This window comes from Vogesella alkaliphila (genome assembly GCF_014652475.1).
In the GTDB taxonomy this organism is placed as follows: Bacteria; Pseudomonadota; Gammaproteobacteria; order Burkholderiales; family Chromobacteriaceae; genus Vogesella; species Vogesella alkaliphila.
The window spans coordinates 111,254-168,133 of sequence record NZ_BMYW01000001.1 but is presented as its reverse complement, the minus strand read 5'-3'; the positions used below and the strand labels follow the sequence as shown (position 1 = coordinate 168,133).

The window sequence follows — 56,880 nt, the reverse complement described above, 5'->3', positions numbered from 1 at the left end:
GCACGGCGCCGCCAGCGACCTGATCTCGACCATGGCCAGCGCGCGCACCTGCCCGCTGGTGGTGGTGCCGGCGATGAACCGCCAGATGTGGGACAACCCGCCCAACCTGCGCAACGTCGCGCAGCTGCAGGCCGACGGCGTGCAGGTGTGGGGCCCGGCGCACGGGGTGCAGGCCTGCGGCGAGACCGGCCCCGGCCGCATGCTGGAGCCGGAAGAAGTCTTCGACCTGCTGAACGGTTTCTTCGACAAGAAAGTACTGGCCGGCAAGCGGGTGCTGCTCACCGCCGGGCCGACTTATGAAGCGATCGACACCGTGCGCGGCATCACCAACATCAGCTCCGGCAAGATGGGCTACGCGCTGGCCCGCGCCTGCCGCGACGCCGGCGCCGAGGTGACGCTGGTCTCCGGCCCCACCGCGCTGGCGGCGCCGCTGGGCGTGCGCCTGCTGCCGGTGCAAAGCGCCGGCGAGATGTACCAGGCGGTGCTGTCCGAGGTTGGCCGCAGCCAGGTGTTCATTAGCGTCGCCGCGGTGGCCGACTACCGCGTGAAGAACCGCAGCGAACACAAGATCAAGAAGGGCGACGCGCTGCCGGTGATCGAGCTGGAAGAAAACCCCGACATCCTCGCCACCGTCGCCTCGCTGCCGGCGGCGCCATTCTGCGTCGGCTTCGCCGCCGAAAGCCAGAACCTGCTGCAGTTTGCCGACAGCAAGCGCCGCAAGAAAAAGGTGCCGCTGCTGGTCGCCAACCTGGTGCAGCAGGCGATGGGCAGCGATGTCAACGAGGTCACCCTGCTCGACGACGCCGGCCAGCACCCGCTGCCGGCGATGGCCAAGGCCGAGGTGGCGCGCGCCATCGTCGCCCACCTGGCCCGCCTGCTCTGAAGCACAAGCCCACAAGGTTGGCCGCAGGCTGCGGCCAACCTTTTCCTTTTAGTCCATGAAACGAGTCACTGCATGAAACCCACCATCGACGTTCAAATCCTCGACGCCCGCCTGAAGGACAACCTGCCGGCCTACGCCACCAGCGGCTCCGCCGGGCTGGACCTGCGCGCCGCCATCGACGCCGAGATGACCATCGTGCCCGGCCAGACGGTGCTGGTGCCGACCGGCATGGCCATCCACCTGGCCGACCCCAAGCTGGCGGCGATGATCCTGCCGCGCTCCGGCCTCGGCCACAAGCACGGCATCGTGCTGGGCAACCTCACCGGCCTGATCGATTCCGACTACCAGGGCCAGCTGTTCGTGTCGGTGTGGAACCGCGGCGACAGCGACTTCGTGCTGAAGCCGCTGGAACGCATCGCGCAGATGATCATCGTGCCGGTGGTGCAGGTCGGCTTCAACATCGTCGACAGCTTCGACGCCTCCGAGCGCGGCGAAGGCGGCTTCGGCAGCACCGGCCGCAAGTAAGCGCGCGCCGTTAAAAACGACTGCGGCCAACCTTGGCGACAAGGTTGGCCGCAATGCTTTGTGCGGAGAGGTTTTGTCCCGCACGCACCGCCTCAGCCCTCGCCGCGCATCTGCCGCCGGTAGCGCTCCGGCGAAAATCCGACCTGCTTGCCGAACATGGCGATGAACGCCGACGGCGTGCCGTAGCCCAGCTGCGCCGCGATGTCCTGCACCGGCCAGCCCTCCTTCAGCCACGCCAGCGCCTGCAGCAGGCGCACGCGGTTGCGCCACTGCACGAAGCTCATCCCCAGCTGCTGCTGGAAGCGCCGCGCCAGCGTGCGCTCGGTGCTGTGCACCCGCTGCGCCCAGCGGCCCAGCGTGGTGTTGTCGCCGGGCGTGGCACGGATGGCGGCCAGGATGGGCTGCAGCTGCCGGTCGCTGCTGTCCGGCAGGTAGCTGTCGACGCTGCCGGCGCGCACCAGATGCTCGACCAGCAGCTCGGCCTGACACACGTCCCACGCGTCGCCCATCGCCGCCACCTCGCGCTGGCGGAAGTCCTCCAGCAAGGCGCGCACCAGCGGCGTCTGTTCAATCAAACAGACACGATCCGGCAGGCGCGCGGTCAGTGCCGGGCTGACGTACACCGACAGGTAGTCCATCGCCTGTCGCACGTGCGCGGCGTGCGCCATCTCGGCCGGCACCCACACCAGGTAATCGGCCGGCGAGATCAGCCGCCTGTCGTCCAGCACCAGCTCCAGCAGGCCGAGGCTGATGCGGTTGATCTGGCCCCACGGATGGCGGTGCGGCTCGAAATCGGTATTGGCCATGAACTGCTCATAGCGGAAGTACAGCGGTGCCGGCGGCGGCAGCTGCAGGTCGATGGCGGAGTAAGGCGGCAGCATGTTGTCGGATTCGGCGCATGAGTTTGTCTGTTTTGCATTATAAGCAACAAAACAGACAGGCTTACACTGGCGCCATCTTCTGCAGGAGCGTTGCCATGGCCGTACTGTTTCCCCTGCTGGCGGTGCTGATCTGGGCCGCCAACACCGTTGTTTCCAAGGCTGCCGCCGGCGTGTTCGACCCGGCCGCCATTTCCTTCTACCGCTGGCTGGTCGCCGCCGTGGTGTTGACGCCGCTGCTGGCGCGCCCGCTGTGGCGCCGCCGCGCCGAGCTGCGCCCGCACCTGCCGCACCTGGCCGTGCTGGCGCTACTGGGCATGGTGATGTACCAGTGCCTGGCCTACTACGCCGCGCACAGCACCACCGCCACCAATATGGGCGTGATCTGCGCGCTGATCCCGCTGCTGGGGCTGCTGCTGAACGGCTTGGTGTTCCGCCAGCGCATCGCGCCGGCAGCCATGCTGGGCGTGGCGCTGTCGCTGGCCGGCGTGCTGTACCTGCTCGGCCACGGCCATCCGGCCAGCCTGCTGGCCGGCGGCATCAACCGTGGCGACGCGCTGATGCTGATCGGCTCAGCGTCGTACGCGCTGTACGGCATCCTCTACAAGCGCTGGGCGCCTCCGTTCGGGCAGTGGCTGAACCTGTACGGCCAGGTGCTGCTGGCGGTGGCGATGCTGAGCCCGCTGGCCGCCAGCGCCGACAGCCTGGCCATCCCCGCCGCCGGCATCCCGCTGGTGCTGTTCGCCGGCATCGCCTCCTCCATCCTCGCCGCCTACTTCTGGATGCGCGGCCTGCAGCAGCTGGGCAGCGAGCGCACCGCCATCTTCATGAACCTGTTGCCGCTGTTTACCGCGCTGATCGCCAGCCTGACGCTGGGCGAGACCATCCACGCCTACCACTGGCTGGGCGGCGGCCTGATCCTGCTCGGCGTCAGCCTGACCCAGGGCGCCCTCGCCCCGTTGTGGCGGCGCTGGCGGCCGGCGGCGCAATCGGCGTAAAGCCCGGACGACAAAAAACCCGCAACCTGATGGATGCGGGTTTTGTGCTGGTGGCTGGTGCCCCCGACCGGAATCGAACCGGTACAGCTTGCGCCGAGGGATTTTAAGTCCCTTGTGTCTACCAATTTCACCACAGGGGCACAGACAGGGCGCTGATTCTAGCGCATAAGCACTACTGGCGGCAATCTGCGGCCGGGCTTGCCCTGCGTGGCGGGGTGGCGATGACACCCAGTCCGATGGTGGACGGGCAAGGTGTCGCGGCGCCCCTCATGGCGGCCCCTGCCCCGCCACATCGCCACGCGCCACAAAAACCATACGGCCAACCTTGAATCCAAGGTTGGCCGCATGTGCTTACAGGCGGATCAGTGCGGCTTGTGCAGCAGCGAATTGCGCCGCGAATAGCCGAAGTACACGGCGAGGCCGATCAGCAGCCAGCCGACAAAGAACACCCAGGTCAGCGCCGACAGCTGCGTCATCAGGAACACGCAGAACAGGATGGCCAGCGCCGGCACATACGGCACCGCCGGGCAGTAGAACTTGCGCGGCAGGTCCGGCTCGCGCTTGCGCAGTACGATCACCGCCAGCGCGATCAGCGAGAACGCGGCCAGGGTGCCGATGTTGACCAGCTCCGCCAGCGTGTGCAGCGGCACAAAGCCGGCGATCAGCGCGATCACCGTGCCGATCAGCCACGTCGCCTTGTACGGGGTGCCGTATTTCGGGTTGATGTCGGAGAACACCTTCGGCAGCAGGCCGTCGCGCGACATTGCCAGCAGGATGCGGGTCTGGCCGTAGGTCATCACCAGGATCACCGTCATCATGCCGAGGATGGCGCCCAGGTCGACAAAACCGGCGAACCAGTCCAGCTTCGCCACCTGCAGCGCCAGCGACACCGGATGGTCGATGCCGGCAAACTGCGCGTACGGCACGATGCCGGTCATGATCGCGGACACGATCACGTACAGCAGCGAGCAGATCGCCAGCGACCAGATCACCCCGCGCGGGATATCGCGTGCCGGGTCCTTCACCTCTTCCGCCGCGCAGGTCACCGCATCGAAGCCGAGGAAGCTGAAGAACACGATGGCGGCACCGTGGAACACGCCGTCAAAACCGTACGGCAGCGCCGGCGACCAGTTCACCGGCTTCACGTGCCACATGCCGATGGCGATGAACAGCACCACCACCGCGACCTTGATCAGCACCACGATGTTGTTGACGCGCTTGGACTCCTTGATGCCGAACGCCAGCAGGCCGGTGATGATCATCGCGATGCAGAACGCCGGCAGGTTGAACAGCGTGTCCTTGCCCGGCACCGCGCCGGCGGCCGCGGTCAGCGCCTCGGGCAGGGTGACGCCGAAGCCGGCGAGCAGGCTCTGGAAGTAGCCGGACCAGCCCACCGACACCGCCGACGACGCCAGCAGGTATTCCAGCATCAGGTCCCAGCCGATGATCCACGCCACCAGCTCGCCCAGCGTGGCGTAGGCGTAGGTATAGGTCGAGCCGGAGATCGGCAGCATCGCTGCGAACTCCGCGTAGCACAGCGCGGCAAAACCGCAGGCCAGCGCGCCGATCACGAACGACAGCACCAGTCCCGGCCCGGCCACGGTGGCACCGGTGCCGGTCAGCACGAAAATCCCGGTGCCGATAATGGCACCGATCCCCAGCATGGTCAGGTCAAACGCCGACAGTTCCTTGCGCAGGCCTTGCGAGGTCTGCGCGAACGCCAGCATGCCCTGAACGCTTTTCTTGCGCATCAAGCCCATGTATTCCTTGTCCCTAATGTTGGCCGCAGCGGCTGCCTGTTGTTGTTCAAGGCGGCAATCCGGCAGGCGGCAGGTCGTCTGATTTGTCCAGGGTTTGCCAGCGGTGTGGTCGTTCGCCGCCGGGGGCGGACGCAGTACCGTGACAAACAAGGGGCGGGATGTTACCGCAAGCACCGGGGCCGGCAAATACGCCGATCGGCACCGGCCGTTACGCCCCTGGCCCGGCGCCGGCGCCGCCACTTCAGAAAACGCTGCCGATTGCTGATTTCTACAAACAATGTTGCCCAAGACGCGCAACGGCAGCCACAAACTCGACCATAAAATCCATTGGCATATTCGTGGCGGCCAGCATAAATTTGCATACAATCGATCAAAAACATTTGTTCTTTGACACAACGCCCCACCCACACGGCCCCATATCCGAGAAAACGACCGCGTTCCGGCTTGGCGTGCCATCCGGAAATAAGCGCTTGCACACCGCCGGATAAGCGCGGCCGAGCCTTGCCGGCAGCCGCACTGGCACCGGGAGCAGTGCAAGGTTGGCCGCAGCCTATCTGACGTGGCGGGACGTGACGTGGCGTGAATATCGAGGGGGCCGGCGTGCAGTGCGCGGCCGTTACCGGCTGGGCATGAAGGAACAGGAAGGGAGGTCCGGTCTCAGGATGGCGTCGCTCGCTGCCGGCGTGCAAGCGGCACCGGTCCTGCGACGACTTGACCCTCTGCCACCGCGCACCGGCGGCCATCCGCGACAGGCGAAGCGGACGGTACGGCAATGCCTGACCGGGGCCTGCCGCCGGGCCGGAGCAGGCGTGGCGACGCATCCGGGCACAGGGGGCAAAGCCGGACGCCGCGGCGGCGGCTTTGCGCAGCGTTTCAGCCAGTCGTTGGCGGGAATCCGTCTAAGCGGCCGCGGCCAGCCGTGCCTGCGCGGTCGCCAGCAAGCTGGCCTCGCTCGCCGGCGCGGCGAAGTCCAGCCGCTGCCGCACGCCGTCGCGCAGCACGTCCAGCCCGCAGACATCCAGTCCCAACAGCTGCAGTGCCGCCTCCGCCGGCTGCAGCGCCGCCATCAGCGCCTGTTCCTGTTCCGCCGCCAGTTGCGGCAACGCCGCCCAGTCGCTGGCGTCGACCCAGCCCATGCGGCCGAAGCCGCCGATAAAGCGCAGGCGCCTGGGCTGCAGGCAGAAGAAATGGAAATCGCCCAGCGCCAGGTAGTCGGCAAATGCCGGGCAATAGCGCAGCAGCCGCGCCAGGGTATCCGCGTCCGGCGCCATCGCCTGCAGATCGCCGACCAGCGTCATGCGCTCGCCTTGCAGCACGTCCGCCGTCCCCTGCTGCAGCAGCACGCTGACGCGGCCGTCGGCGCGCACATTGCGGCAGTGTTCGGCCAGCTCGCTCATCAGCAGCCACGGCCGGTGCGCCGCATCCGGCGCAAACGGCAACACGGTGACAAACGGGTAGCCCGGCAGCGCCTGCGCCTGCGTCGCCAGCGCCAGGGAGCTGCAGCGGTGCAGCAGGGAAAGACAATCGGTAACGGGGATGTTCATGGCAAGGGTTGGCCGCAACAGGGAGATGCTCCCAGCTTAGGCAACATCGCCGGGGACGGCAATCGGCGCCGGCGGGCCGCCGTATCGCGGCAGGCAAGACAGAAAAAACAAAACCCCCAGCAAACGAGGTTTGCTGGGGGTCTGTCTGGAGGCGCGATCCAGAGTCGAACTGGACTGACCGGATTTGCAATCCGGGGCATAACCGCTTTGCTATCGCGCCGTAAGCGTTTGATGCTCGCCATGGCGAATCATCTGAATCTGGAGCGGGAAACGAGGCTCGAACTCGCGACCTCAACCTTGGCAAGGTTGCGCTCTACCAACTGAGCTATTCCCGCAGGGGGTACTGCCTGATGCCGTAAATTGTATGGAGCGGGAAACGAGGCTCGAACTCGCGACCTCAACCTTGGCAAGGTTGCGCTCTACCAACTGAGCTATTCCCGCGTCGCATGGTGCTGCTGTACTACTGGTAAAACCGTATGGAGCGGGAAACGAGGCTCGAACTCGCGACCTCAACCTTGGCAAGGTTGCGCTCTACCAACTGAGCTATTCCCGCGTCGCATGATACTGCTGTACATCTGTAAAACCGGTGTGGAGCGGGAAACGAGGCTCGAACTCGCGACCTCAACCTTGGCAAGGTTGCGCTCTACCAACTGAGCTATTCCCGCATCACTTCTCGTCGTCGCTGTGTTACTGCGTTGTCGAGAGCTGCGAATTATAATGACCAAAAAATTATTGTCAACCTTTTACAACTCGATTTTTTTGCCGGAAAACTGCCTGGCGGCCATCTTCAGGTAGTAAACCATTGACCACAAAGTCAAAATGATCGCGATGACCATGAAAAAATTTCCGAGCATCAGGGTGTCGATCGCCGGCAAAACCGGGCCGGCGTACAACAGCAGCAGGATGGCGACCATCTGCGCCGCCGTTTTCAGCTTGCCGATATAGGCCACCGCCACGCTGCCGCGGCTGCCCTGTGCCGCCATCCACTCGCGCAATGCCGAAATCGTGATCTCGCGGCCGATGATGATCATCGCCATCCAGCCCTCGGTGCGCCCCAGCTCCACCAGCAGGATCAGCGCCGCCGCCACGATCAGCTTGTCGGCCACCGGGTCCAGGAAGGCGCCGAAGGCCGAGGTCTGCCCCAGGCGGCGTGCCAGGTAGCCGTCCAGCCAGTCGGTGGCGGCGGCCAGCGCAAAGATCAGGGCGCCGAGGGTATTGCGATGGTGGGACAGCAGCACGCTGTCGGGGAGGAAGAACACGGCCACGCACACCGGGATCAGGGCGACGCGCAGCCAGGTCAGGAAAATCGGCAGGTTGAAGGGCATTATCCGGTTGTCTTTATTCAGTGCAGGGCTTGGTAAATTTTTTCTGCCAGCGCGCGGCTGATGCCGTCCACTTGCGCCAGATCGTCGATGCTTGCCGCCACCACGCCACGCAGGCCGCCGAAGCGGGTCAGCAGCCGCTGGCGCCGCGTCGGGCCGACGCCGGCGATGTCCTCCAGCGTCGAACTGGTGCGCGCCTTGGCGCGGCGCGCGCGGTGGCCGGTGATGGCGAAGCGGTGCGCCTCGTCGCGCACGGTCTGGATCAGGTGCAGCGCGGCGTGATCGCGCGGCAATTGTAGCGTCTTTTGCAAATGGGGAACGATCAACGTTTCCAGCCCCGGCTTGCGGCTTTCGCCCTTGGCGACGCCGACGATGGGCACGTCGACGCCGACCTCGGCCAGCACCTCCAGCGCGACGCCGACCTGGCCCTTGCCGCCGTCGATCAGCAGCACGTCGGGCAGCTTGCCCTCGCCGGCCGCCAGCTTGCTGTAGCGGCGGGTCAGCGCCTCGCGCATGGCGCCGTAGTCGTCTCCGGCGGCGGCGGTCTCGATATTGAAGCGGCGGTACTCCGACGGCTGCATGCCGCCACGGTCGTACACCACGCAGGAGGCCACAGTGGCCTCGCCCATGGTGTGGCTGATGTCGAAGCACTCCAGCCGCGCCACCTCCTCCACTTCCATCAGCTCGGCCAGCGCCGCCAGGCGGGCGTTCTGGCTGGCGGCGCTGGCCAGCCGCTGGCCGATCGCCAGCTGCGCGTTCTTCTCCGCCATCTCCAGCCACACGCGGCGCTCGCCGATCGGGTTGCCGATGAACTGCAGCCGCTTCTGCGCCTGCTCGATCAAGAGCTGCTGTAGCTCCGGCGCCACCGTTTCGTTGTGGATGATGGCCGCCGGCAGCGGCGCACCGAGGTAGTGCTGGGCGAGGAAGGCCTCAAGGTTGGCCGCAAGGCTGTCGGCGGCGTTGAGCGGGAACAGGCTCTTGTCGCCCAAGTGACGGCCGCCGCGGATCATCACCAGATTGACGCACACCACGCCGCCGGCGCTGGCGATGGCGATCACGTCGGCGTCGAGCTGGCTGGTATTGCTGGAGATGAACTGCTTTTCCTGCACCCGCGCCAGCGCCTGGATCTGGTCGCGCAATTCGGCGGCCTGCTCGAAGTGCATCGCCTCCGATGCGGCCAACATGCGCGCGGTGAGCAGGTCGATCAGCTCGTTGTGCTTGCCCTGCAGGAAGGTGACCGCGCTCTGCACGTCGGCGCGGTAGGCTTCGCTGCTGATCTCGCCGGTACAGGGCGCCGAGCAGCGCTTGATCTGGAACAGCAGGCAGGGGCGCGAGCGGTTGGCGAACACGCTGTCCTCGCAGGTGCGCAGGCGGAACACCTTCTGCAGCACCTGGATGCTCTCGCGCACCGCGTAGCCGTTGGGATAGGGGCCGAAGTACTGGTGCGGCTTTTTCGGCTCGCCGCGGAAATAGGCCAGCTGCGGAAAGGCGTGCCCGGACACCATCAGGTAGGGGTAGGACTTGTCGTCGCGGAACAGGATGTTGTATTTGGGAGTCAGCGCCTTGATCAGGTTGTTTTCCAGGATCAGCGCTTCCGCCTCGCTGCGCACCACGGTGGTGTCGATGGCTGCGATCTGGCGCACCATCAGCTGGATGCGCGGGCTGTGGTCGCTCTTCTGGAAGTAGGAGCTGACGCGTTTCTTCAGATCGATGGCCTTGCCGACGTACAGCACGTTGCCGTCGGCGTCGAGCATGCGGTACACCCCCGGCAGGCTGGGCAGGTTGGCCAGAAAGGCCTTGGCGTCGAAGGCCGGCGGTTTAGTTGCCACACCAGGTCCTGACGTGATCGCGCGCGGCGGCGATGGCGGCGCCCAGCGTCGCCTCCGACTGCGGCGCGGCCTTGGTGGTCGCCTTGGGCTGGTTCAGGCTTTCCAGCCTGGCCAGATGGGTACGCGCGGTGCTGCAGTTTTCCTGCTTGATCTTGCGGTTGTGCTCGTCGATGCGCTCGTTGAGCTGCTTCACCTGCTGCGGGATATCGCCATTGACCGCCGGCGCCGAGGCCGGGCTGGCCGCTGCGGCCGGCAGCGGGTTCAGCTTCACGGTTTCCGACTTCCGCCCCTGCGGTGGCGGCCGGTCGGAAAACACGGTGCGGCCGTTGCCGTCCACCCAGCGATAGACCTGCGCCTGCGCCGCCGTCGCCAGCAGCAGCACCCCCAGAAACACCCCGTAAACAGCCTTCATCGCCTCTCGCCTTCCGCCTTGCCGTGAACCACCATTCTAGCGTGCCCCCGCCAAGGCAGACAGCCTTGTTGCGACCGTACGCGCCACCGGCAAGCACGCGATTCGCCACAGCCTTTTGCACTGCGTGCGCGGGATCGGTATAATGCGTTTTTGCCGCAAAAGGAAAGCAAGATGCGCATCATCGAGAAGGCCTACACTTTCGACGACGTTCTCCTCGTGCCGGCCCACTCCGCCGTTCTGCCACGTGACGTTGCCCTGTCCACCCGCCTCACCCGTAACATCAGCCTGAATCTGCCCCTGGTCTCCGCTGCAATGGATACCGTCACCGAATCGCGTCTGGCGATTGCGATGGCCCAGGAAGGCGGCATCGGCATCATTCACAAGAACATGACCGCCGAGCAGCAAGCGCTGGAAGTGTCCAAGGTGAAGCGTTACGAAAGCGGCGTGGTCAAGGACCCGATCACCATCGCCCCGGACATGCTGGTACGCGACCTGGTGTTGCTGACCCGTCAGCACAAGATCTCCGGTCTGCCCGTGGTACAGGACGGCAAGGTAGTGGGTATCGTCACCAACCGTGACCTGCGTTTCGAGACCCGTCTCGACCAGCCGGTGGCCTCCATCATGACCCCGCGCGAGCGTCTGGTGACGGTGAAGGAAGGCGGCAGCATCGATGAAGCGCGCGAGCTGATGCACAAGCATCGCCTGGAACGCGTACTGGTGATCAACGACGCCTTCGAGCTGAAAGGCCTGATCACCGTCAAGGACATCGTCAAGACCAGCGAACACCCGAACGCCAACAAGGACAACCAGGGTCGCCTGCGCGTCGGCGCGGCGGTCGGCACCGGTGGCGACACCGCCGACCGCGTGGCCGCACTGGTAGCCGCCGGCGTGGACGTGATCGTGGTCGATACCGCCCACGGCCACAGCCAGGGCGTACTGGACCGCGTGAAGTGGGTGAAGGACACCTTCCCGCAGGTGGACGTGATCGGTGGCAACATCGCCACCGCCGACGCCGCCCGCGCGCTGGTGGCTGCCGGCGCCGACGGCGTGAAAGTGGGCATCGGCCCCGGCTCGATCTGCACCACCCGTATCGTGGCCGGTGTCGGCGTACCGCAGCTGACCGCCATCCACAACGTGTCCGAGGCGCTGAAAGGCACCGGCGTGCCGATGATCGCTGACGGCGGCATCCGCTTCTCCGGTGACATCTCCAAGGCGCTGGCCGCCGGCGGCAACGCCGTGATGCTGGGCGGCATGTTCGCCGGCACAGAAGAGGCGCCGGGCGAAGTCGAGCTGTACCAGGGCCGTTCCTACAAGTCCTACCGTGGCATGGGCAGCCTGGGCGCGATGAGCCAGGGCTCCGCCGACCGCTACTTCCAGGACGGCAACGCCAACGCCGACAAGTTCGTACCGGAAGGCATCGAAGGCCGCGTACCGTACAAGGGCCCGATCGCCCAGGTGATCCACCAGCTGGTGGGTGGTCTGCGTTCCTCGATGGGCTACCTGGGTTGCAAGACCATCGACGACATGCACGAAAAAGCCGGCTTCGTGGAGATCACCTCCGCCGGCATGCGCGAATCGCACGTGCACGACGTACAGATCACCAAGGAAGCACCGAACTACAACGTCGGCGGCTAATAAGCCCCCAACGTTGGCCGCAAAAAACCCCCTGTTGCGAAACAGGGGGTTTTTCGTTGGCCGCCAGACGATGACGGCAACGGCGGCGCGATTACTCCGACTGCTGCAGGATTTCCTGCGCCCACACCATGGCGTCGATGTGCGCCTTGTTGACGTCGGCCGGCGCCAGCTTCAGCAGCTCGGCCAGCGCCACGATACGGTCGGCGTTGTCCTGCTCCGCGGAAATGGCCAGTGCCAGATACGGCGCGAACATGCCGCGCTGGTTGAGCAATGCATCGGCCACCGTCGGCGGCAGGTCCAGCGGCGACAGCGCGCTGGCCATCTCCACGTGCATCAGCGCGTCCAGCAGCGAGAACATGCCGGTCAGGAACAGGTGCTCGCACTCCAGGCGGTTGTTGCCGCCCAGCTTGCCCAGTGTCTCCATGAAACGGGCGCGGAACAGCGAGCGCTCCAGCAGCGCCACCGAGCGGCCGTCGTCCTTGCGCGAGGTGAACAGCAGCAGTGTCAGCCACTTGAACAGCGATTCGCGCCCCAGCAGCAGCAGCGACTCCTCGATCGACATCACCTTGCGCGACAGGCCGTTGGCCGGCGAGTTGATGAAGCGCAGCAGCTTGAACAGCAGCACCGAATCCAGCTTGAACTGGGCGTCGATCTCCTGCGTTTCCGCCCCGGCGCGCAGCAGACGCATGATTTCCAGCACCCGCATCTGGCTGGCGTCGGCCTTGCCGGCGGACTGCGAGCGCACCGCGGTCAGGAAGGCGCCCTGGAACAGCACGAAGCGCTTGGCGGCGCCCGGCGTCTTGACGCAGACATCGAAATCCTCGCTGGAGCCGATATTGCGCGCATACCAGCGCGCGGCGGGATAACGCGCCAGCATCTGGTCCATGAACGGCGCCAGCACCTCGTCGGCAGCACCGCTGAAGTCGAGGATCAGCAGGTCGATGCGGGAGAACAGCTCGTCCTGCAGCGCCTCCGGCAGCACGCGGCGGTCGAACAGCGACGGCTCCAGCGCGAAGCGGCGGCCCTGCGCGCGGTGCTGGTCGATCAGCGCGATGGTGGTGTGGCTGACCGGGTCGTCGATCGCCGGGTTGAGCACGAAATAGACACGGTCGCTGGGGAAGGCCTCCAGCGACGCGTCCTGCAGCGACAGCGTCGACACGTGCACCAGCGCGCGGCGCGAATTGAGCAGCCGGAACACGTCCATGTTGACCAGGGTGCTGATCATCAGGCGGTCGAACTGCAGCCACTGGCCGGCCGACGATTCGCGGCGCTTGACGGTATCGCGCACCATGAACTCGTAGCCCACCACCCGCTGCTGCAGGTCGTGCAGCGGCTGGTGGGTGACAAAGCCCAGCGTGTGCGGCAACGCGAGATTGTCGCCGCTCTCGGCGGCCGGCGCGCTGGCGGCGGTTTTCACCTCGCGGCTTTCCTTGACCTCTTGCGCTTGCCCCTTGCCGGTCAAGCTGCCAAACAGACTTTTGAACATGGCAAACCCTATTGTGTGCGAACGACGGGCAGCCTGACGCTGCCTCTTGGATGGATTATCGCTTAACCGATGCGGCCCGGAATGCGCGGGGTATCGACATGCACATCGCCGCACTGCGCGCGATGGCGCAATGCGTGGTCGATCAGCACCAGCGCCAGCATCGCCTCGGCGATCGGCGTGGCGCGGATGCCGACGCAGGGATCGTGGCGGCCGTGGGTCTCGACCATGATCGCCTCGCCGGCCTTGTTGATGGAGCGGCGTGGCTGCGCGATCGACGACGTCGGCTTGATGGCGATGGACACGTCGATCTGCTGGCCGGTGGAGATGCCGCCGAGGATGCCGCCGGCGTGGTTGCTGGCAAAGCCTTCCGGCGTCAGCTCGTCGCCGTGCTCGCTGCCGCGCTGGGTGACGCAACCGAAGCCGGCGCCGATCTCCACGCCCTTCACCGCGTTGATGTTCATCATCGCGTAGGCGATGTCGGCGTCCAGGCGGTCGTACACCGGCTCGCCCCAGCCCACCGGCACGTTGTCGGCCACCACGCGCAGGCGCGCGCCGACCGAATCCAGGCTCTTGCGGATGCTGTCCATGTACGCTTCCAGCTCGTCCACCTTGCTGGCGTCGGCGGCGAAGAACGGGTTGTTGCCGACCTCGTCCCAGCTGCGGAACGGGATGGCGATGTCGCCGATCTGCGTCATGTGGCCGCGGATCACGATGCCGTACTGTTCATGCAGCCATTTCTTGGCGATGGCGCCGGCGGCGACGCGTACCGCGGTCTCGCGCGCCGAGGAACGGCCGCCGCCGCGCGGGTCGCGGATGCCGTACTTGTGCCAGTAGGTGTAGTCGGCGTGGCCGGGGCGGAAGGTGTCGGCGATATTGCCGTAGTCCTTGCTGCGCTGGTCGGTGTTGCGGATCAAGAGCGCGATCGGCGTGCCGGTGGTCTTGCCCTCGTACACCCCGGACAGGATCTCGACGGTGTCCGGCTCGCGGCGCTGGGTCACGTGGCGGCTGGTGCCGGGCTTGCGGCGGTCCAGCTCGGCCTGGATGTCGGCTTCGGACAGGGCCATGCCCGGAGGGCAGCCGTCAACGATGCAGCCGATTCCCGGCCCGTGGCTTTCGCCGAATGAAGTAACAGTAAACAGCAGGCCCATGCTATTGCCAGACATCGCTTTATCCCTTGCTTATTTTTTGGTGATCGCCGCTGATTCTAGCACGGACCGGCAACGCTGCCGGCGCTCGCACAGCGTCACAATTCACCAAACGGCACCGCCGGCGGGCCGCGCCGCCGCGCACGCGCCCCCCGCTAAAACAGCGTCATCGGCGCACCCGCTGCCCGGCTGTGCCGGCCGATGGCATGGCGGTCAACGTTGGCCGCAAAAAAAAAGCGCCCCGCAGGGCGCCGTGCTGGTAGCGAAGCGGAGCTCACCACGGCATGTTGCCGCCGCGGCGGCGGTACCAGCCGGTGACCGACAGCCGCTGCTGCCGCGCCGGCAGCACCTCGTGCCAGAAGCGATCGGACAGGAACAGCACCAGCGTGCCGGCCTCCGGCTCGACGTCGACGAACTCGCGGCAGTCGGCGTCCAGGTACAGGCGGATCTGCCCGCCGGCGTCCTGCGGCCAACCTTCGTTCAGATAGAACACCGTGGTCAGCGTTCGCGCGTCGTCGTCCTGGAAACGGTCGAGGTGCTTCTTGTAGAACGCGCCTTCCGGGTACACCGCGAAGTGCGACTCCAGCTCGGCGAGGCCGAGGTAGAGGCCGCGATTGACCGCCTGCATGATCTCGTCCATCGCCGCGTTGTAGGCCTGCACCGCCGGCAGCGCCGCCACCTGGTCCAGCCACAGCACCGAATCGGAACGGATCTCGGCACGGCGCGCCTGGCCGTCGGCGCGGCCGGTGGCGGCCTCGTGGAACAGGCCCTGCTGCCACACGTCGAGGCAGGCGGTGCGCAGGTTGACGGTGAGGACGGCGGGCAGCGCGTGGGGGATCACCACCCAGCCTTCGCGGGCTAAGGTATCGATGACGTGGTCGAGGTCGAATTGCAGTCGGGACATGGCCGGGAACGGTCGCAAGGATGAACACAGCCCGCTTTCTACCACAGCCGGCCGCCGGCGGCGAATGCGCCAGGTCAAGCCCGGCGCCGATTCCCGCCTGGCATCGGCGCCGGCGTGCGGCCAACCCTGGCCGCGATACCCGTTCAGTAGTTTTCCTGCACCATCCAGTGGCGACCGGCCAGCCACTCCAGTACCAGAGGGAAATGGTCGCGCACCGCGTCCGGGTGGGTCAGCAGGCTGACGTGGTCGTAGTCGTGGCGATGGCCGGCGTGGCGCGCCAAGAGCCGCAGCCGCGACAGGTGGGCGCCGCTTTCGTCGCGAAAACGCTTCACGTCGGCCGGGTGGCCGCGGCAGGGATCGTTCTGCGCGGCGAAGTACAGCGCCGGCGGCAGTTGCTGCGTCTGCGCCGCCTGGCGGTAGTCGAAGCGGTCGTCGCTGTCCACCCACGGCCGATTCTGTGCCCAGAGCTTGCTCTGGCGGTGGCTCTTGTCGGTCTCGTCGTCGGCGCCGAGGCCGAGGCGGCGCGCCGGCAGGTAGCCGACGCTGCGGCACAGCACGCGGCCGACGACGTTCCACAGCAGGTCCACCTCCAGCGTCTTGCGCCAGTTACGCACGTGCACGCTGCGCTTGCTGCCGAAGTAGACCAGGCTGGCCACCTGCGCGATCAGCTGCGGCTGGCGCAGCAGGCAGCTGCTCATGTGCACGCCGCCCCAGGAGTGCGCCATCCAGTGCACCGCCACCTCGCCCTTCAAGCGGCGGATCGCCGCCTGCAGCGCCGGCAGGTCTTCGCTGATGGTTTCGGTCTGGCCGTGACGCGCGCCGCGACCGATGCGCGGCGTGCTGCGGCCGCGGCCGCGCAGGTCGGCGACGAACACGTCGTAGCCGTGGCGCGCCAGGTAGTGCGCCAGCCCCTTGCCCTTGTCGGAATAGAAGATGCGGCCGTTGGCCATCACCCCGTGCAGCAGCAGCACCGGCGCGCCGTCCTTTTCCGGATGGCGGATGCGCTTCAGGTACAGCGTGTCGGTGGCGGTGACCGGCACCCACAGATCGTGTTCGCGGTTTTTCATGAGTCCTCGTGTGTCGCGGATGCCGGTCTGCGCCGACATTAAAACAAGCGCTTGAATCATCCGAGGGAATGACGCCTGCGTCAATCCGCCGCCGGCGCCACCGGCGCACACCGCCCCGGCGTGCAGCGACGTAGTAGCAAACGCGCAAAAGCCGTAGACTGCCGCCTTCACGAATTCACGCCCCGCGCCCGCCCATGCCCTTTTCCACCCTCGGCCTTGACCCGGCGCTGCTGCACGCGCTGGACGAACAGGGCTTCCACACCGCCACCGCCATCCAGCGCGAGGCGATCCCGGCGATCCTGCACGGCCGCGACCTGCTGGCCACCGCCCGCACCGGCTCCGGCAAGACCGCCGCCTACTGCCTGCCGCTGCTGCAGCGCTGGCAGCACGGCCGCCATGACGGCAAGCAGCCGACGCTGCTGGTGCTGCTGCCGACGCGCGAGCTGGCGCAACAGGTCGGCAGCGTGCTGCAACAGCTGGCCCGCCACCTGCCGCCGCCGAAGATCGTCACCGTCTACGGCGGGGTGTCGCTCAATCCGCAGCTTATGGCGCTGCGCGGCGGCGCCGACATCGTCGTTGCCACCCCGGGTCGGCTGCTGGAGCTGCTGGCCAACAACGCGCTGCGCCTGGACCGGGTGCGCACCCTGGTGCTGGACGAGGCCGACCGCCTGCTGGAACAGGGCTTTGCCGACGAGCTGGAACAGCTGCTGGCCGCGCTGCCGGCACAGCGCCAGACGCTGCTGTTCTCCGCCACCTTTGCGGCCAACGTGCAGCAGCTGGCAACAAGGCTGCTCACTGACCCGCAGCGTATCCACATCGCGGAACAGGCGCCGGACATCCGCCAGCGCGCGATCGAGGTCGACAATCGCCAGCGCACCGCGCTGCTGTGCCGGCTGATCGCCGAGCAGGAAGGCGCGCGGATGCTGGTCTTCGTCGCCAGCAAGCAGGGCGCCAGCGAACTGGCGCAGACGCTGCAGCGCGAGGGCATCCGCGCCGCCGCGCTGTTCGGCGAGCTGGCGCAAGGCCGCCGCGAACGGGTGCTGGAGAACCTGAAGGACGGCACGCTGCAGGTGATCGTCGCCACCGACCTCGCCGCGCGCGGCATCGACATCCCGGCGCTGCCGGTGGTGATCAACTACGACCTGCCGCGCTCGCCGCAGGACTACACCCACCGCATCGGCCGCACCGGCCGCGCCGGCGAGAGCGGCCTCGCCATCAGCCTGATCGACGCCGACAGCCGCGCCCACTTCCGCCTGATCGAGAAGCGGCTGCAGCTGAAACTGCCGCGCGAGCAGCTGGCCGGCTTCATCCCCACCGACCAGCCGTCGCCAAGGTTGGCCGCAGCCGACGACAACGGCGGCATCAAGGGCAAGCGCCCGAGCAAGAAGGACAAGCTGCGCGCCGCCGCCGCCGCGCAACAGGCCGCCAGGCCGGACTGAGCCGCGCTGACCGCAGGCAAGAAAAAACCCCGCCCGGTTCTTACCGGCGGGGTTTTTGATGTCTAGCTGACCGCGGCCAGGCCTCAGCCCTGCCAGCGCTCCTCGCGCCACTCGGCCATCGCCGCGTTGTCGAGGAAGGTCCACGCCACGAAACGGCTGATCTTCTGCCCCTGCGCCATGTTGACGGTCTTGACCTGTTTCGCGCCCAGCTTGCGCAGCTGGCGGTACAGCTCGTGCAGGTGCGCCTCGCGCGACACCAGCGAGGTGAACCAGCAGCACTGCTCGGCAAACTCGCGGCTCTCCTGCGCCATGGTGCGCAGGAAGGCGACCTCGCCGCCGTCGCACCACAGCTCGGCGTGCTGGCCGCCGAAGTTCAGCACCGGCTTGTCCGGCACCTCGCCGGTGAGGTTGGTCACCTTGCGCCGTGACACCGCCTCCGCCTCTTCTGCCGAGGCATGGAACGGCGGGTTGCACAGCGTGACGTCGAAACGGTCCTTGCGCTGGATGACGCCGGCAAACACCTTGGCCGCGTCGGCCTGCAATCGCAGCGTCAGCGCGCCGGACAGCACCGGGTTGAAATCGGCAATTGCCTTCGCTGCCTTCAGCGACACCGGGTCGATGTCGCTGCCGACAAAGCGCCAGCCGTACACGCTGCGGCCGATGATCGGGTACACGCAGTTGGCACCGACGCCGACGTCGAGCACGTTGACGCGCGGCGGCACCGTGCCGCCGTTGCAGGCGGCGAGCAGGTCGGCGAGATGGTGGATATAGTCGGCGCGCCCCGGAATCGGCGGGCACAGGTAGCCCGGCGGCAGATCCCAGAAGCCGATGCCGTAGTAGTGCGCCAGCAGCGCGCGGTTCAGCGCCTTGACCGCCGCCGGATCGGCGAAGTCGACGCTGTCGTCGCCGTAGTCGTTCTGGCGCACGAAGGCGGCCAGCTCCGGCAGGCTGGCGATCAGCGCCGGGAAGTCGTAGCGCTGGCGATGCGCGTTGCGCGGGTGCAGACCGGCTTTGCCGGTTGGTTTGGGTGTGGCTATCATGAGGTATACCGCAAAAACAATGGCCGGATTGTACGGGGTTCTCGTGCCGGCTGCAGGATTGCCGGCACCACACCAGCGTCAAGCGCGACAGCTTGACGACCATTGCGGCCAACCTTGGCCGCCAGCAAGGGGCGGATGCAGCCCGGCGCCGCAAAGCATGGGCGCCACCGCACCGACAAGACACCCCCGCGTGTCACATTCTCGTACTCAAGCGTGTATCCGGACGTGCCCCTTTCCGGGGCGGCGCCATGGCCGCACGCCGCCACCGCTAGCGGCCTGCGCACGCAGGCAAACGACCTGGCTACGCCAGCGCCGTGCGACGGCGACAAGAGCGGGCACCCCTCCCGCAAGGAGTCTTGATCATGAACACCATCCATACACGGAAATATTCGGGCCTGATGCTGGGCTTGCTGCTCGGGCTGTCCCCCTTGGCACTACACGCAGAAGACGCCATGCCGGCCACGCTGCAGGCTGCCAACCTGCAAATTCAGCAACAGAACGGCATCGCCTACCTCAACGGCGGCGTCGGCCAGGACGAGTCGCAGGCCATCAAGCAAAGTGCCGGCTACAGCCTGCACATGACCTTTTCCGAAGGTGCCGGCCAGTATGTGGTCGGCGTCGATGTCGATATCCGCAGCAGCAAGGGACAGCCGGTGCTGTCGCTGCAACAGGTCGGGCCACTGCTGTATGCCGACCTGCCGGCCGGCAGCTACCGGGTCGAGGCCAGCTATATGGGCATGCGCCAGCAGCGCAACGTGCAGCTGGGCCGGCACGGCTCGCGCAGCCTGAACTTCAATTGGCGCTAGCGCAAGCCGGCCCGGCGCTCAGGCCAGCTGGCCGGGATTGACGCTCTCGAACTTGTGCCACACCCGCCGCATGTCGCGCGCCGAGGCGAAGCCGGCGCCTTCGGCGGCGCGCTCCACCGCCACGCCCTGCTGCAACAGCTGGCGCACCACCGCCACCCGCAGCCGCTGCTGGTATTCGACGATGCCGACGCCGGCCTGCTCGCGGAACAGCCGCGTCAGGTGGCGCGGGCTGAGGTGGACGCGCTCGGCCAGCGCCTCCACCGGCCAGCGCTGCGCCGGATCGCGCGCGATCAGGTCCTGCGCGCGGTGCACCGCCGGGTGCAGGTGGTTGCGGAACGCCAGCCACGGCGACAGCTGCGGATCGTCGCCGGCGCGGCGGCTGTACAGCACCATGCGTCGCGCCACGCGCGCAGCCACGTCCGGCCCGGCGTGGCGCTCGATCAGCGCCAGCGCCAGATCCATGCCGGTGGTGATGCCGGCCGAGGTGGCGATGTGGCCGTCCTCGACGAACACGCGGTTGTCCAGCACCCGCGCCCTCGGCGCCAGCGCCGCCAGCTTGGCGGTGATGCTGTGGTGGGTGGTGCAGGCGCGGCCGTTGAGCAGCCCGGCCATGCCGGCCAGCAGCGCGCCGGAACACACCGTCGCCAGGCTCACCTCGGGCGTGATGTGCCGCTGCAGCCAGGCGATCAGCCGCTGCGCCGCCGGCGTGGCGTAGTCGGCGTCCTCGTCCACCGTGCCGCACAGGATCACCAGGCTGCCGTCGGCCAGCGCCGCCGGCAGCGGGTCGATGCGCGACGTCAGCCCCAGCGAGCTGACGCACTCGGCTTGCGGCCCGGCGACGTGCAGGCGGAACGGCGCGCCCTCGTCGATGGCCATGCGCAGCGCCTCGGCCGGGCCGACGAAATCCAGCGCCAGATAGCGCGGGGTGAGCAGGAAGTACACGTCCTTCATGCGGCCAACCCTTGTGCAGCCACCACGGCTACAGCTCGCCCAGCCGGATCTCCGGCGCGTACTCGCCGTCGACCTCCTTCACGATCGCCTGCGCCGCGATCACGCGCTGGCCGTCGAAGGTCAGCGCCGGGTTGCCGTGCAGGTGCCAGCCACGGTTCAGCGCCTCGCTGACGCGGTGGCAGAAGGCGGCGTCGTCGGTGCCGGTCAGCAGTCGGTACAGTTTCATGGTGTCTCTCCCGGTAATGATGCGGCCAACCTTACGCCGGCAGCGGCTTGCGCAGCAAGGCCAGCAGCCGCGCGCCGAACATATTGATGGCCAGTCCGGACACCAGCACCACGCCGCCGGCCAGCTGCCAGAAGCTCAGGCGCTCGCCCAGCACCAGCGCCGCCGACAGCACGCCGAAGAACGGCACCAGCAGCGAGTACGGCGCCACCACGTTGGCCGCATGGCGGCTCAACAGCTTGCTCCACTGGCCGTAGCCGAACAGGGTGGCGATCAGCGCCAGATAGGCGATGGCGAACAGGCTCTTGCCGCTGAACACCTGCGCCCACACGATGCGGTCGGCCTCGAACAGCGCCGACAGCGCGAAGAACGGCACGATGGGGATCAGGCTGCTCCACACCACCAGCCCCAGCATGTCCGGCTTGAAGCCGGCGGCGACGATGCGGCGCACCACCACATTGGACAGCGCCCAGCTGGCGGCGCCGCACAGCGTCAGCACGAAGCCCAGCAGCGGCAAGCCGGCGGCGCCGAGGCCGCCGATCAGGTACAGCCCGGCGCTGCCGATCACGAGGCCGGCCAGCTGCCAGGCGGTGAACGACTCCTTCAGCCACAGCATCGCGATCAGGAGCGTGAAGAAGGCCTGCGACTGCAGCACGATGGAGGCGAGGCCTGCCGGCATGCCCAGCTTGATGGCGGTGAACAGGCAGGCGAACTGGCCGAGGCCGACCGACAGCCCGTACAGCGCCAGCCAGCGCCACGGGATAGCGGGGCGGCGCACGAACAAGAGGCCGATGCCCGCCGCCGCGGCAAAGCGCAGCGCGCCGAGCAGGAACGGCGGCACGCCGGCCACGCCCCACTTGATCACCACGAAATTGAAGCCCCACACCGCGACGATGGCGAGGGCGATCAGTCGGTCTTGCCAGTTCATGGCCTTGCTCCTGCGAAGTTGTGCCCGGCCGCCGCGGCGGCCGGGCTGGGTGAACCCGGTCTGTTACCTTACGCCACCGCTGCCGGTGGCAACAGCAACAGTGTGTTCACGATGGCACGGCTACAGTGGGCGCGGCTTGACCACGCGCTGCGTGCTGGCCGGATTGGCCGCCAGTCTCGCGCCCACCCGCCGCGGCCGCGGCAGCAGCTCGCCGCCGCAATTGGGACAGTCGTGCGCCAGGCGTGCCGCGCAGTCGCGGCAGAAGGTGCACTCGAAGCTGCAGATATAGGCGCCGGGCAGATCGGCCGGCAGGTCGGCATCGCACAGCTCGCAGCCGGGGCGCAGCTCAAGCATGGCACACCTCCTCGGCGTCCAGCCGCGCCAGCACGCTGTCTACGCTGTGGATCTCGGCAAAGCGGCCGGCCAGCACCAGCTCGGTGCGGGCGATGATGTCCTCCGGGCTGTAAACGCGGCCGCTGACCGGATGGGTCATCGCAAAGGTCAGCGTCGCCTCCGACACGTAGTCGACGGCAAAGCCGAGATCGCTGCCGACGCGGGTGGTGGTCTCGCAGCACTGCTCGCTGCGGATGCCGCTGACGATCAGGCGGTCGATGCCGCGCGCCGCCAGCCACGCCTGCAGACCGGTATCGGTGAACGCGTTGTGCACGTGCTTGGTAAAGGTGACATCGGCGCCGCCCGGCAGCCACGCCATCGGCCGCACCAGGCCGGACGCGGCAGAGAACGGGCCATCGCCGTCCTCGTGCAGCACGTGCACCACCGGCACACCGCGTGCTCGGGCGCCGTCTATCAGCGCCAGCAGCTTGTCGCGAAACGCGGGCAAGGCGGCGGCATCCCAGTACGGGCGTTGCAGGAAGGAGTCCTGGACATCGATCACGAGCAGGGCGGAACGGGACATGGTGCTTTCCTCGGGTAGTGGCAGGGGCTAAGAACCCGTTCAAAGTCTCGCGAGCTAGAGCGAGACGAGGCGAAAACGACTGAGGAAGCGGAGTTTACAAGTAGTAAATGAGCATTCCGAAGGCGTTTTTAACGCTGTATCGCCGAAGCGCAGCAGACTTTGAACAGGTTCTAAGGCCATTGTGGCTGCGGCAAAGCTTGGCCGCGAGGCGCAAAGCCGACCGGCTGCGGACCGATTGCGCCATCCATTGCCCACATGCGGCGTGACTGTGTCAGCGCCGATACAAAGCCGACAACGCCCCGACACGGCGGCGGCGGACACTGCAGGCTGCGGGAATGCCCCGTCACTTGTTCCCGTCACTTGCCAAGGAAAATACGATGAAACGTCCCGCCCTGCCGCGCCTGCTCGCCACCCTGCTGTGCCTGACCGTGCTGCACGGCGCGCTGGCGCAGCCGCCGGCCGCCCCGCCGCCCCACCAGAGCGGCGCCCACCACCCGCGGCCTGGCCTGGCCGGCCAGCTGGAGCCGCTGCTGCCCTATCTGCAACTGGACGCCAGACAGCAGGCGCTGTGGCTGAAAGCCGACATCGCCGAGCTCAGCGCGCAGACCACCCGTCGCCAGGCGCGGCAACAGGCGCAGCTGACCCTGCGCCGGCAGCTGGAAGACGACAGCAGCAGCCTGTCGGCCGCGCTGCGCGCCGGCGTGGCGGCCAGCGACACGGCGGACGCCCTGCCCGTGGCGTGGCTCGCCTTCCTCGACAGCCTGGACGCGCAGCAGGCCAGCCTGGTGCGGCAAGGCCTGCTGGCGCACATGAACAGCGAACTTGCCGCACCGGCGGCGGCGCAGGATCAGCCATAATCACGGCTGCCCACCACCGAACCGAAACGGAAGCCCGCATGACCCGCCCCGCCACCCGCCTGTTGATTGTTGACGACGACCCGGAGATCCGCAGCCTGCTCGGCCAGTACCTGCAGGCCTACGCCATGCACTGCACCTGCGTCGGCGACGGCGTGGCGATGCGCGCGGCGCTGGCCGAGCAGCGCTTCGACCTGGTGATCCTGGACCTGATGCTGCCCGGCGAGGACGGCCTGGCGCTGTGCCGCCAGATCCGCGGCGAGGGCGAGCTGCCCATCATCATGCTCACCGCGCGCGGCGAGGCCACCGACCGCGTGGTGGGACTGGAGCTGGGCGCCGACGACTACGTGGTGAAGCCGTTCGACCCGCGCGAGCTGGTGGCGCGCATCCACACCGTGCTGCGCCGCAGCCTGCGCGGCACGGCCGTCAGCGGCCACCCGCAGCAGGACGTGCACTTCGACGGCTGGACGCTGAGCCACCTGAAACGCGAACTCACCACCCCGCAGCAGCTGCTGGTGCCGCTGTCGAACGCCGAATACCGGCTGCTGTGCACCTTCCTGGAGCGGCCGCAGCGCATCCTCAGCCGCGAGCAGCTGCTGGACGCGGCGCGCGGGCGCACGGTGGAGGCCTTCGACCGCAGCATCGACCTCTTGGTGTCGCGCCTGCGCCAGAAGCTGGGCGACGACCCGAAGGCGCCGCGCCTGCTGAAGACGGTACGCGGCGAGGGTTACCTGTTCGACTGCAAGGTACGCCAATGAAACGCCTGCTTCCCGATACCGTCTTCACCCGCCTGTTCGGGCTGGTGGTGGCCGCGCTCCTGACCACCCATCTGGTGATGAGCGGCCTGTTCCTGTTTTTCGGGCCGCCCGCACCGCGCGACGAGCCGCCGCGCCCGCCGCTGGCGCGTACGGCCCCCGGCCTGCGGCCAACCTTGGTACCCGGCGAGGCCGTGCAGCAGCCCCCACCGCCGCCCCTGGGCAGCCGTAGCCGCTTTCCACCCGGCTTCTGGCTGGCGCAGCTGCTCACGCTGAGCATCATCGGCCTGCTGGCCTGGTACGGCGCGCGGCGGCTGGCGCGCCCCATCCAGCAGCTGACCCAGGCCGCGGCCCGGCTGGGCGACAACCTGGAGGCGCCGCCGATAGCGGAAAGCGGGCCTCTGGAAACACGGCAGGCGGCGCGGCTGTTCAACCGCATGCAGGACAAGCTGCGCCTGCAGCTGGCGGAGCGCAGCCGTTTCCTCGCCGCGGTCTCGCACGACCTGCGCACGCCGCTGACCCGCATCCGCCTGCGCAGCGCGCAGCTGGACGACACCGCGCTGCAGGCCAAACTGGGCAAGGACATCGACGACATGACCGCGATGCTGGACGCGACGCTGGCCTACCTGCGCGACGAATCGCAGCAGGAAAGCTGGCAGCTGCTGGACATCACCGCGCTGCTGCAGGTGCTGGCCGAGGACGCGCAGGAACAGGGCCACCACGTCAGCGTCGACGGCCACGCCGACAGCCTGCTGACGCTGCCCGGCAGCCTGCGCCGCTGCCTGGACAACCTGCTGGAGAACGCGCTGCGCTACGGCGAACGCGCCGACATCCATCTGCAGCAGAGCGGCGATACGGTATGCATCGAGATCCGCGACCACGGCCCCGGCATTCCGGAAAACCGCATGAGCTCGGTGTTCGAACCCTTCGTGCGGCTGGAGGAGTCGCGCAACCGCCACACCGGCGGCGTCGGCCTGGGCCTCGCCATCGCCCGCGACGCGGCGCGGCGCATGGGCGGTACGCTGACGCTGCACAATGCGCCGCAGGGCGGCCTGATCGCGCGGCTGACCCTGCCGCGCGACGCGCACGGCGATCTGTATCCGCTTTGATACAAAGCGGATAAATGGCGCCGACACGCCGGCTATAAATTGTCATCACCCGCAACCGCGCCGCATGGCCGGCGGGGATTCCGCAGGCGAGACGAGGAGCATGACAATGAGCAGCAGCGCAATCAGCAGTGCCGGCAGCAACTATCTGCCCGGCATGAGTGGCACGGGGGGCGGTCCGCGCGCGATGAAGCGCCCGGACAGCGAGCAGATGGCCAGCGAGATCTTCAGCAAGCTGGATACCGGCAAGCAGGGTTATCTCGAAGCCAGCGATTTTGGCAGCGACAACGAAGACCTGTTCGCGGCACTGGACAGCGACAGCGACGGCAAGGTCAGCAAGAGCGAGCTGAGCACGCGCCTGAAACAGCTGGCCGACGAGCTGGACAGCCAGTTCAACGCCCTGCGCAGCCAGGGCATGGGCGGCATGATGATGGCCGGCGGCATGCAGGGCATGCCGCCCCCGCCGCCGCCCGCGAGCGGCGGGGACGACGGGCTGGACCAAAACCGGCTGTCGGCGATGGCCGCCGACGCCAGCGAGGCCGGTGACAGCGAGGCGGCAGCCCGCTTCGCCGCGCTGGCGGAAAACTTCGACAGCGCCGACAGCAACCAGGACGGCAAGGTCAGCTTCGCGGAAAGCATCGCCTACGAGGAGGCGCAACGCGGCAGCACCGGCGGCGGGGACAGCGACGTTGCCGGCGCCGGCAGCGAGCAGGATAATCGCCTCATGATGCGGCTGATGGCGATGCTGCGCGCCTACGGCAGCGACGACGACAGCGGCGGCAGCGTGCAGCTGACCGCCTGATGCCGGTCGCGGCGGGAACCGGTGGCGCCGGCCGCGGTCTGTCACTGGCCACCCGCCCCTACTCCCGACGAGGCTTCCCATGCTGATCCGATCCCTGTTCCGCGCCGGCACCCTGCTGGCGCTTTCCCTGCCGGTGCTGGCCGCGCCGGTCGCCACCCTGTTCAAGGACCCCGACTGCGGCTGTTGCAGCAAGTGGGCCGAGCACATGGCCAGCAAGCAGTTGCCGCTCGCCAGCGAAAACCGCAGCGACATGGCCGCGGTCAAGGACAGGCTGCAGGTGCCGGACAATCTGCGCTCCTGCCACACCGCCAGCATCGGCGGCTACGTGTTCGAGGGCCACGTGCCGGCCGACCTGGTGCAGAAGGTACTGCGCGAGAAACCGGCCATCCGCGGCCTGGCGGTGGCCGGCATGCCGCAGGGCAGCCCCGGCATGGAGACCGGCGTCAAGCAGCCCTACCAGGTGATGGCGTTCGACGCCCGTGGCAAGCAGTGGGTGTACGCCACGCGCTAGCCGGCGCCCCGCCAGCCGGCACAAAAAAACCGCCTGTCCGCAATTGCGGAAACAGGCGGTTTTTGCATGCGGCCAAGGTTGGCCGCAAGCCGGATCAGGCGGCACTGACCGGAATCTTGCCGATCTTCACACGCCACTCGGCCGGGCCGGTGTTGTGTACCGACGTGCCACAGGCATCCACCGCCACGGTCACCGGCATGTCCTGCACGTCGAACTCGTAGATCGCTTCCATGCCCAGGTCCTCGAAGCCGACCACCTTGGACGCCTTGATCGCCTTGGACACGAGGTAGGCCGAGCCGCCGACCGCCATCAGGTATACCGCCTTGTTGTCGCGGATGGCGTCGATCGCCGCCGGGCCGCGCTCGGCCTTGCCGATCATGCCCAGGAGGCCGGTCTGCTCCAGCATCTGGCGGGTGAACTTGTCCATGCGGGTGGCGGTGGTCGGGCCGGCCGGGCCAACCACTTCGTCGCGCACCGGGTCAACCGGGCCCACGTAGTAGATGAAGCGGTTGGTGAAGTCCACCGGCAGCTTCTCGCCCTTGTTCAGCATGTCCACCATGCGCTTGTGCGCGGCGTCGCGGCCGGTCAGGATCTTGCCGTTGAGCAAGAGCACGTCGCCCGGCTGCCAGCTGGCCACTTCTTCGCGGGTGATGTTGTTGAGGTCGACACGCTTGCCGTTGCTGGTGTCGTAGGTGATTTCCGGCCAGTCTTCCAGCTTTGGCGTTTCTAGGTGCGCCGGGCCGCTGCCGTCCAGATGGAAGTGGATGTGGCGGGTGGCGGCGCAGTTCGGGATCATCGCCACCGGCAAGGACGCCGCGTGGGTCGGGTAGTCGAGGATCTTCACGTCCAGCACGGTGGTCAGGCCGCCCAGGCCCTGCGCGCCGATGCCCAGCGCGTTCACCTTCTCGAAGATTTCCAGGCGCAGCGCTTCGACCTTGGTCAGTTCCGCGCCGCTGGCGGCCTTGGCCTTCAGCTCGTGGATGTCGACATGGTCCATCAGCGACTCCTTGGCCAGCAGCATCGCCTTTTCCGGCGTGCCGCCGATGCCGATGCCGAGGATGCCCGGCGGACACCAGCCGGCGCCCATGGTCGGCACGGTCTTGATCACCCAGTCGACGATGGAGTCGGACGGGTTCAGCGCGTAGAACTTGGACTTGTTCTCCGAGCCACCACCCTTGGCGGCGCAGATCACTTCCACGCCGTCGCCTTCGACGATCTCGAAGTGCACCACGGCCGGGGTGTTGTCCTTGGAGTTCTTGCGCAGGCCGGCCGGATCCAGCAGCACGGAGGCGCGCAGCTTGTTGTCCGGGTTGTTGTAGGCGCGACGCACGCCCTCGTTGACCATTTCCTGCACGGAGAGCGTGCTGTCCCACTGCACCTTCATGCCCACCTTCAGGAACACCACGGCGATGCCGGTATCCTGGCAGATCGGGCGGCGGCCTTCGGCACACATGCGGCTGTTGATCAGGATCTGCGCCATCGCGTCCTTGGCGGCGGGGCTTTCCTCGTGCTGATACGCCTTGTACAGCGCGTCAATGTAATCCTTGGGGTGATAGCAACTGATGTACTGAAAAGCATCGGCGATGCTCTGGATAAAGTCTTCCTGACGGATGATAGCCATTGATGTGTTCTCCAGCGTAGCGGCTGTGGGGATAACCGCACCATTTTAGGGACTTACGCTGCGCTGCGCCATGCTGGAATGCTTGAAGATTGCCCGGCTTGCGTTCATGCTGCCGTTTGTCAAAAAACCATCAGGGCATCATGATGCCGCGCCCGCTGTTATCGCTGTTGTTGTGCCTGCTGTGGTTGCCTGCCCCGGCCACGGCGGCCGTCATCCACGCCGTCACCACCGAATTCCCGCCGTTCCAGAGTGCGCAGCCGGCGCCGTGGGGACTGGCGCTGGAAGCGGCGCAAGCGCTGGCGGCGCGCAACGGCGATACGCTGAACGTGCAGTTCCTGCCGTGGCCGCGCGCCTACCAGATGGCGGAGACCACGCCCGGGCTGCTGATCTTCTGCCTGGGGCGCACGCCGCAGCGCGAGGCGCGCTACGGCTGGATCGGGCGCATCGCCCGCGGCGACACCCGGCTGTGGCGCCTGGCCGACCGCCCCGAGGTCAACCCCGCCACGCTGCAACAGGCACAGCGCTGGCAGCTGGGCGTGACCGCGCGGGACATGAAGGCGGACTACCTGCTGCAGCAGGGCTTTGCCTACGAGCGCAACCTGCAGCAAAGCAGCGATGACCCGTCCAATATCCGCAAGCTGTACGCCGGCCGCATCGACCTGCTGCCCTTCTCCAACACCCAGGTACTGATCTGGCGGACGCGCGAGCTGGGGCTGGACCCACGGCTGTTGCAGCCGGTGCTGCCGCTGCCGGCACTGTCCACCCCGCTGTACCTCGCGTTCAGCCCCGGCACCGTGCCGCAACTGAGCCGCCGCTATGCCACGCTGTTCCGCCAGCTGCAGCGCGAAGGCGTGTTCGAGCGCCTGCGCCAGCGCCTGCAACTGCCGCGCGAGACGCTGCCCGGCGATTGAGCCGTTTCCGGCACGCCCCGCACGCCTTGCCCCCGCGCTAAGCGCCGCCCGCCGGGGCGACCTGCCAAAAGCGAACGCCTCTCCCTACCGCCAGTGCCGGCGTCAGTTGCTATAACCGCTATACGCATCCCTGCCCTGTCTTCCTGCCGGAGCCGTCATGAGCGAAGCCTTTCCCCGCGGACTCAGCCACAGCGTCGCCCGCGCCCGGCTGGCCGCCGAAGGCGCCAACGAGCTGGGCACCGAGCAGCGCCGCAGCCTGGCCACCATCGCCGGCGAGGTGGTGCGCGAGCCGATGTTCCTGCTGCTGCTGGGCGCCGGCGCCATCTACCTGGCGATGGGCGACGCGCACGAGGCGCTGATCCTGCTCGGCTTCGTCGCCATCATCATGACCGTCACCATCGTGCAGGAGCGGCGCACCGAAAACGCGCTGGAGGCGCTGCGCGAGCTGTCCAGCCCGCGCGCGCTGGTGATCCGCGACGGCGAGGCGCAGCGCATCGCCGGGCGCGAGGTGGTGCGCGACGACATCCTGATCCTCAGCGAGGGCGACCGCATTCCGGCCGACGGCGTAGTGCTGCAGGCGCACGAGCTGGCCACCGACGAATCCATGCTCAGCGGCGAATCGGAACCGGTGGCCAAGTTCGGCCAGCGCGAGCCGGCCTACGCCGGCACGCTGGTGGTGCGCGGCCAGGGCCTGCTGCAGGTGTGCGCCACCGGGCAGCGCACCGAGCTGGGCCGCATCGGCAAGTCGCTGTCCACCATCGCCGTCGAGGCCTCGCCGCTGCGCGACGAGATCGCGCGGCTGACGCGGCAGCTGGCGCTCTTGGGCGCCGGCCTGTGCCTGCTGCTGGCGCTGCTGTACTGGCTGCTGCGCGACAGCTGGCTGGACGCGCTGCTGGCCGGCATCACGCTGGCGATGGGCATTCTGCCGCAGGAATTCCCGGTGATCATGATCGTGTTCCTGGCGCTGGGCGCGCGCCGCATCGCCAGCCACCAGGTGCTGACCCGGCGCCTGAACGCGATCGAGACGCTGGGCCAGACCACGGTGCTGTGCGTCGACAAGACCGGCACCCTGACGCAGAACCGCATGGCGCTGGCGGCACTGGCGGTGGACGGCCAGCTGCTGGATACCGGCCAGCTGCCCGGCGGCGAGCTGCCGGAGGCCTACCACGAACTGCTGGAGTACGCGGTGCTGGCCAGCGAGATCGAGCCGCACGACCCGATGGAACAGGCCTTCCACCACTACGCGCGCACCTATCTGGCCGACACCGAGCACCTGCACCCGGCGTGGTCGCTGGTGCGCGAGTACGAGCTGTCGCCGGCGCTGCTGGCGATGTCGCACCTGTGGCGGCAGGACGGCGGCGACGACGATGTGGTCGCCGCCAAGGGTGCGCCGGAGGCGATTGCCGAGCTGTGCCACCTGCCGGATGCGGCGCGCGCGCGCCTGATCGCGGACGCGACGACGCTTGCCGACCGCGGCCTGCGCGTGCTGGCCATCGCCAAGGCCCGCCACAGTCCGCAGCGGGCGTGGCCGTCGCTGCAGCATGATTTCGACTTCGAGCTGCTCGGCCTCGCCGGTTTTGCCGACCCGCTGCGCCCGGAGGTGCCCGCCGCCATCCGCGAGTGCCGGCAGGCCGGCATCCGCGTGCTGATGATCACCGGCGACCACCCGCACACCGCGCGCGCCATCGCCCGCCAGGCCGGCATCGAGAGCCGCGGCACGCTGACCGGCGCCGAGCTTGCGGCGCTGGGCGACGATGCGGCCAACCTTGGGCGGCAGCTGGCCGGCGTCAACGTGTTCGCGCGCGTCACGCCGCAGCAGAAGCTGGCCATCGTCAACGCGCTGAAGGCCGCCGGCGAGGTGGTGGCGATGACCGGCGACGGCGTCAACGACGCGCCGGCGCTGAAGGCAGCGCACATCGGCATCGCGATGGGCAAGCGCGGCACCGACGTCGCGCGCGAGGCCGCCGCGCTGGTGCTGCTGGACGACGACTTCACCGCCATCGTGGCCGCGATCCGCCTCGGGCGGCGCATCTTCGCCAACCTGCGCCAGGCGATGAGCTACACGCTGGCGGTGCACGTGCCCATCATCGGGCTGTCGATGCTGCCGCTGCTGTTCGGCATGCCGCTGATCCTGGCGCCGATCCACATCGCCTTCCTGGAACTGCTGATCGACCCGGCCTGCTCCATCGTGTTCGAGGCCGAGAGCGAACGGCCGCAGCAGATGCAGCAGCCGCCACGCCGCACCGGCGAGGCGCTGCTGTCGCTGCCGCAGGTGTGGCTGGCCCTGGCGCAGGGCACGCTGGTGCTGCTCAGCTGCGGCGTCGCCTACGCGGCCAGCCTCGCGGCCGCGCTCGACGACGCGACCGCGCGGGCGCTGACCTTCATCGTGCTGGTCAGCGCCAACGCGCTGCTGATCCTGCCCAACCGCTCGGCGCAGAGCGGCTGGCACGCGCTGTTCGGCGGGCTGTCCGCGGTGGCGGCGTGGGTGCTGGGCGGCACCCTGCTGAGCCTGCTGCTGATCACCAGCATCCCGGCGCTGGCCGGCGCCTTCGGCTTCGTGCCGCCGGCGCCGGGGCTGTGGCTGGCGGCGTTTGCGCTGGGCTGTGCCACCCTGCTGCTGCTGGAAGGCAGCAAGCGCGTCGCCGCCTGGCGGGGCTGAGGCGCCCTACTCCGGCACGGCGGCCGGTCTGGCCGGCTCCCGCGGCGCCAGCACCCGGTCGGCATCCTGCCGCAGCTGGCCGGCGAGACGGGTCGCCAGCTCCAGCCGGCGCAGCAGCCACGGGCTGAGATCGCTCTCGAACGGATCGGGCAGCAGCACCGGCCCCGGCGCCGCTTCCGGCGCTTCCGGCGCCGCGCCGCCGACGTGCTGCAACGCCTGCTCGATGGCCAGCGCCGCCTGCTGCAAGGGCTGGCGGATCTGCTCCGGCTGCAGGCGGTCGCGGCGCAGCAGCAGCATGCTCTTCACCGCCGTCAGCTGCGCCAGCAGCTGGTAGCTGTGCGCCAGCAGCAGGCCCAGCGGCGCCAGCGGCGGCCGCACCGCGCGCGGCTCGGCCAGCGAGCGCTGTGTCGCCTGCACCAGCGCCGACAGGCTGTCGTAGGCCTCGCGCCGCGCCAGGCGCCAGGCCAGCTCCGGCTCGTTGTCGATCGCCTGCAGCTGGCCCAGCCCCAGCGCCACGCGGGCATGGCGCGCCTGCGCGACCAGGGTGCGCACCACCAGCGCCGGGATCTGGTGCCGCTCCCACGACGGCAGCACGTAGCTGCACGCCCAGGCGATGGCGACGCCGATCAGGGTGTCGGCGATGCGCTCCGGCACGCCGAACACCGGGCTGGCGCCGGCGTGCAGCATGTGCGCCTGCAGCAGGCCGAGCACGGTGGCCGCCACCGCCGTCACCAGGTAGCGGCGCACGGCAAAGGCATGGGCGAAGGCCTGCGCCAGCGTCACCGCCAGCAGCAACAGCCACGCCGACGGCTGCAGCGCCAGCAGCACGCCGGCGATCACGCAACCGAGCAGGGTGCCGGCGACGCGGCTGTTACGCCGCTCCAGCGTCTGCGCCAGGCTGCCGCGCAGCACCACCACGATGGTCAGCAGGATCCAGTAGTCGTGTGCCACCCACGGCAGCACCTGCGCCAGCGCATAGGCGCTGCCGACCGCCAGCGCGGCGCGGATGGCGTGACGCAGCGGCGGCGCATCCCAGCGCCACAGCCCGGCAAACGGCCGCCACGACCACGCGGTGGGGCTGACGAACAGCTGCCAGCTGGCGCGCACCCCGGCCAGGTCCGGCGCCTGCTCGCCGCGCGCCAGCGCCACCAGCCGCACCACCTCGTCGTTGATGTTGCCGACGCGGTTGGCCAGCCCGCGCGCCAGCATCGCCGCCGACGGCGCCTGCAATTCGGCCGGCACCGTCTCCGCCCAGTGCAGCGTGGCCAGCAGCGGCCGCAGGCTGGCGACCGGCGGCGGCGTGCGCCCGTACAGCAGCTTGTCGGCCAGCTGCGCGATGTCTGCGGCCAACGTTTGCAGCACCTCGTGCAGCACGCCCAGCACCGGCGCGTGGCCGGGGCGGGATTTCAGCGCGTCCAGATCCAGTTCGCAGGCCAGCAGGTGGTCGCGCATTTCCAGCACCTGCAGCAGCATCGCCGCCAACTGCTGTCGCCGTGGCGTGCGCGGCGACTCCAACAGGATGTTGCGCGCCCCCTGCAGCTGGTCGGTCAGCGCCGCCTGTTCGCGCAGCAGGCGGCCGATCAACGGCGCCCGACGCCGCTCGTCGCTGTCCGGCGGCCGGAATTGCTGTGCCTGCAGCTGCATCAGCTCCGCCAGCGCCAGCAGGGTGTCCGCCAGCAGCTGCACCCGGTAGCGACCATTCAGCAGCACATTGGCCAGCGTCGCCCACAGCAGGTACAGGCCGGCGCCGAGCGCGAAGTGCAGGCTGCTGGCCAGCACCGGCGCGGTGCCGTCGTGCGCCGGCATCGCCATCGCGAACAGCATCGCGAACATGATCGACACCGACAGCGGAATGCCGCGCTTGCCCCACGCGGCGGCGAGAAAGGCGACAAAGGTGGCCGGCAGCAACAGCAGGCCCAGCTGCAGCGGATCGCCGTGCAGCAGGCGCGTGCCGAGGAACAGCGGCAGGCCGAGCAGCGCCGCCGGCAGCAGTTGCCGCAGCTTGCCGCGCCGCGGCGCCGGCTGGTCCGGCGGAATGCACACCACCACGCCGACCGAGGCCGCCGCCGCGGCCAGGGCACCCAGCCACAGATGCACCGCGGCGGAGATCAGCAGCAGCCCCAGCGCCGCCGACAGGCCGTTGGCGACGTGGTGGCTGAGCGCCACGCGCAGCGCGAGGCGGGGATGCGGCGGGGCAAAGGCAAATCTCGGCATGGCGTCCCCCGGACAATTCGGAAAGAAAGACGACGGCGCTCAGGACGCCTCGGTCAGCGCGCGCCAGGCGGCATCGGCCTGCCACTGCCGGCACCAGTGCGGGAAGGCGTCGGCGGCCAGCGGCCGCGCGATGCCGTAGCCCTGCACCAGACGGCAGCCTAGCCGGCGCAGCGCCGCGCCGTGCTGCAGTGTTTCCACCCCTTCGGCGATCACCTGCCGCTCGAACACCGTCGCCAGCTGGATCACGCCCTCGACGATGCCCAGATCGTCGGCGTCGGTGAGCATGTCGCGCACGAAGCTCTGGTCGATCTTCAGGGTGTCGACCGGCAGCTTGCGCAGATAGGTCAGCGACGAGTAGCCGGTGCCGAAATCATCCAGCGCAAAGTGCACACCCAGCCGGCGGCAGCGCTGCATGATGGCGACCGCCTGCTCCATGTCGGCGATGGCCGCCGTCTCCAGCACCTCCAGCTCCAGATGCGCCGGCGGCACATTGGCGTGGCGCTGCAGCGCGCGCGCGAGATCGGGGTAGAAGGTCGGCGCCAGCAGGTAGCCGGCGCTGACGTTGACGCTGACGCGCATCGGCAGCCCGGCGTCGTGCCACGCCGACGCCTGCGCCAGCGCGGCGTTGATCACCCACTCGTCGACCGCGTGTTCCAGCTCGCTGCCGTGCAGCAGCGGCAGGAAGGCGTCCGGCGACAGCAGGCCGCGCACGGGGTGGCGCCAGCGGATCAGCGCCTCGGCGCCGATGATGTCGCCGTTTTCCAGATCCACCTTGGGCTGGTAGTGGAGCACGAACTCGCCGTTGGCCAGCGCGTGCTGCAGCAGCTCCAGCTCCCTGCGGTGCGCCTGCGCCTTGCGGTCGCTTTCCGGATCGAACAGCTGGTAGCGGTTCTTGCCGGCTTCCTTGGCCAGGTACATCGCCTGGTCGGCGTGGCGCAGCAGGGTATCGGCGTCGGCCTGGTCCTGCGGATAGAGGGTGACGCCGATGCTGGCCGACGCGCGCACCACCGCGTCGGCGAGATCGACCTCCTGCCGGATCGCCGCCAGCAGGCGCTCCAGTATCTGCGCACACTCCTCGCTGCCGGCCACGTCCACCAGCAGCACCACGAACTCGTCGCCGCCCAGCCGCGCCAGGGTGTCGTCGGCGCGCAGCACCGCTTTCAGGTTGTCGGTGACACCGAGCAGCAGCTGGTCACCGGCGGCATGGCCGTACTGGTCGTTGATCACCTTGAAGCCGTCAAGATCGAGGAAGCAGACGGCGCAGGACTTGCCGCTGCGCGCGCTGTGCCGGATCGCCTGCCCCAGCCGGTCCGACAGCAGGCGCCGGTTCGGCAGCCCGGTCAGCGGGTCGAAGTTGGCGATGCGCTCCAGTTCGGCCTCGTGCGCCTTCAGCTGGCTGATGTCGGAGAAGATGCCGACGTAGTGGCACACCTGGCCCTGCTCGTCGCGCACCACCGAGATGGACAGCTGCTCGGGATAGAGCTCGCCGCTCTGGCGCCGGTTCCAGATCTCGCCGTGCCAGAAGCCATGCTCTTGTACCGACGCCCACATCTCCCGGTAAAAGCCGGCGTCGTGCTGGCCGGACGACAGCAGCCTGGGCGAGCGGCCGACCACCTCGTCCGCGCGGTAACCGGTAATGCGCGTGAAAGCGGCGTTGACCTTGGTGATCAGCCCGGCCGGGCTGACCACCATGATGCCCTCGTAGCTGCTGTCGAACACCACCGCCGCCTCTTTCAGCGCCAGCTCCGAGCGCTTGCGCTCGGTGATGTCGCGCGAGATGCCGAACAGGCCGTTGATGCGACCGTCGCCATCGACCATCGGCCCCTTGGTGACCAGGAACACCATCGCCTTGCCGTCCGGCAGCATCAGCCGCTCCTCGGCGGTCTGCACCGCACCGGCGGCCATGATGTCGCGATCCTTGCTGATCAGCGCCTGTGCCGAGGCGGCGTCGAACAGCTCGCGGTCGTCGCGGCCGAGGATGTCCTGCACCGGCTTGCCGACAAAGGCGGCGGCGGCGGCGTTGACCAGCAGGTAGCGCCCCTGCTCGTCCTTGACGAACACCGCGTCGGTGGTGCCGGACACCACCGCGTCCAGCAGGCGACGGTTGACCTCCTGCTTGGCCAGCGACTGGCGCAGCAGGGCGCTGAGCAGGCTGACGCCGATGCCGTTGAGCACCAGCGACGCCCACTGCAGCTGCACGTAGGCGGACGCCGCCGCGCTGTGGAAGTGCGGTTTGGCCGCCAGATCGGTGACCAGCGCGGTGAGCGCGGTGGCGAACAGCCCCGGCCCGAGGCCGCCGAGCAGCGCGCACAGCACGATGGGCAGCATGAACAGGATCAGCATCGGCCGCACGCCGAAGTCGACCGGGATGTTGAGACGCAGCAGCATCACCGCGGCGGTGATCACCACCGCAAACAGGTACAGGAACCAGTGCGGCCGCCGTTCGCGGTCGATGCTGAGCGTCAGCGTGGAGAGCAGCGATTCGCGCTGCATCGCGTCAGACGGCGGCACCGCGCGCAGCAGGAAAAAGAACACCGCCGCGGTGGCGATGACGAAGAACACGCCCTTGGCGGTCGACAGCCGGGTCAGCGCGCCGGCATCGGCAAACAGCAACAGCAGGTGGTCGGACAACAGGATCCACAACAGCCCGAGCACGACGTAGCTGGCGATGGACAGCAGGATGAAACGATTACGGGGATGACCTGTCATGCCACGTTGATCCTCAGATTGCGCTCCGGCCATACCGCACCGGCAGGGGGACAGGTGAAACGACGGCGGCGGCCGTGCCACACGACGGCGCCGCAAACACGCCGGCCGGCATCGCGCCGGCCTCGACACGCATGTTACCCGAAGCACTGCACGGCCATGCAGCCGGCCGTGTCCGGGCGTGGCTTTTATACAGCATAGAGAATGCGGCCGCCTTCGCCCAAGGCCGGTGGTGCACGCGCAAGCGCGCCAGGCCGGCGGACCAGCGGACAGTATGGCCTTGCGGCCAACGTTGGCCGCGCGTGTTGGCGCCCTCAGCGCGGCCAGGCGTACCACGCCAGCGCCAGCGCGCCGCCCAGCCACAGGCCGACGATCACCGCAGCCGCGCTGCGGCTGCGCGGCCGCGTCAGCAGCGCGGCGGCCTGGGCGCGACACTCGGCCAGCACCGCCGCCGGCAGGCAGCGCAACACCAGCAGCAGGCCGAGCGGCAGCAGCAGCAAGTCGTCGACATAGCCGAGCAGCGGCACAAAATCGGGGATCAGGTCGATCGGGCTCAGCGCGTAGGCGGCCACCAGCAGGGCCAGCAGCCGCAGCCAGCGCGGCGTGGCCGGATGGCGCGCGGCAAAGTAGACGGTGACGACATCGCGCTTGAGCTGATGCGCCCAGCGCCGGGCGGTGGCAAGAAAGGACATGGCGGCTCCCGAGGTTGGCCGCAGGCATGATCCGGCCAGCGGCCATCATGCCGCGACCGTCGGCGCTTGTCAGAACCGGTTCAATGTCTGCTGCAACGGATCTCAATGGGGCGATCCGGCGTTAAAAACGACTTCGGCATGCTGGTTATATCCAGTTAAACGCCGCTTCCCCAGCCGTTTTTGCCTTGTCTCGCTCTAGCTCGCGAGACTTTGAACAGGTTCTCAGGCGCACGGCTCACCAAAGACAACGCCGACCGTCGGCGGACGGTCGGCGTGCGGTATCGGGAAGCGCCGGCGCTTTAGGGCCTGTTAACGCTTATTTCATCTTTCATCGCGGCGGCCGGTTTTGCCCGGATGCAGCGCGCGAAAAACGGCCCACCGCAGGGTATTCCCTGCAAGGGGCGTTTGACAAAGCGATGCGCCGGGCAAAACCGGCCCCGAAGGGCAGGCCAGATAAGTCATCAACTGCGGCGTTGTCGGGTTTGCGCTTGGAATCACCAAGCGCGGCACCCTCCGCCTTGCATTTGAAGCCTTCTCTGGCCTGCGCCACCATTAGATAAGTGTTAACAGGCCCTAGCCGGACAGGCGCTGCAGCGAATTGGCCAGCTCGCTGATGCGCTGCTTGGTTTCCTCCACCAGGCCGTTGATCTCCTTGGCCGAGGACGACGAGCGCGAGGCCAGCTTGCGCACCTCGTCCGCCACCACGGCAAAGCCGCGACCGGCCTCGCCGGCCCGCGCCGCCTCGATTGCCGCATTCAGCGACAGCAGATTGGTCTGCGCCGCGATCTCGTCGATCACCGACACGATCTGGCCGATCTGGTTGCTGGAGGCCAGCACCGCGTTCATCGCGCCGTCGGTGGTGTCGCGGCTCTCGTGCTCGCCCTGCACGTTCTTCACGAACGCGGTGTAGGCGATGCGCCCTTCCAGCCGGATCTTGGACAGCGACAGCATGCCCCACACCTTGCTGCCGTCCTTGCGTTCGATGCAGACCTCGCGGCTGGTGCCGACGATCTTGTCCTGGCCGCTGCTGCGGTTGGCGTTGACCAGATGGTCGTGGTTGCTCTGGATCGCCTGCGGCACCAGCATCTTCACGTTCTGGCCGATCACCTCGCGGCGCTCGTAACCCCACAGCCGCTCCGCCGCCGCGTTGAAAAAGGTGACCAGGTTGTGCTCGTCGATGGCGACCACCGCGTCCAGCGCCTGCTCCAGCGTCTGGTTCATCATCTCGCGCGCCTCGCGCTCGCGGGTCACGTCCTTCACGAAGGCGGTGTAGCTGATGTGCTCGCCGCTGCGCACCCGCGACAGCGACAGGCTGCCCCACACCTTGCTGCCGTCCTTGCGCTCGATGCAGACCTCGCGGCTGGTGCCGACGATCTTGTCGACGCCGGTGCGGCGGTTGGCGTTGACCATCTCGTCGTGCTGCGACTGGATCATCTGCGGCACCAGCATCTTCACGTTGTGGCCGATCACCTCCCGCCGCTCGTAGCCCCACAGCCGCTCCGCCGCCGCGTTGAAAAAGGTGACGTTGTTGTCCGGATCGATGCTGACCACCGCGTCCAGCGCCTGCTCCAGCGTCTGGTTCAGCGCCTCGCGCACCTGGCGCTCCCGCGTGATGTCCTTGACGAAGGCGGTGTAGGTGATGCGGCCCTCGATCTCCACCTTGGACAGCGACAGGTTGCCCCACAGCTGCGTGCCGTCCTTGCGGAAGATCGGCACGTCGCGGCTGGTGCCGACGATCTTGTCCTGGCCGGTATTGCGGTTGGCGTTGACGTAGCCGTCGTGGCTGCCCTGGATGTCCTTGGGCACCAGCATCTTGATGTTCTGCCCCAGCACCTCGCTGCGCGCGTAGCCCCACAGCCGCTCGGCCGCGGCATTGAAGAAGGTGATCAGGTTGTGCTCGTCGATGCTGACCACCGCGTCCAGCGCCTGCTCCAGCGTCTGCCGGATGCTTTCGCGCGCCGTGTGTTCGGCGGTGATGTCGCGCACAAAGGCGGTATAGGTGATCGACTTGCCCTGCCGCACCTTGGACAGCGACAGGCTGCCCCACACCTTGCCGCCGTCCTTGCGCTCGATCAGCACCTCGCGGCTGCTGCCGACGATCTTGTCGACGCCGGTCTCGCGGTTGGCGTTCACCAGCCGGTCGTGATCGTGGCGGATCAGTTGCGGCACCAGCAGCTTCACGTTCTGGCCCAGCACCTCCAGCGCGCCGTAGCCCCACAGCCGTTCGGCGGCGGGGTTGAAATAGGTAATATTGTTGTTGTCATCAATACTGACCACGGCATCGACGGCCTGGTCCAGCACCTGCCGCGTGGTGTCCCCCAGATTCAGGCGCAACAAGCGCGCAATTGACTGACGGCTTCCCATAGCTCACTCCCCTTTAGATCGCTTTGTAATCAGCCGCAATCACCAATCCGCCGCCTCCCCGGCACGGACCGCATCGCCGCATTGCTGCAAACCCAAATTGATCTTAGCGGCCAGCCCATGAAAATCAAATAATTTATTGATGTTAAAAATACCGATATCACACAATAAGAAATAAAGTTTTATACAAAGAAAAAAACCGGTATTTATCGCATGACGCAAGGTGAGTTTCAACACTGCCGCGACCGGACCAGCCTCGTCCCTCATCCGGCACTCCATGGCCGCCGGCACGGGCACCCACACCCCGCCGCGCCAGGCAGGGCTTGCCCCGTAGCGGTACCGGTGCCCGTGCCGGCCTGCACCACAGCGGAGCGCACCGCCGCATAGCCGCGCCGCTGGGACCGCCGCCACGCCGGCGCACCCATCAAGAATCTGCCGGTTAATTCTAAATTTCATGACATGTTAAAAACTGTGGCGCGCGCAATGGGCAGTACCGTCCCGGGTAAATTTCGCCAGCAAACGCCACCCGCCATGAAACAGCACGACTACCTTGCATTCAATTAACCGGGCTATTGAAATACCCGTCAATTAAAAACAATTATCAATCCATTCGCCTGTCCACCCCCATCGGCAGTGGCAGGCCAGGCCGTCGCGGCGACAAAGTTGGCCGCAAGCCGGCACGTCAAGGGGCCGGACCGCAATGGTACCGGGGGAGTGATTCACCGACAGCCGGCAGCGTGCGCTGCCTTGCCCGACACCAGGCATCATGACAAACAATCACAATAAAACATGAATATGCCCATTACGGATGATGAATAGTCGGCAGTAAAACGCAATCTGAACTATATCGGATTTACCTTTTCTGCATTTATCGGCCATCGGGAGATTCATCATGAGAATACTGCTGCGCAGTTCACTGCTGATTACCGCCTTGCTGTCGGCACTGGCGGTGGCGGACGAGCAATCGGTGAAACGCTCATTCGAGGAACGCTTCCCCGGCGCAGAGGTGGCCTCGGTGAAAAAAGAGGCGCTGACCGGCCTGTACGAGGTTTATGCCGTCGGCCAGTTATTCTATGTCGACGAAAAAGTCAGCTATGCGATCCAGGGCAACCTGATCAATGCCCAGACCCGGCAGAGCCTGAGTGCCGAACGCATGAAAGTGCTGTCCGAGATCAGCTTCAACAAGCTACCTTTCGAGCAGGCGATCAAGATCGTCAGGGGCAACGGCAAGCGCCAGCTGGCCGTGTTCGAGGATCCGGATTGCCCGTTCTGCAAACAACTGGAGCGCGAGCTGCAGAAGGTGGGCGATGTGACCATCCATGTTTTCCTGTACCCCATCGAGCAGCTGCACCCCGGCGCGACGCTGAAGTCGCGCAAGATCTGGTGCGCACCGGATCGCGCCAAGGCCTGGCTGGCGGCGGTGCACGACAACACCGTGCCAGAGGGCAGCGGCGAGTGCGACAACCCGATCACCAACCTGGCAAAACTGGCACGAACTCACCGCATTACCGGCACCCCGACACTGATCTTCGCCAATAACGAGCGCGTTGCCGGGGCGATACCGGCGGCCCGGATAGAGCAGCTACTGGGCAGCGCCACCCCCTGATCCGGCCCTAACGGCAATACACCCAGCACGCCCACCACGTAGTACCGGCTAGCCGCGACCGCCGGTTAGCCGGGTGCGACCGTGCCCTCCCCGTGACCGGGCGGCGTTGACAGCGCCGCCGTCGTCAGCCACGCACGGTCGACCGGCATTGCCCCCCGTCCCATCCCGCACCACCAAGCTTGGCCGCAGCGCCGCTGCCGCGGTGTTGCCTTGTCGCGAGCCCGCCCCGTTCCGCCCCAGCCCGTATCCCGCCTTGCAGCAGGTGCGCTGCGTGCCGGCCTGGTGTCCTGTCCCTTCCAAGCCTGGATTTGATCTATTCAGAATTATTTCTGTCTACCAAGCGATGAATATTGCCTATGCCTTACAAAAAAAAACCAGAAACCAATAAAGCCATGGAATGATTAACATCATTTTGTTTAATATAAAATCAGCAACCAATGATGACAAAAACAAAAAACAACAATAAAAACAATCACATTTCTATATTTCATCCATTGCATTTTGGCAATATTGCCATTGCCTGTTTCTTGTGTATAGTTTGCTCTTCAATTTTAAGTAAATTCTCGGAATATTCATCACCCGCCGCCTGGACCAGCGCTTGACCGGTGCAAAACTGCACACACGCCACGAAGTACTTGTAAGCGGATGCCAATAAAAATAACACCGCATCAATAAAAATATTTAGCCTGCTTTCAGAAAATGCGTTTTCTACGAGTACGGTGATCAGCGGTGTGGGCAGTTGCGGGGGATGGTCTTTTCTTTTGATGATGAGAGGAATGTCATGCTTCAACGCGCAATGCGTGCCTGCGGCCAACGTTTCGGCCTGCGGACGATGTTGCTGGGTGCCTGCTTGCTGCAGCTGTGCCTTGTCACCCCGGGCTTTGCCCAGTCTGCTGGCGCGGGCAAAGCGACGGTTCAAACCAGCACCAGCAGTACGCGGGTCGAGCTGGAAGGCGAGCTGGAAGTGCTGCACGAGGATGATTTCAAGAACAAGAAGAGCCGGACCCGGCACTTCCTGAAAACCGAGGCCGGTGAGCGCTACGAGCTGAAATTCAGCCAGCGTCCCGTCCACTATCCGTCAGGCAGCAAGGTGCGCGTGCGCGGCAGCAAGAACGGCAACCTGCTGGCACTCGATACCAGTACTGAAGGCAGCATCCAGATACTGGCAGCAGCCTATAACAACCCCTTGGGCGAACAAAAAACCGCAGTCATTCTGGTGAACTTCCAGGATGACCAGTCGCAGCCCGTCACGCCAGCACAGGTGCAAAGCCTGGTCTTTGGTACGGTCAGCAACTTCTTCAAAGAGAACTCTCACCAGCAGACGTGGCTGAATGGCTCAGTATTCGGCTGGCACATGGCGCCATTCAACAAGACTTGCGACATGACGGCCGTCGAAACCTATGCCAAGCAGGCGGCCACCGCAGCGGGGGCTGACTTGTCGGGCTATACCCGCTTCGTATACATGTTTCCCCGCAATACAGCCTGCTCCTGGGCCGGGCTTGCCTTGATGGGCGGAAACCCCTCCAACGCCTGGATCAATGGTTACTTTGACCTAAATGTTGTCGGCCATGAATTAGGGCATAACCTAGGGTTGAATCATGCCCATGGTCTGGACTGTGATGCGGGCTCGCTGACCGGTAACTGTACCGTTCTGGACTATGGTGATGGTGCCGATCTCATGGGCAGCCGCCCAGGACACTTCAATGCTTTCGAAAAGGAGTACTTGGGCTGGCTGAATAGCAGCGTTACGCCCCCAATCGTCACGGTCCAGGAAAGCGGCAGTTATCGTCTCGACCCTTATGAAACCAGCAGCAACAACCCCAAAGCCCTGAAAATCCTCAAAGGCATTGATCCGGCGACTGGCATCAAGACATGGTACTACCTGGAGTACCGCCAACCGATCGGATCGGATAGCGTGCTCAGCGGGGTGGGTAACCTTACCAGTGGTATACAAGTACGCATGGCCGACGAGGTAGTCACCAACAATCTGGGCAGCTTCTTGCTGGACATGACGCCAAACAGTTACACCGCATCGAGTGTAGGAGACTTGAAGGATGGTGCACTCGGCGTTGGCCGCAGCTACACCGATACGGCTACCGGCTTGACCATTACCACCACCTGGGCGGATAGCAGTGGTGCGGGAGTTGATATTTCCTTTGCCAAATCCGCCTGTACTCTTGGCAAGCCATCACTGCTTGTATCGCCTTTGCAAAGCACAACAGTGGTAGCTGGCACTCCTGTCAGCTATACCGTAGCGGTGACCAACAACGACAGTTCTGCCTGTCCGACGACAAGCTTCAATCTGCAGGCAAGTCTGCCCAGCGGCTGGGCCGGGCAATGGACATCGACCTCGCTCTCTCTGGCACCGGGTAACTCAGCCTCCACCACCCTGGCGGTAACGTCCGCCAGCACGGCCATATCTGGTTCCTATACGATCGGAGTAACGGCAATCAATAGCGCCAATGCAAGCTACAGCGGTACCGGCTCAGCGGCGTACTCGATTGCAGTCAGCAGCTTGGCCACCACGGTCGTGACGGACAAGACCAGTTATCAGCGCGGGGATACCGTGACCATTACAGCCACAGCAACAAAAAGCGGTCTACCACTGGGCAGCACCAGCATCAGCTTTGCCGTCATCAAGCCCAATGGCAGCACAATCACCGCCAGTGCCATCACTGATGCCAACGGCAAGGCAGTGTACAAATTGCGCCTCAACAAGCAAAAGGATCCGGCTGGTACCTACCAAGTCAGCAACACCGTCGTCAGCAGCGGTCAAAGCGCAAAGGCTACTACCACGTTTAACGCAAACTAAATCTGGCTAGGGTCCGGACAGGAAAAAGGCGATGGGTACTCCCATCGCCTTTTGCTTAAAGACCGCCTGCTTAGTTAGTTACAGGGCACAGGTTGCAAGTCGCGGTATCGCTATGGCTTGCTTCCTGACCACTGACAACACCGGTCCCTTTAGCTGTCACCTGATCTGTGTAGGTGATCTTGCTCGGATCAGTTTCACCGCTGTCAGAGGCGGTCGGGTTGTAGCAGAAAGTGCCAAGCGACTTACTGGAGTTGGAATCCAGGTTATCGCTATAGATTGACAAACCACCATTCAAATATGGGTCGATTACCGATACATCAGTCAAGTCCTCACCTGAGGTATTCTTGACAGTAATATCGACACACACTTTAGGGGTTACACCGCCAGTCATTGTCACAGCCGGTGGCGTTGCACTGCAGTCCTTGATTACTTCGATGCCCGGAGCAACAGTCGCTTTGCAAATCTCGGCATCAGTCATGATGTCCAGGTCTTTGACATCAGAAGCCCCCGGGGTCGACCCGGTAATCACCTCGATCTGGTTGGCAAGACCATTCAGCTTGGTTTTGCATGCGACAGTGAGTGTGATGGTTCCTACTAGGGAGTCGGACACTTTTACCTCGCCCTTGGTGCCAGCACTATCAATCAAGGTAATCGGTACACTCGGGGCATTCACGGTGTCGCCAGTAATTGCAGTGATCTGGCAGATGTCTCCAGTGACCGGGAACAGGAGCGGGTTGGTACCACGAGTGAAATCCTCCTTGACACGAATGTCAGACAAGGGGGCCCCGCCATCATTGACAATGGTTACTTTGAACGTGGTATCAATCGAAGAACCGTCCTGGTTTACTACAGGAGGAACGCCGACATCACATACCTTCTCCACATTGACACTGCAAACAGGGAAGTCACCCAAGGCGAAGTCCTTCAGTTGTGCCGTTGTCGATGCTGAAGTACGAGTCATGGCAAGGAAGCTGGCAAAGCACTGGTTCGCACCGAACAGGTCTTTGACATTGATGCCACCCTCAAAGAAGGTACCGGTGGGGTAAGTGGTGACCTGGTTAACGCCGCTGTCCTTGTAATAGTAAGACCAAGTAGGAGGCACCCCCACTGGAGAACTGTTCGCTGCGGCACAGGCACTCAGATTGGTGAGACAGAAGACACCATTTGCATCGGTTGAACCACCGCCGGTTGTCGATGAGGCAACCAGAGTCAACGGGCTTTGCGGATTGCCATTCCATTTAAATACGTTGATAACGCTCGCCGACCCCCCCTGCTTGAAGTCTGAAGTGACGAGTACATCACCAACACTGTGGACCCCACTGAATGTTCCATCAGCCTTTTCGCTAATCTTGTTCTTGAAAAACCAGAACCCGATAGCGGCGTCACCACTATTGGACAGGCGATCCGCACCAAAGTAGATGACTTGCTCACCGTTCACCACGGTGTTGACCGCAAAGGCATGCTCGATATCGTCCTTATCCGGTGGGGTGGTTGGCGTATTCAGCCAGTAGTTTTGCGTAACACCGGCAGAGCTGATGTCGCGCTCGTCTTTAGAACCGCCTTTGAAGAAATTGTCATCAGTCGAGTCATTGAATTTATCGATGATGAATTTTTGGGTATTCGGTTTCGTTTGGAAGGTTTCCCAGTCGAAGCCGGCAGCGGCACCATCAAGGGCGTTGCCATCCAGCTCGAATGGATCTTCTTTGGGTACCTGGGCGTAGGCGGTTGACAAGCCGGCCAGTATCACTGACAGACACAAACCGGCGGCTGTTAAAGTACTTCGTAATGTGAGTGTTCTCACGATAACCTCCTCTGACTTTCCAAAGGCGGTTCCTGCCAAGGAATCGCACGCGTGATTCCCACCTCGTGGCACGTGCCGAGAATGTTTACTTCATCTTGTCTTTTATGCGGCGGCCGCGGCCGGACTATGCCGGCACCACCACCCAAGCTCTATCGGTAGTACACCTCGTCCTGACAATCCCAGACCGTGACGAAAGCCCTCCTCCCTGATGCCGGCTGGTTTTGTTACGCTTCATCGTAGGTTATGGTGAAAACAGATTCAAGCAACAGTTGAAAATATAACATCAGGAAAACCGGCAGGGAAAGCGGTATTGATCGGCATTTTTGCGGCAGAAAGCACCACGGGAGAGCACGACACAGACAGGCAGCGATGCGGCGGCAATGCAGTATAGACCCGGGCGCAGATCGTGGGCCGGCTGGCGACGCGTCGTGCCCAAACCCCGCATCGAACGATGCGGGGCTTGCTCCGGCAATGACAGAATGACAAGGTTGGCCGCAGGCTCGTTGCGGCCAACCTTGGCCTCAGCTGGCGGCGACGCCGCTGCGGATCAGGTGGTCGAAGGCCCCGAGCGCAGCCTTGGCGCCCTCGCCCATGGCGATGATGATCTGCTTGTACGGCACGTCGGTCACATCGCCGGCGGCGAACACGCCGGGTACGGTGGTGTCCTGATGGCGGCCAACCAGTATCTCGCCACGGCTGGAGAGCTCCACGCTGCCACGCAGCCAGTCGGTGTTCGGCAGCAGGCCGATCTGCACGAAGATGCCTTCCAGTTCGATATGGCGCGCTTCGCCGCTGACGCGGTCGGTGTAACGCAGGCCGTTCACCTTGCTGCCGTCACCGGTGACTTCGGTGGTCTGCGCCTGCAGGATCACCGTCACGTTGGGCAGGCTGCGCAGCTTGTGCTGCAGCACGGCGTCGGCACGCATGGCATCGCCGAATTCCAGCAGGGTAACGTGCGACACGATGCCGGCCAGATCGATGGCCGCCTCCACGCCGGAGTTGCCACCGCCGATCACCGCCACGCGCTTGCCCTTGAACAGCGGGCCATCGCAATGCGGGCAGTAGGCCACGCCCTTGTTGCGGTATTGCTGCTCGCCCGGCACGTTCATTTCGCGCCAGCGCGCACCAGTGGCGATAATCACGGTTTTGGCGCGCAGCGTGGCGCCGCTTTGCAGCTGCACTTCGGTGAGCCCGCTGGCGCTTTCGCTGGCCGGAACCAGCTTGCTGGCGCGCTGCAGGTTCATCACGTCCACGTCGTATTCCTTGACGTGCTGTTCCAGCGCCATCGCCAGTTTCGGGCCTTCGGTCTCTTTCACCGAGATGAAGTTCTCGATGCCCATGGTGTCCAGCACCTGGCCGCCGAAACGCTCGGCCACCACGCCGGTACGGATGCCCTTGCGCGCCGTGTAGATGGCCGCCGCGGCACCGGCCGGGCCACCGCCTACCACCAGTACGTCGAAGGCGTCTTTCTGTGCCAGCTTCTCAGCGTCGCGGGCGGCGGCGCCGGTATCCAGCCTGGCGACGATCTCTTCCAGCCCCATGCGGCCCTGGCCGAACACTTCACCGTTCAGGTACACGGTGGGTACCGACATGATCTGGCGGGCGGACACCTCGTTCTGGAACAGCGCGCCGTCGATCATGGTGTGGCGGATGTTCGGGTTCAGCACCGCCATCAGGTTCAGCGCCTGCACCACGTCCGGGCAGTTCTGGCACGACAGCGAGATATAGGTTTCAAACGTGTATTCGCCGCGCAGGTCTTTGATCTGCTGGATCAGCTCCTGCCCGGCCTTGGACGGGTGGCCGCCCACCTGCAACAGCGCCAGCACCAGCGAAGTGAATTCGTGGCCCATCGGCACGCCGGCAAAGTGCACGCGCGGGGCAGCGTCGCCGGCGCGGCCAACGCTGAACGAAGGCTGGCGCGCATCGCTGCCGTCAAAGCGCACGCTCACCTTGTCGGACAGGCTGGCGATATCGGCCAGCAGGCCGCGCACTTCCTCGTCCTTGGTGCCGCCGCCCAGGCTGGCGACCAGCTCGATCGGGTGTTGCAGGTTGGTGAGATAGCTTTGCAGTTGGGTCTTGATATTGTTGTCCAGCATGGTACGTATCCTTGATTTCGGGTACCCGGGAAAGCGGCGTCAGGGTTGGCCGCGAGGCCGTTTTCCGGGGCACCCGGCAATGAATGTCGGGTGTTGGGGAGGTTTTCTCCCACCTGGTTTCCGCCGATGATTCGGCCCGAGAGCGCGAAGGCAGGCAAGCGGGGGCGCAGACAGTACATGGCGTACGGCAAGCCCCCGCGCCGCGCCCACAATCACGGGCACGCAGCGGCTTTGCTTAGATCTTGCCGACCAGGTCCAGCGACGGTGCCAAGGTGGCATCGCCTTCCTGCCACTTGGCCGGGCACACTTCACCCGGGTGGGCGGCCACGTACTGGGCGGCCTTCACCTTGCGCAGCAGCTCGGCGGCATCGCGGCCCACGCCACCGGCGTTGATTTCCACGATCTGGATCTTGCCCTGCGGGTCGATCACGAAGGTGCCGCGGTCGGCGAGGCCGGCTTCCTCGATCAGCACGCCGAAGTTGCGGGCGATCAGGTGGGTAGGGTCGGCCAGCATCGGGTACTTGATCTTCTTGATGGTGTCGGAGGTGTCGTGCCACGCCTTGTGGGTGAAGTGGGTGTCGGTGGATACCGAGTAGATTTCCACGCCCAGATCACGGAACTGCGGGTACAGGTCAGCCAGGTCGCCCAGTTCGGTCGGGCACACGAAGGTGAAGTCGGCCGGGTAGAAGAAGACAACGGACCACTTGCCCAGCAGGGTCTGGTCAGTCACGTCGATGAACTGGCCGTTGTGGAAGGCTTTGCTGGCAAACGGTTTGATCTGGCTGTTGATGATGGACATGCTTCGCTCCTTGGATGGGTTAGTCGTTGTCGACAGACGCATCATGCCGGATGTCGATAGTCAATTCCAATTGAATGTTTTTTTCAGATAGTTTTATTTTCTTTATCATATCCTTGCCGCGCCCCGCCGTAGCGGCGCGCGGCGCCGTCTCACGACTTCAGATGAGTAAAGCGGCCGATGGCCTCCACCACCGCGTGCGCGCCGTCGCGGATCTGCTCGATGGTGCTGCCCGCGCGCTGGGTCAGCGTCACGCTGTGCTGCGCCTGTTGCAGGATCTGCGCCATGCTCTGCACCGCGCTGCCGGTCTGTTGCTGGATGTCGCCGACCATGGCGGCGATCTCGGTGGTCGACGCACTGGTGCGCTCCGCCAGCTTGCGCACCTCGTCGGCCACCACCGCGAAGCCGCGCCCGGTCTCGCCGGCGCGCGCCGCCTCGATCGCCGCGTTCAGCGCCAGCAGGTTGGTCTGGTCGGCGATGTCCTTGATGGTCTGCACGATGGAGGTGATCTGCAGCGAGCGCGCGCCCAGCTGCTGCACCGTGTGGCTGGCCGCCTCGATGCTGCCGGCCATCTGCCGGATCTCGTCCACGCTCTGGCGGATGCCGGCCACGCCGCTGTCCGACCAGTCCAGCGTCTGCCGTGACGAACCGTAGGCAAACTGGGCGCTGTCGCGCTCCTTTTGCACCTGCTCGACGCGGGCGCTGATGTCGGTGGCGAACTTGATCACGCTGACCACCTGCCCGTTTTCGTCCAGCACCGGGTTGTAGCTGGCCTCCAGCCACACCGGGCGGCCGTCGCGGTGACGGCGCCGGATCTGGCCGGCAGAGAACTCGCCGCGGCGCAGGCGCTGCCACAGCTGTTCGTACTCCGCGCTGCCGGCGAACTCGCGCTCGCACAGCAGGCGGTGATGCTGGCCGCGCAGCTGTTCCAGCGAGTAGCCCATGGTGCGCAGGAAGTTGGCGTTGGCGCCGACGATGGTGCCGTCGGGGGTGAACTCGATGGTCGCCATCGCGCGATCCAGCGCCTGCAGCACCGAGCGGTTGTGCGCCGCCTCGCGCACGCGGGCTGTGACGTCGGTCGCAAACATCACATAGCCGCCGATCCGGCCGGCATCGTCGGCTATCGGGCTGTACGTCGCCTCCAGCCACACCACCTCGCCCGCGGCGGTCACGCGCTGCACCTCGCGCTGGAACGGCTCGCCGCGCTGCAAGTGCGCCCAGAACTGCGCGTAGTCGCGGCTGGCGACATGGTCCCTGGCGCAGAACAGGCTGTGCGGCTGGCCGAGGATGTCGCCGAGCTGGCGGTAAGCCAGCGTGTCCAGAAAGTTCTGGTTGGCCGCCACCACCCTGCGCTCCGCATCGAAATGGACGCTGGCAAAGGCACGCTCCAGTGCGCCGGCAATCGCCTGCTGGGTGCGCAGCTGCTGTTGCAGCTCGCCGATCTGCTGTTTGAGCCTGGTGTTGAACATGGTGGTTTCTCGTGGTGGCGACGGGTTGTCGTAATTTTGTACATATATTGTATTGTACAAATTGCTTATTTACAAAAAATCGTAGTCGTTTGACTACGCATCGCGACGACATACGACCTGGCTGATATCTATCGAAATAGCCAGTCATTGCATGCATAAATCCTGAAGCCGCGCCGCTATTGGCGGTGCGGCCAACCCCGGCGCGCGGCACTGCCGTCATCAAACGGACAAGCCGTGTTGCGATACTGCCCGTGCCGCCGCGCTGCGCTTCAGCGCTGGCGGCAGCTGTTATAGATTGTTATCATCGCGCGCACTGATTTATCACAAACATCCATAAAACAAGACGCAGAGGCTGCGCGCCCACACACACTCACCCGACCCCGGCGACGCCAGGCGGCCGCCAGAGCCGCCGCGTTGCCCTTGCTACTACGAGGAATGCCATGTCGTTAAAACAGCGACTCCTGTTTTTTGTCGCCATCCTGCTGGCGATTGCCATCGCGCTGCTGTCCGCGCTCTCCTACCAGCGCATGCGCAGCGAGATCATCCTTGGCGTGCAGCAGGAGCTGGACGCCGCCATCGCCGGCAACGGCGAGGCGCTCGGCCGCTGGCTGGCCCAGCGCCGCGACGCCATCCAGGCTACGGCCAACCGCCTCGCCGACGTCGACGCCAGCGCGCCCTACCCGGTCCTGCAACAGGGCAAGGACGCCGGTGGTTTCGACCAGACCTTTGCCGGCTACGCCGACAAGGCGATGCGCTACCACACGCCTGACAAGCTGCCGGCCGACGGCTACGATCCGACCGCACGGCCGTGGTACCAGCTGGCGACCGCGCAGAAAGGCACCGCCGTTACCGCGCCCTATGCCTTTGTAGAAAAACAGAAGCTGGGCGTGACCGTGGCCAGCCCAATCCTGCGCGATGGCGCGCAGATCGGCGTGGTCGGCGGCGACATCGCGCTGGACGGGCTGACCGCGGTGGTGAAGGCGATCAGGCTGCGCGGCGACGGTTACGCCTTCCTGGCCACGCGCGACGGCAAGATCGTCAGCCACCCGGCGGCCGGTTCCCCCCTCAAGCCGGTGGCCGAGGTGATGCCGGGCTTCGACGCCGCGCTGGTGAGCGCTGCCGGCAACAGCCCGACGCTGCATGAAGTGGAGATCGACGGTCGCGGCTACTACGCCTCGGTGGCCAGCGTCGCCGGCAGCGACTGGGTGCTGGGCACGGTGGTGGAGAAGGACGCGATGCTGGCGCCGCTGAACCACCTGCTGCTGACGCTGGTGCTGGCCGGCCTCGCGGTCGCGGTGACCGGCATCGTGCTGGCCAACTTCGCCCTCACCCGCCTGCTGGCCAGCCTGGTGCGGCTGCGCGATGCGCTGCTGGATGTCGCCACCGGCGACGGCGACCTGACCCACCAGCTGGAAGTGGACAAGCAGGACGAAATCGGCCAGACCGCCGAGGCGTTCAACCGCTTCATCGGCAGCCTGCGGCAGATGTTCCTGGAAGTGCGCGAACACTCGGTATCGCTCAACGGCGGCATCGACGCGCTGAACGGCATCACCCGCCAGCTGGCCAGCGACTCGCAGCAGCAGGCCGACGCCTCCAGCGCCACCGCCGCCACCATCGAACAGATCACCGTCAGCATCAACCACATCGCCGGCAACGCCACCTCGGCAGAAGAGGTGGTAGTGCAGACCGGGCAGACCTCGCGTCAGTCGGCGCAGGCGGTGGGCGAGCTGGCCGGCGGCATCGAACGCATCGCCGGCCAGGTCGGCCAGCTGGCCACCACCCTCGGCGCGCTGGGCGAACGCTCGGCGCAGATGGACCAGATCATCAACGTGATCAAGGACATCGCCGACCAGACCAACCTGCTGGCGCTGAACGCGGCGATCGAGGCGGCGCGCGCCGGCGAGACCGGGCGCGGTTTCGCGGTGGTGGCCGACGAGGTGCGCAAGCTGGCCGAGCGCACCGCCAAGGCCACGGTGGAGATCGGCGAGCTGATCGACGCCACCCACCGCGACGTGGAATCGGCACTGGGCGGCATGGAACACACCCGGCAATCGGTGCAGCACGGGGTCAGCGCCTCGCGCCAGGTCGCCGGGCAGATGGCCGGCATCGAGGACGAGGTGTCGCGCGTGGTTCTGACCATCCGCGACATCGCCGACGCCACCCGCGAGCAGTCGATCGCCACCACCGACATGGCGCGCGCGGCAGAGACCGCCAACCACATGGCGATCGAAACCGACCAGGCGGTGCAGAACGCCACCCGCACCGTGAACGAGCTGCACCAGCTGTCCAACCACCTGCACGACATGGTGGCGCGCTTCCGCCTCTGAGCGGTGTTTGCAGCATGACAAGGTTGGCCGCAGCGTCCGCGTTGCGGCCAACCTTTTTTGCTTTCTGCCTCCCTGCGGCCGGCGCCGCATCCCGTTCATCGGCCCCGGAACGTCCTGCCGGAGCCTGTCACCGCAAATCGGGCCACTTCCCGCGCGGCGGCTCTCTATAAAGGAGAGTGAAACGTCGCGCCGCCCCCGCTGCGCGGCCCCCTGCCACCAGCGCCCCAGCGGCACAGGAAACGCTCATGCATCTCACCTTTCTCGGCGCCGCCGGCACCGTCACCGGCAGCAAGTACCTGCTGGAGTGCCGCGGCCGCAAGATCCTGATCGATTGCGGCCTGTTCCAGGGCTACAAGCAGCTGCGGCTGCGCAACTGGGCCGGGCTGCCCTTCGCCCCGGCCGACCTGGACGCGGTGGTGCTCAGCCACGCCCACCTCGACCACAGCGGCTACCTGCCGGCGCTGGTGCGCGACGGCTTTCGCGGCCCGGTGTACGCCACCGAGGCCAGCTGCGAGCTGGCCGCGATCCTGCTGCCCGACAGCGGCTACCTGCTGGAAGAGGAAGCCGAATACGCGAACCGCCGCGGCTACTCCAAGCACCATCCGGCGCTGCCGCTGTACACCGAGGCCGACGCCGAACGTTCGCTGGCCAGCCTGCGGCCGCTGCCGTTCAACCAGAGCCACGAGATCTTCCCCGGCGTGCGGCTGCTGCTGCGCCCGGCCGGCCACATCCTCGGTGCCGCCAGCGTCACCATCGAGGCCGACGGCAAGACCCTGGTCTGCTCCGGCGACCTCGGCCGCCAGCACGACCCGATCATGCCGCCGCCGCAGCCGGTGCGCGCCGCCGACTACCTGCTGGTGGAATCCACCTACGGCGACCGCAGCCACCCCGCCGAGTCGGTGGAAGACCTCCTCGCCGAGGTCATCAACCGCACCGCTGGCCGCCACGGCATCACCGTGATCCCGTCCTTTGCCGTCGCCCGCGCCCAGCTGCTGATGTACTACCTGTACAAGCTGAAGCAGCGCGGCCGCATCCCGCAGCAGCTGCCGGTCTACCTCAACAGCCCGATGGCCAGCGACGTCACTGCGCTGTACCAGCAGTTCCGCCACCTGCACAAGCTGTCGCAGAGCGAGTGCGAGGGCATGTGCCGCGTCGCCCACATCGTGCGCTCGGTCGAGGAATCCAAGCGCCTGAACCAGAGCAAGGAACCGTGCATCATCATCGCCGCCAGCGGCATGGCCACCGGCGGCCGCGTGCTGCACCACCTGAAGGCGTTCGCGCCCAATCCGCGCAACACGCTGCTGTTTTCCGGCTTCCAGGCCGGCGGCACCCGCGGCGCGCTGATCGTGGCCGGCGCCGGCTCGGTGCGCATCCACGGCCAGGACGTGCCGATCAATGCCGAAGTGGTGGCGCTGGACCACCTGTCCGCCCACGCCGACAGCAACGAGATCCTGCACTGGCTGCAGGGCTTCGACAGCGCGCCGCAGCAGGTCTTCGTGATCCACGGCGAACCGGCGGCCGCCGACGCGCTGCGCCGCCGCATCAGCCTGGAGCTGCACTGGCACGCGACGGTGCCGGAACACCAGCAGCGCGTCGCGCTGTAGCGCGCCCGCTTACGGCAACGCCAGCAGGCTGTCCAGCAGCACGCCGTCGCGGACGATCACCCGGCCGTGGCGGATCAGCGTGCGCTGCGGCGGGCGCAGCGCGATGGCTTCGCCCACCGTCTCGGCCGGCAGCAGCAGGAAGTTGGCCGGCTTGCCCGGCGCCAGCCCGTAGTCGGCCCAGCCCATGGCGCGGGCGCCGTTGACGGTGCCGGCGTCGAACGCCGCCCGCAGCCCTTCGTCGGTGCGCTCGTAGAAGCGGTAGGCCTGCAGCATCACCCGCTCCAGCATGTCGCCGTTGCCCATCGGCGACCAGGCATCGCGGATGCCGTCCGAGCCCAGGCACACCGTCACGCCGGCTGTGGTTAGTTCGGCAAACGGCGGCACGCCGATGTCCGCCGGCGCGGTGGTCACGACGCTGATGCCGTTTGCGGCCAACCTTGCCGCCAGCGGTGCCACTTTCGGCCACGGCAGCATGCCCAGGCAGAAGGCGTGGCTGAGCATCACCCGCCCCTGGCGCCGGTACTGCTCGGTGAAGTCGCAGATGCGCGCGATCTGCCACAGTCCCAGCTCGCCGCCATCGTGCAGGTGGATGTCGACGCCGCGGTCGAACTCGGCGGCCAGTTCGAACACCTGCGTCAGCTGCGCGACCGGGTCGCCGTCGATGCCGCACGGGTCCAGCCCGCCCACCACCTCGACCCCGGCTTCCAGCGCCCGGCGCATCAGCGCGGCGGCGCCGGGGCGGGTCACGAGGCCAGCCTGCGGGAAGGTGACCAGTTCGATGTCGACCAGCCCGGCGTAGCGGGCGCGCAGTGCCAGCATGGCCTCGATATGCGACCAGCCCAGCTCCGGATCGGCGTCCACGTGACAGCGCAGCAGCTGGGTGCCCTGCGCGATGCAGTGCTCCAGCAGCGCGCCGGCGCGGGCGGCGATCGGCACCGTCTGCTCGCACAGGATGCGGCGCTCGTTGTCGATACGCGCGCGCAGGTTGTCGGCGGCGCTGTGCGGCTGCCACGGCAGGCTCCACAGCGTCTTGTCGAGGTGGGTGTGCGCCTCCACCAAGGGCGGGGTCAGCAGCCGGCCGCCGCCGTCGAGGTCGCCCGCCGCCAGCGGCACGTTTGCCGCAGGGCGGCGCGCGCCGATGCTGCCGGCCACGATTTCGATGTCTTCTGCCGCGCCGCCGTAGGGGCGCACATTACGCAGCCACAGTGTGTTTTGCATGCTCGTCTCGCTTGTGGTCATGGTTACTTCAGGCTGCCGGACAGGAACTGCGCCAGCCGTTCGCTCCTGGGCGCCACCAGCACCTGCTTCGGGTCGCCCTGCTCCTCGATGCGGCCCTGGTGCAGGAAGATCACGTGGTTGGACACCTCGCGGGCAAAGCCCATCTCGTGGGTGACCACCACCATGGTGCGGCCCTCCTCCGCCAGCGCCTGCATCACGCGCAGCACCTCGCCCACCAGCTCCGGGTCCAGCGCCGAGGTCGGCTCGTCGAACAGCATCACGTCCGGTTCCATCGCCAGCGCGCGGGCGATGGCCACCCGCTGCTGCTGGCCGCCGGACAGGTGCGACGGGTACTTGTCCTCCACCGTGGCGGCCAGCCCGACCTTGGCCAGATATTTGCGCGCGCGGACGAGGGCTTCGACGCGGTCCAGCCCCAGCACGTTCACCGGCGCCTCGATCACGTTTTCCAGCACCGTCATGTGCCCCCACAGGTTGAAATGCTGGAACACCATCGCCAGCCGGGTGCGCAGCCGCTGCAGCTGGCGCGCGTCGGCGGCGCGCAGCGCGCCGTGGTGGTCGGCCACGGTGCGCACTTCTTCATTGCCGACAAAGATGCGCCCCTTGCTCGGCTGCTCCAGAAAGTTGATGCAGCGCAGGAAGGTGCTCTTGCCGGAGCCGGAGGAGCCGATGATGCTGATCACGTCGCCGGCGCGGGCCTTGAGCGACACACCCTTGAGCACTTCGTGCGTGCCGTACTGCTTGTGCAGTTCTTCTACGGTCAATTGGTACATAGTGTTTCTCCGGTACGCGCGGTTAGTGGGCGCGCGGTTGCAGGAAGGCCAGCCAGCGACGTTCGCAGCGGCGGAACAGCCACACCAGCGCGAACACCACGCTGGCGTACAGCACGGCGGCAAGGCCGAAGGCCTCGAACGAGGCGTAGGTGGCCGAGTTCACGTCGCGCGCCACTTTCAGCAGGTCCGGCACGGTGGCGGTAAAGGCGATGGAGGTGGAGTGCAGCATCAGGATCACCTCGTTGCTGTACGAGGGCAGCGCGCGGCGCAGCGCCGAGGGCAGGATGATGCGGCGGTACAGCGTGAAGCGCGACATGCCGTAGGCGCGCGCCGCCTCGATCTCGCCGTGCGGGGTTTCGCGGATCATGCCGGCGAACACCTCGGTGGTGTAGGCGCAGGTATTCAGCGCAAACGCCAGCAGCGTGCAGTTGAAGCCTTCGCGGAAGAAGGCGTCCAGCAGCGGCTGCGCCCGCACCG

The 56,880-nt window shown here is 66.5% G+C and carries 47 protein-coding genes and 6 tRNA genes (2 of these 53 only partly in view); 17 read left to right on the top strand and 36 right to left on the bottom strand.

Going from position 1 to position 56,880, the window contains the following annotated elements; all coding sequences use genetic code 11:
* Together coaBC and dut are read left to right on the top strand one after the other, a co-directional pair.
* Nucleotides 1-883: the 3' portion of a bifunctional phosphopantothenoylcysteine decarboxylase/phosphopantothenate--cysteine ligase CoaBC gene (coaBC, locus tag IE100_RS00800; RefSeq protein WP_189372157.1), read on the top strand. Its footprint begins 290 nt before the window's first position; 883 of the gene's 1,173 nt are visible here — the last part of the coding sequence; its start codon lies off the left edge, out of view; the stop codon is at nt 881-883.
* 72 nt (nt 884-955) lie between these two features.
* Nucleotides 956-1,408: a dUTP diphosphatase gene (gene dut / locus IE100_RS00795; RefSeq protein ID WP_047965624.1), complete on the top strand. Its 453-nt coding sequence runs from the start codon at nt 956-958 to the stop codon at nt 1,406-1,408.
* 92 nt (nt 1,409-1,500) lie between these two features.
* On the opposite strand, the gene IE100_RS00790 is transcribed toward dut, so the two are convergent.
* Nucleotides 1,501-2,289, bottom strand: coding sequence for an AraC family transcriptional regulator (locus IE100_RS00790; RefSeq protein WP_189372156.1), 789 nt, complete (start codon nt 2,287-2,289; stop codon nt 1,501-1,503).
* A gap of 95 nt (nt 2,290-2,384) precedes the next feature.
* Here IE100_RS00790 and IE100_RS00785 point away from each other — a divergent pair, with 95 nt between their 5' ends.
* Nucleotides 2,385-3,284 (top strand): DMT family transporter, encoded by a 900-nt coding sequence (locus IE100_RS00785; RefSeq protein ID WP_189372155.1) that lies wholly within the window; start codon nt 2,385-2,387, stop codon nt 3,282-3,284.
* Nucleotides 3,285-3,339: 55 nt separating this feature from the next.
* On the opposite strand, the gene IE100_RS00780 is transcribed toward IE100_RS00785, so the two are convergent.
* The 11 genes from IE100_RS00780 to IE100_RS00730 all read right to left on the bottom strand — a co-directional run bounded on the left by IE100_RS00780 (nt 3,340) and on the right by IE100_RS00730 (nt 10,151).
* Nucleotides 3,340-3,424: transfer RNA gene (locus tag IE100_RS00780), tRNA-Leu, on the bottom strand.
* Nucleotides 3,425-3,646: 222 nt separating this feature from the next.
* Nucleotides 3,647-5,035 carry a branched-chain amino acid transporter BcaP gene (gene bcaP / locus IE100_RS00775; RefSeq protein WP_308426761.1) on the bottom strand — a complete coding sequence of 463 codons (1,389 nt, stop codon included), beginning with the start codon at nt 5,033-5,035 and terminating at the stop codon, nt 3,647-3,649.
* A gap of 908 nt (nt 5,036-5,943) precedes the next feature.
* Entirely contained in the window at nt 5,944-6,588 is a 645-nt protein-coding gene (locus IE100_RS00770) for a HugZ family pyridoxamine 5'-phosphate oxidase (RefSeq protein WP_189372153.1), read from the bottom strand.
* 146 nt (nt 6,589-6,734) lie between these two features.
* Nucleotides 6,735-6,808 (bottom strand) — tRNA-Cys (locus IE100_RS00765).
* A gap of 39 nt (nt 6,809-6,847) precedes the next feature.
* Nucleotides 6,848-6,923, bottom strand: a tRNA-Gly gene (locus IE100_RS00760).
* A 30-nt stretch (nt 6,924-6,953) separates the two neighbouring features.
* Nucleotides 6,954-7,029, bottom strand: a tRNA-Gly gene (locus tag IE100_RS00755).
* Nucleotides 7,030-7,065: 36 nt separating this feature from the next.
* A tRNA-Gly gene (locus tag IE100_RS00750) sits at nt 7,066-7,141 on the bottom strand.
* 36 nt (nt 7,142-7,177) lie between these two features.
* Nucleotides 7,178-7,253: transfer RNA gene (locus IE100_RS00745), tRNA-Gly, on the bottom strand.
* A gap of 78 nt (nt 7,254-7,331) precedes the next feature.
* Nucleotides 7,332-7,913 carry a CDP-diacylglycerol--glycerol-3-phosphate 3-phosphatidyltransferase gene (gene pgsA / locus IE100_RS00740; protein WP_189372152.1) on the bottom strand — a complete coding sequence of 194 codons (582 nt, stop codon included), beginning with the start codon at nt 7,911-7,913 and terminating at the stop codon, nt 7,332-7,334.
* 17 nt (nt 7,914-7,930) lie between these two features.
* Nucleotides 7,931-9,739 carry an excinuclease ABC subunit UvrC gene (gene uvrC / locus IE100_RS00735; RefSeq protein WP_189372151.1) on the bottom strand — a complete coding sequence of 603 codons (1,809 nt, stop codon included), beginning with the start codon at nt 9,737-9,739 and terminating at the stop codon, nt 7,931-7,933.
* Complete coding sequence (locus IE100_RS00730) at nt 9,729-10,151, bottom strand: DUF4124 domain-containing protein (RefSeq protein ID WP_189372150.1); 423 nt, start codon at nt 10,149-10,151, stop codon at nt 9,729-9,731. The genes uvrC and IE100_RS00730 overlap by 11 nt, the downstream gene beginning before the upstream one ends.
* Nucleotides 10,152-10,322: 171 nt before the next feature.
* Between IE100_RS00730 and guaB the strand changes: the two genes are divergently transcribed.
* Nucleotides 10,323-11,786, top strand: a complete 1,464-nt coding sequence (guaB, locus tag IE100_RS00725) for an IMP dehydrogenase (protein ID WP_189372149.1) — start codon at nt 10,323-10,325, stop codon at nt 11,784-11,786.
* A gap of 91 nt (nt 11,787-11,877) precedes the next feature.
* Here guaB and IE100_RS00720 read toward each other — a convergent pair whose 3' ends face one another.
* The 4 genes from IE100_RS00720 to IE100_RS00705 form a co-directional block, all read right to left on the bottom strand.
* On the bottom strand, nt 11,878-13,272 hold the full coding sequence (locus IE100_RS00720; RefSeq protein ID WP_189372148.1) for an EAL and HDOD domain-containing protein: 1,395 nt from the start codon (nt 13,270-13,272) through the stop codon (nt 11,878-11,880).
* Nucleotides 13,273-13,334: 62 nt separating this feature from the next.
* Complete coding sequence (aroC, locus tag IE100_RS00715; RefSeq protein ID WP_189372147.1) at nt 13,335-14,435, bottom strand: chorismate synthase; 1,101 nt, start codon at nt 14,433-14,435, stop codon at nt 13,335-13,337.
* A 256-nt stretch (nt 14,436-14,691) separates the two neighbouring features.
* The gene (locus IE100_RS00710; protein ID WP_189372146.1) at nt 14,692-15,321 is read right to left on the bottom strand and encodes a 2OG-Fe(II) oxygenase; all 630 of its coding nucleotides are present in this window, start codon (nt 15,319-15,321) and stop codon (nt 14,692-14,694) included.
* A 143-nt stretch (nt 15,322-15,464) separates the two neighbouring features.
* Nucleotides 15,465-16,388: an alpha/beta hydrolase family protein gene (locus IE100_RS00705; protein WP_189372145.1), complete on the bottom strand. Its 924-nt coding sequence runs from the start codon at nt 16,386-16,388 to the stop codon at nt 15,465-15,467.
* Nucleotides 16,389-16,582: 194 nt separating this feature from the next.
* On the opposite strand from IE100_RS00705, the gene IE100_RS00700 reads away from it, so the two are divergent.
* Nucleotides 16,583-17,827 carry a DEAD/DEAH box helicase gene (locus IE100_RS00700; protein ID WP_189372144.1) on the top strand — a complete coding sequence of 415 codons (1,245 nt, stop codon included), beginning with the start codon at nt 16,583-16,585 and terminating at the stop codon, nt 17,825-17,827.
* An 83-nt stretch (nt 17,828-17,910) separates the two neighbouring features.
* On the opposite strand, the gene rlmF is transcribed toward IE100_RS00700, so the two are convergent.
* Nucleotides 17,911-18,867 (bottom strand): 23S rRNA (adenine(1618)-N(6))-methyltransferase RlmF, encoded by a 957-nt coding sequence (rlmF, locus tag IE100_RS00695; protein WP_189372143.1) that lies wholly within the window; start codon nt 18,865-18,867, stop codon nt 17,911-17,913.
* A 362-nt stretch (nt 18,868-19,229) separates the two neighbouring features.
* Between rlmF and IE100_RS00690 the strand changes: the two genes are divergently transcribed.
* Nucleotides 19,230-19,673 carry a carboxypeptidase regulatory-like domain-containing protein gene (locus IE100_RS00690; protein WP_189372142.1) on the top strand — a complete coding sequence of 148 codons (444 nt, stop codon included), beginning with the start codon at nt 19,230-19,232 and terminating at the stop codon, nt 19,671-19,673.
* An 18-nt stretch (nt 19,674-19,691) separates the two neighbouring features.
* Here IE100_RS00690 and IE100_RS00685 read toward each other — a convergent pair whose 3' ends face one another.
* The 5 genes from IE100_RS00685 to IE100_RS00665 all read right to left on the bottom strand — a co-directional run bounded on the left by IE100_RS00685 (nt 19,692) and on the right by IE100_RS00665 (nt 22,691).
* The gene (locus IE100_RS00685) at nt 19,692-20,624 is read right to left on the bottom strand and encodes a GlxA family transcriptional regulator (protein WP_189372141.1); all 933 of its coding nucleotides are present in this window, start codon (nt 20,622-20,624) and stop codon (nt 19,692-19,694) included.
* Nucleotides 20,625-20,652: 28 nt separating this feature from the next.
* Nucleotides 20,653-20,850, bottom strand: coding sequence for a DUF1737 domain-containing protein (locus IE100_RS00680; protein ID WP_189372140.1), 198 nt, complete (start codon nt 20,848-20,850; stop codon nt 20,653-20,655).
* Nucleotides 20,851-20,881: 31 nt separating this feature from the next.
* A complete protein-coding gene (locus IE100_RS00675) occupies nt 20,882-21,775 on the bottom strand; it encodes an EamA family transporter (protein WP_189372139.1) in 894 nt (297 codons plus the stop codon).
* A gap of 120 nt (nt 21,776-21,895) precedes the next feature.
* Complete coding sequence (locus IE100_RS00670; protein ID WP_189372138.1) at nt 21,896-22,129, bottom strand: DUF1272 domain-containing protein; 234 nt, start codon at nt 22,127-22,129, stop codon at nt 21,896-21,898.
* Nucleotides 22,122-22,691, bottom strand: coding sequence for an isochorismatase family protein (locus IE100_RS00665; protein WP_189372137.1), 570 nt, complete (start codon nt 22,689-22,691; stop codon nt 22,122-22,124). The genes IE100_RS00670 and IE100_RS00665 overlap by 8 nt, the downstream gene beginning before the upstream one ends.
* 377 nt (nt 22,692-23,068) lie before the next feature.
* Here IE100_RS00665 and IE100_RS00660 point away from each other — a divergent pair, with 377 nt between their 5' ends.
* The 5 genes from IE100_RS00660 (at nt 23,069) to IE100_RS00640 (ending at nt 26,719) form a co-directional block, all read left to right on the top strand.
* On the top strand, nt 23,069-23,548 hold the full coding sequence (locus IE100_RS00660) for a hypothetical protein (RefSeq protein ID WP_189372136.1): 480 nt from the start codon (nt 23,069-23,071) through the stop codon (nt 23,546-23,548).
* A 38-nt stretch (nt 23,549-23,586) separates the two neighbouring features.
* The gene (locus tag IE100_RS00655; RefSeq protein ID WP_189372135.1) at nt 23,587-24,303 is read left to right on the top strand and encodes a response regulator; all 717 of its coding nucleotides are present in this window, start codon (nt 23,587-23,589) and stop codon (nt 24,301-24,303) included.
* On the top strand, nt 24,300-25,409 hold the full coding sequence (locus tag IE100_RS00650; RefSeq protein WP_189372134.1) for an ATP-binding protein: 1,110 nt from the start codon (nt 24,300-24,302) through the stop codon (nt 25,407-25,409). The genes IE100_RS00655 and IE100_RS00650 overlap by 4 nt, the downstream gene beginning before the upstream one ends.
* Nucleotides 25,410-25,515: 106 nt before the next feature.
* Nucleotides 25,516-26,208, top strand: coding sequence for an EF-hand domain-containing protein (locus IE100_RS00645; protein WP_189372133.1), 693 nt, complete (start codon nt 25,516-25,518; stop codon nt 26,206-26,208).
* Nucleotides 26,209-26,287: 79 nt separating this feature from the next.
* Nucleotides 26,288-26,719: a DUF411 domain-containing protein gene (locus IE100_RS00640; RefSeq protein WP_189372132.1), complete on the top strand. Its 432-nt coding sequence runs from the start codon at nt 26,288-26,290 to the stop codon at nt 26,717-26,719.
* 94 nt (nt 26,720-26,813) lie between these two features.
* Here IE100_RS00640 and IE100_RS00635 read toward each other — a convergent pair whose 3' ends face one another.
* The gene (locus IE100_RS00635; RefSeq protein ID WP_189372131.1) at nt 26,814-28,340 is read right to left on the bottom strand and encodes a fumarate hydratase; all 1,527 of its coding nucleotides are present in this window, start codon (nt 28,338-28,340) and stop codon (nt 26,814-26,816) included.
* Nucleotides 28,341-28,480: 140 nt separating this feature from the next.
* Between IE100_RS00635 and IE100_RS00630 the strand changes: the two genes are divergently transcribed.
* Together IE100_RS00630 and IE100_RS00625 are read left to right on the top strand one after the other, a co-directional pair.
* Nucleotides 28,481-29,251, top strand: a complete 771-nt coding sequence (locus IE100_RS00630) for a transporter substrate-binding domain-containing protein (protein ID WP_189372130.1) — start codon at nt 28,481-28,483, stop codon at nt 29,249-29,251.
* Between the two features lie 157 nt (nt 29,252-29,408).
* On the top strand, nt 29,409-31,910 hold the full coding sequence (locus IE100_RS00625; RefSeq protein ID WP_189372129.1) for a cation-translocating P-type ATPase: 2,502 nt from the start codon (nt 29,409-29,411) through the stop codon (nt 31,908-31,910).
* Between the two features lie 6 nt (nt 31,911-31,916).
* On the opposite strand, the gene IE100_RS00620 is transcribed toward IE100_RS00625, so the two are convergent.
* From IE100_RS00620 to IE100_RS00600, 5 genes are all read right to left on the bottom strand, one after another.
* A complete protein-coding gene (locus IE100_RS00620; RefSeq protein WP_189372128.1) occupies nt 31,917-34,124 on the bottom strand; it encodes an FUSC family protein in 2,208 nt (735 codons plus the stop codon).
* 39 nt (nt 34,125-34,163) lie between these two features.
* Nucleotides 34,164-36,833 (bottom strand): putative bifunctional diguanylate cyclase/phosphodiesterase, encoded by a 2,670-nt coding sequence (locus IE100_RS00615; protein WP_189372127.1) that lies wholly within the window; start codon nt 36,831-36,833, stop codon nt 34,164-34,166.
* A 311-nt stretch (nt 36,834-37,144) separates the two neighbouring features.
* Nucleotides 37,145-37,522, bottom strand: a complete 378-nt coding sequence (locus IE100_RS00610) for a YkvA family protein (protein WP_189372126.1) — start codon at nt 37,520-37,522, stop codon at nt 37,145-37,147.
* A 573-nt stretch (nt 37,523-38,095) separates the two neighbouring features.
* Nucleotides 38,096-39,859, bottom strand: a complete 1,764-nt coding sequence (locus IE100_RS00605; protein WP_308426760.1) for a PAS domain S-box protein — start codon at nt 39,857-39,859, stop codon at nt 38,096-38,098.
* 66 nt (nt 39,860-39,925) lie between these two features.
* Nucleotides 39,926-40,150: a hypothetical protein gene (locus IE100_RS00600; protein WP_189372124.1), complete on the bottom strand. Its 225-nt coding sequence runs from the start codon at nt 40,148-40,150 to the stop codon at nt 39,926-39,928.
* 625 nt (nt 40,151-40,775) lie between these two features.
* Between IE100_RS00600 and IE100_RS00595 the strand changes: the two genes are divergently transcribed.
* A complete protein-coding gene (locus IE100_RS00595; protein WP_229800163.1) occupies nt 40,776-41,489 on the top strand; it encodes a DsbC family protein in 714 nt (237 codons plus the stop codon).
* Nucleotides 41,490-41,976: 487 nt separating this feature from the next.
* Here IE100_RS00595 and IE100_RS16370 read toward each other — a convergent pair whose 3' ends face one another.
* A complete protein-coding gene (locus IE100_RS16370) occupies nt 41,977-42,462 on the bottom strand; it encodes a hypothetical protein (protein WP_229800162.1) in 486 nt (161 codons plus the stop codon).
* On the opposite strand from IE100_RS16370, the gene IE100_RS00585 reads away from it, so the two are divergent.
* A complete protein-coding gene (locus IE100_RS00585; RefSeq protein ID WP_229800161.1) occupies nt 42,454-44,301 on the top strand; it encodes an NEW3 domain-containing protein in 1,848 nt (615 codons plus the stop codon). The genes IE100_RS16370 and IE100_RS00585 overlap by 9 nt on opposite strands.
* A gap of 70 nt (nt 44,302-44,371) precedes the next feature.
* Here the strand turns inward: IE100_RS00585 and IE100_RS00580 are convergent, their stop codons facing one another.
* The 4 genes from IE100_RS00580 to IE100_RS16540 form a co-directional block, all read right to left on the bottom strand.
* The gene (locus IE100_RS00580) at nt 44,372-46,102 is read right to left on the bottom strand and encodes a hypothetical protein (RefSeq protein ID WP_189372121.1); all 1,731 of its coding nucleotides are present in this window, start codon (nt 46,100-46,102) and stop codon (nt 44,372-44,374) included.
* Nucleotides 46,103-46,623: 521 nt separating this feature from the next.
* Complete coding sequence (ahpF, locus tag IE100_RS00575) at nt 46,624-48,198, bottom strand: alkyl hydroperoxide reductase subunit F (RefSeq protein WP_189372120.1); 1,575 nt, start codon at nt 48,196-48,198, stop codon at nt 46,624-46,626.
* 235 nt (nt 48,199-48,433) lie between these two features.
* Nucleotides 48,434-48,997: an alkyl hydroperoxide reductase subunit C gene (ahpC, locus tag IE100_RS00570; RefSeq protein WP_189372119.1), complete on the bottom strand. Its 564-nt coding sequence runs from the start codon at nt 48,995-48,997 to the stop codon at nt 48,434-48,436.
* 149 nt (nt 48,998-49,146) lie between these two features.
* Complete coding sequence (locus tag IE100_RS16540; protein ID WP_189372118.1) at nt 49,147-50,463, bottom strand: methyl-accepting chemotaxis protein; 1,317 nt, start codon at nt 50,461-50,463, stop codon at nt 49,147-49,149.
* A gap of 440 nt (nt 50,464-50,903) precedes the next feature.
* Here IE100_RS16540 and IE100_RS00560 point away from each other — a divergent pair, with 440 nt between their 5' ends.
* Both IE100_RS00560 and IE100_RS00555 read left to right on the top strand, forming a co-directional pair.
* Complete coding sequence (locus tag IE100_RS00560; RefSeq protein WP_229800160.1) at nt 50,904-52,790, top strand: methyl-accepting chemotaxis protein; 1,887 nt, start codon at nt 50,904-50,906, stop codon at nt 52,788-52,790.
* 245 nt (nt 52,791-53,035) lie between these two features.
* Nucleotides 53,036-54,394 (top strand): MBL fold metallo-hydrolase RNA specificity domain-containing protein, encoded by a 1,359-nt coding sequence (locus IE100_RS00555; RefSeq protein WP_189372117.1) that lies wholly within the window; start codon nt 53,036-53,038, stop codon nt 54,392-54,394.
* A 9-nt stretch (nt 54,395-54,403) separates the two neighbouring features.
* On the opposite strand, the gene IE100_RS00550 is transcribed toward IE100_RS00555, so the two are convergent.
* The 3 genes in view from IE100_RS00550 to IE100_RS00540 are tightly spaced (at most 23 nt apart) and all read right to left on the bottom strand, a layout consistent with a single transcriptional unit that may run on beyond the window.
* Complete coding sequence (locus IE100_RS00550) at nt 54,404-55,612, bottom strand: amidohydrolase family protein (protein ID WP_189372116.1); 1,209 nt, start codon at nt 55,610-55,612, stop codon at nt 54,404-54,406.
* A 23-nt stretch (nt 55,613-55,635) separates the two neighbouring features.
* The gene (locus tag IE100_RS00545) at nt 55,636-56,403 is read right to left on the bottom strand and encodes an ABC transporter ATP-binding protein (RefSeq protein WP_189372115.1); all 768 of its coding nucleotides are present in this window, start codon (nt 56,401-56,403) and stop codon (nt 55,636-55,638) included.
* 22 nt (nt 56,404-56,425) lie between these two features.
* Nucleotides 56,426-56,880, bottom strand: the 3' portion of a protein-coding gene (locus tag IE100_RS00540) for an ABC transporter permease (protein ID WP_308426759.1). 268 nt of this gene lie beyond the right edge of the window; 455 of the gene's 723 nt are visible here — the last part of the coding sequence; its start codon lies off the right edge, out of view — the gene reads right to left on this strand; its stop codon occupies nt 56,426-56,428.

Excerpts from the sequence above, each read along its gene's own strand:
- IE100_RS00620 (WP_189372128.1), bottom strand. The coding sequence starts at position 34,124 with ATGCCGAGATTTGCCTTTGCCCCGCCGCATCCCCGCCTCGCGCTGCGC.
- ahpC (WP_189372119.1), bottom strand. The coding sequence starts at position 48,997 with ATGTCCATCATCAACAGCCAGATCAAACCGTTTGCCAGCAAAGCCTTC.
- IE100_RS00610 (WP_189372126.1), bottom strand. The coding sequence starts at position 37,522 with ATGTCCTTTCTTGCCACCGCCCGGCGCTGGGCGCATCAGCTCAAGCGC.
- IE100_RS16540 (WP_189372118.1), bottom strand. The coding sequence starts at position 50,463 with ATGTTCAACACCAGGCTCAAACAGCAGATCGGCGAGCTGCAACAGCAG.
- pgsA (WP_189372152.1), bottom strand. The coding sequence starts at position 7,913 with ATGCCCTTCAACCTGCCGATTTTCCTGACCTGGCTGCGCGTCGCCCTG.
- IE100_RS00625 (WP_189372129.1), top strand. The coding sequence starts at position 29,409 with ATGAGCGAAGCCTTTCCCCGCGGACTCAGCCACAGCGTCGCCCGCGCC.
- IE100_RS00615 (WP_189372127.1), bottom strand. The coding sequence starts at position 36,833 with ATGACAGGTCATCCCCGTAATCGTTTCATCCTGCTGTCCATCGCCAGC.
- IE100_RS00600 (WP_189372124.1), bottom strand. The coding sequence starts at position 40,150 with ATGAGGGACGAGGCTGGTCCGGTCGCGGCAGTGTTGAAACTCACCTTG.
- IE100_RS00770 (WP_189372153.1), bottom strand. The coding sequence starts at position 6,588 with ATGAACATCCCCGTTACCGATTGTCTTTCCCTGCTGCACCGCTGCAGC.
- IE100_RS00630 (WP_189372130.1), top strand. The coding sequence starts at position 28,481 with ATGATGCCGCGCCCGCTGTTATCGCTGTTGTTGTGCCTGCTGTGGTTG.
- IE100_RS00595 (WP_229800163.1), top strand. The coding sequence starts at position 40,776 with ATGAGAATACTGCTGCGCAGTTCACTGCTGATTACCGCCTTGCTGTCG.
- IE100_RS00655 (WP_189372135.1), top strand. The coding sequence starts at position 23,587 with ATGACCCGCCCCGCCACCCGCCTGTTGATTGTTGACGACGACCCGGAG.
- IE100_RS00720 (WP_189372148.1), bottom strand. The coding sequence starts at position 13,272 with ATGTTCAAAAGTCTGTTTGGCAGCTTGACCGGCAAGGGGCAAGCGCAA.
- IE100_RS00680 (WP_189372140.1), bottom strand. The coding sequence starts at position 20,850 with ATGAAACTGTACCGACTGCTGACCGGCACCGACGACGCCGCCTTCTGC.
- ahpF (WP_189372120.1), bottom strand. The coding sequence starts at position 48,198 with ATGCTGGACAACAATATCAAGACCCAACTGCAAAGCTATCTCACCAAC.
- dut (WP_047965624.1), top strand. The coding sequence starts at position 956 with ATGAAACCCACCATCGACGTTCAAATCCTCGACGCCCGCCTGAAGGAC.
- IE100_RS00665 (WP_189372137.1), bottom strand. The coding sequence starts at position 22,691 with ATGTCCCGTTCCGCCCTGCTCGTGATCGATGTCCAGGACTCCTTCCTG.
- IE100_RS00550 (WP_189372116.1), bottom strand. The coding sequence starts at position 55,612 with ATGCAAAACACACTGTGGCTGCGTAATGTGCGCCCCTACGGCGGCGCG.
- IE100_RS00645 (WP_189372133.1), top strand. The coding sequence starts at position 25,516 with ATGAGCAGCAGCGCAATCAGCAGTGCCGGCAGCAACTATCTGCCCGGC.
- IE100_RS00640 (WP_189372132.1), top strand. The coding sequence starts at position 26,288 with ATGCTGATCCGATCCCTGTTCCGCGCCGGCACCCTGCTGGCGCTTTCC.
- IE100_RS00730 (WP_189372150.1), bottom strand. The coding sequence starts at position 10,151 with ATGAAGGCTGTTTACGGGGTGTTTCTGGGGGTGCTGCTGCTGGCGACG.
- IE100_RS00675 (WP_189372139.1), bottom strand. The coding sequence starts at position 21,775 with ATGAACTGGCAAGACCGACTGATCGCCCTCGCCATCGTCGCGGTGTGG.
- IE100_RS00670 (WP_189372138.1), bottom strand. The coding sequence starts at position 22,129 with ATGCTTGAGCTGCGCCCCGGCTGCGAGCTGTGCGATGCCGACCTGCCG.
- IE100_RS00650 (WP_189372134.1), top strand. The coding sequence starts at position 24,300 with ATGAAACGCCTGCTTCCCGATACCGTCTTCACCCGCCTGTTCGGGCTG.
- IE100_RS00635 (WP_189372131.1), bottom strand. The coding sequence starts at position 28,340 with ATGGCTATCATCCGTCAGGAAGACTTTATCCAGAGCATCGCCGATGCT.
- IE100_RS00690 (WP_189372142.1), top strand. The coding sequence starts at position 19,230 with ATGAACACCATCCATACACGGAAATATTCGGGCCTGATGCTGGGCTTG.
- bcaP (WP_308426761.1), bottom strand. The coding sequence starts at position 5,035 with ATGCGCAAGAAAAGCGTTCAGGGCATGCTGGCGTTCGCGCAGACCTCG.
- IE100_RS00660 (WP_189372136.1), top strand. The coding sequence starts at position 23,069 with ATGAAACGTCCCGCCCTGCCGCGCCTGCTCGCCACCCTGCTGTGCCTG.
- rlmF (WP_189372143.1), bottom strand. The coding sequence starts at position 18,867 with ATGATAGCCACACCCAAACCAACCGGCAAAGCCGGTCTGCACCCGCGC.
- IE100_RS00790 (WP_189372156.1), bottom strand. The coding sequence starts at position 2,289 with ATGCTGCCGCCTTACTCCGCCATCGACCTGCAGCTGCCGCCGCCGGCA.
- IE100_RS00705 (WP_189372145.1), bottom strand. The coding sequence starts at position 16,388 with ATGAAAAACCGCGAACACGATCTGTGGGTGCCGGTCACCGCCACCGAC.
- IE100_RS00710 (WP_189372146.1), bottom strand. The coding sequence starts at position 15,321 with ATGTCCCGACTGCAATTCGACCTCGACCACGTCATCGATACCTTAGCC.
- guaB (WP_189372149.1), top strand. The coding sequence starts at position 10,323 with ATGCGCATCATCGAGAAGGCCTACACTTTCGACGACGTTCTCCTCGTG.
- IE100_RS00700 (WP_189372144.1), top strand. The coding sequence starts at position 16,583 with ATGCCCTTTTCCACCCTCGGCCTTGACCCGGCGCTGCTGCACGCGCTG.
- aroC (WP_189372147.1), bottom strand. The coding sequence starts at position 14,435 with ATGTCTGGCAATAGCATGGGCCTGCTGTTTACTGTTACTTCATTCGGC.
- IE100_RS00560 (WP_229800160.1), top strand. The coding sequence starts at position 50,904 with ATGTCGTTAAAACAGCGACTCCTGTTTTTTGTCGCCATCCTGCTGGCG.
- IE100_RS00555 (WP_189372117.1), top strand. The coding sequence starts at position 53,036 with ATGCATCTCACCTTTCTCGGCGCCGCCGGCACCGTCACCGGCAGCAAG.
- IE100_RS00685 (WP_189372141.1), bottom strand. The coding sequence starts at position 20,624 with ATGAAGGACGTGTACTTCCTGCTCACCCCGCGCTATCTGGCGCTGGAT.
- IE100_RS00785 (WP_189372155.1), top strand. The coding sequence starts at position 2,385 with ATGGCCGTACTGTTTCCCCTGCTGGCGGTGCTGATCTGGGCCGCCAAC.
- IE100_RS00545 (WP_189372115.1), bottom strand. The coding sequence starts at position 56,403 with ATGTACCAATTGACCGTAGAAGAACTGCACAAGCAGTACGGCACGCAC.